The organism is Streptomyces sp. NPDC042364 (assembly GCF_056437585.1).
The window spans coordinates 1-56872 of sequence record NZ_JBWKAJ010000011.1 but is presented as its reverse complement, the minus strand read 5'-3'; the positions used below and the strand labels follow the sequence as shown (position 1 = coordinate 56872).

Genomic DNA, 56872 nt, shown 5'->3' with positions numbered 1-56872 from the left:
CCTGGCCGCTCTGCGGGAGGCCGGCGTCGAGGTCCTCGTCACCGAGGTGCGCGGCGTCCCCGAGGCCTTCACCGAACTGGACCGTGTCCTGCGTGCCTGCGGCGCCCGGTCGCGGCCCGGCTGGCTCGACGAGGCCGAGACGGCGTGGACCCGGCTGCCGGCCCCCGACCGCCGCGCCACCGCCGTGGTGCCCATCTGGCGGCGGCCCTGGATGGTGATCGGCCGGGACACCTTCGCCGGTGACGTCCTCGCCCGGCTCGGCGTGGACAACCTGTACGACGGGCACGCCGAGCGCTACCCGAAGGTGCCCGTCGAGGAACTGCGTGCCGCCGCCCCCGATGTCGTGGTCCTCCCCGACGAGCCGTACCGGTTCACCGCGGACGACGGCCCCGAGGCGTTCCCCGGGCTGCCCTGCGCGTTGCTGAGCGGCCGCCATCTCACCTGGTACGGGCCGTCGCTGGCGGAGGCGCCGCGGGTGCTCGGCGCGGCCCTGCGAGCAGCTCTCCGCTGACCAGCCCGCGCAGGGTGCCCGCGGCTGCCGCCGCCCAGGCCGCCAGCAGCAGCGCATGGAGCGCGACGGCCAGGACGTCGAAGGCGACGAGTCCCGTGTGCCGGGCCAGCCCCTCCGCGCCGGTCACGCAGGTGCCCACCGGAAAGGTGAACGCCCACCACGCCATCGAGAACCCCATGCCCCGCCGCCGCGCCCGGCCGGCCAGCGCCCCGGCCAGCGCGAGCCAGAGCAGCGCGAAGCCCATGACCGGCACCCCGTACAGGACGGCGAGGGCGGGCCCGTACGGTGCCGACGCCGTCAGGGCGGTGGGCGCGGCCTCGGCGAGGTTGACCGTCGCGGTGGTCGACTGGCCGAGCGGCCCGAGGACCAGGAACAGGCTCGGGGTCAGCGCGAGCGGCAGCGGTCCGGCCGTCACCAGCCGTGCGACGACCAGGGGCAGCGCGAGCAGCGTGGCCAGCAGACTCAGCCCGAACAGCCCGAGACAGCCGAACAGCAGCCCCTGACGGGCCTGGCCGGGTGGAAGGTACGGGACGAGGAGCGGGCCGAGAGCGGCGGACACCATCGGCGCGACCAGCGGGAGGAGCACCGCGGGGGTGACCCCGCCGGGCTCCACCCGGTGCCGCACGATCATGAGGTACGGCACGACGACCGCCGCGACGACCCCGATCAGCGTGCCGGCCCCGAAGAGCACGGCGTCCAGCGTGACGGCCGCCCGCACGCCGATCCAGTCCCGCCCGACGACCAGGGCGCCGCCGCCCACGGCGAGCAGCGCCATGGAGAGGCAGCCGTAGAACGGGGCCACGGCAGGATCGAGGAGATGGGCGCGGGCCTGGTCGCGGTGGTGGCGCCAGTGCAGGGCGCGGGCGGCCAGCACGGTGGCCAGGGCGACCAGGGCGAGGGCCCAGACCGCGGCGCAGACCGTCCGTACGCCGGGCAGGTCACCTGGGAGCCCGGTACCGGCGGTGGCCAGGATCGCCGTGCCCATGACCGGGGCGTACCACTGGGGGCCGAGGTGGCGGAGGGACACGGCTCGCAGGCCGGTGGTGAGGGTCGCGGGGGCGGTGGCGGCGGGAGCCGTGCCTGCCGGGTCGGCGGTGAGGAGGGCCTGGCCGGTGGGACGGGACGTCGGGGCCGGGTGGGCGGGGACGGGGCGGACTGGGGTGACCATGCGTCGAGCGTCCCGTCGGCGCGCGGGCCCCACCAGGGAGCTCGGGTGTATGGGGACATAAGCTGGCGTTATGAGTGAGCCGGCGGAGCCGCGGGGCGGGATGGCGCATCGGGTGCCCGATCTGGGGGCCCTCGAACTGCTGCTGGCCGTCGCCCGGCTCGGTTCGCTCGGGCGGGCGGCGCGTGAGCTGGGCATCACGCAGCCGGCCGCGAGCAGCCGGATCCGCTCGATGGAGCGCCAGCTCGGCGTGGCCCTGGTCGACCGGTCGCCGCGCGGCTCCCGGCTCACCGACGCCGGGGCGCTGGTCACCGACTGGGCCAGGCGGATCGTGGAGGCGGCCGAGGCCTTCGACGTGGGCGCGCAGGCGCTGCGGGACCGGCGGGACTCGCGGCTCCGGGTCGCCGCGAGCATGACCATCGCGGAGTATCTGCTGCCGGGGTGGCTGATCGCCCTGCGGGCCGAGCGCCCGGACACCGCGGTGTCGCTGCTCGCGGGCAACTCCACGATCGTCGCGGAGCGGCTGCTGGCCGATGAGGCGGACCTGGGGTTCGTGGAGGGGCCGACGGTGCCGGCCGGGCTCGACGCGGTCGTCATTGCGCACGACCATCTGATCGTGGTGACGGCTCCCGGGCATCCCTGGGCGCGCCGGCGCCGGCCGCTGGACGCGGCGGAGCTGGCCTCCACGCCGCTCATCCTGCGGGAGAAGGGGTCCGGGACGCGGCAGGTGCTGGAGTCGGCGCTGGGAGGGCTCGCCCGGCCGCTGATCGAGCTGTCGTCCACCACGGCGGTCAAGTCGTCCGCGCTCAGCGGTGCCGGTCCGGCCGTTCTGAGCGAGCTGGCGCTGGGGGAGGAGCTCTCCGCCCGTCGGCTCGTCCGCGTACCCGTCGACGGGGTTCGTCTCCGGCGTGCGCTCCGGGCGGTCTGGCCCATGGGCCACCGTCCGGCGGGGCCGGCGCGCGACCTCCTGGGGCTGACCCGGGGCGGCACGCCGACGGGCGACTGAACGGTGATGCCCGGGGCACGGCCCGGGCATGTCGGGGGCGCGGGGAACCACGCGACCAGCCACAGCGGGCCTCCGGCCGACGACGGGGGCCGATCCACGGGGGGCGAAGGGGGGAGCCCCCGGGGCGGGCAGGGCAGCGGCGACGGGGACGGGGGACGGGGACGGACCACCCTCACCGGCGGCCGGGCGGCCCGGCGGCAGTCACGACGCCGCCAGGACGAACGCCCGCATCACCCCCAGGTCCTCGCCCATCTCGGGGTGCCACTGCACACCCAGGACCCAGGAGGGGGCGGGCAGCTCGACCGCCTCCACCGTCCCGTCGGCCGTGGCGTACGCCGACGCGACCAGCCCCTCGCCGAGCCGGTCCACGGCCTGGTGGTGGTACGTCGGCACATCCGCCTCCTCGGGCGCGATCTCCGCGTAACGGGTCCCCGGCACCGGCTTCACGGAGTGCCGGCCGAAGACCCCCGCCTCGCGCACATGCCCGTCGATGTGCTGGACGAGCGTGCCCCCGAGCGCCACGTTCAGCAGCTGCATCCCCCGGCAGATGCCGAGGAGCGGTGTCCCGGCCTCCAGCGCCGCACGGATCAGCGCCAGCTCCCAGGCGTCCCGCGCCGGCGCCGGCGGCCCCGTGCGCGGCGACCGCTCGGCACCGTAGCGGGCGGGGTCGACGTCCGGTCCGCCCGCGATCACCAGACCGTCCAGGCGCGCCACCGTCGCCGCCGCGTGCGCCGGATCGTCCGGCGGGAGCATCGCCGCGAGCCCGCCCGCCGCCTGCATGAGCCGGGGGTACCCGACCGGCAGCAGCGCGGCCTCCATCTCCCACACGCCCCAGCGCGCGCCGGACTCCAGATACGTACTCACACCGATCAGCGGCCTGGTCACGCGCGCTCCCTCATGCTCCCTTGTGCTCAATGGAGCACGTTCATACCTTTGCGGTGCCGGTGGTGGCAAGGCCCGCCCCCGGCCGCCGCCGCTCCGCCGTCACCGCGGCCCGTGCCGCCCTCCTCACGTCAGGAACCCCCGCAGCAGTGCCGCCGTCCCCGAGCAGTGCTCCCGCATGATCTCGCGCGCCCCGTCCGCGTCCCCGTCGAGTACCGCGTCGACGAGCGCGACATGCTGCCGCTGCGAGTGCTCCAGATTCCGTACGAGCAGCGGAATGCAGTCGAGGAGGTCGTTGACGCCGGCGCGTACGGCCGCGTACTGGGCGGTGAGGGAAGGGGAACCGCACAGCTCCGCGAGGGTGAGGTGGAACAGGGTGTCCAGGCGCCGGTACTCGGCGAGCGGTGCCTCATGGGTGCGGGACAGCGCATCCCGCAGTCGCGCCGCCTGCTCGTCGTCCAGTCCGTGCGTGGCGCACAGGCCCGCCGCGCCCACCTCCAGCACCTCCCGGAACCGCAGCACGTCCTCGATGTCGACCTCGGCGATCCTGCGGCGCAGCTCGTCCTCGCCGCCCGCGTCGGTGCGCGGCAGCACGAACGTGCCGCCGTACCGCCCGCGCCGCGCCTCCACCAGTCCCTGGTCCTGGAGCACCTTCAGTACTTCCCGCAGCGTCACCCGGCTGATGCCGAGCCGTTCCGCCAGCTCGCGCTCCGCGGGCAGCCGCTCCCCGCCGGGTACCAGGCCCAGCCGGACGACCTGGAGGATCTGCTCCAGCGCCTCCTCGAAGCCGTTGCCCGCCCGCACCGGCCGCAGCACCGGGGTCAGCCGGTCCTCCGGCCCGCCGTCAGGTTCCACCGACATGTGGCCGTGCCCCCTTCCCAAGCAATGGTTCTCGGCAATACCTTATGACTCCCGGTCCGGCGGATGAAGCGCGCGGTACGAAGCAGTACGAGCAGAAGTGCGCAGCGACCGAAGAAAGCCCAAGGAGGCCTCCCCGTGGCAGACCGCACACCCCCGCTCTCCGTCGAGGAACTGCACGCCCTCGTCGCCGGCGGCGAGATCGACACTGTCGTCCTGGCCTTCCCCGACATGCAAGGGCGACTGCAGGGCAAGCGGTTCGCCGCCCGGTTCTTCCTCGACGAGGTCCTCTCCCACGGCACCGAGGGCTGCAACTACCTGCTCGCCGTCGACACCGAGATGAACACCGTCGACGGCTACGCGATGTCCTCATGGGACCGGGGCTACGGCGACTTCGCCATGCACCCGGACCTGTCCACCCTGCGCCGGGTGCCCTGGAACGAGGGCACGGCCCTGCTGATCGCCGACCTCGCCTGGAGCGACGGCTCACCCGTCGTCGCCGCCCCCCGCCAGATCCTCCGCCGCCAGCTGGAGCGCCTCGCCGGACTGGGCTACACCGCCAACGTCGGCACGGAGCTCGAGTTCATCGTCTTCAAGGACACCTACGAACAGGCCTGGGACGCCGGCTACCAGGGCCTGACCCCGGCCAACCAGTACAACATCGACTACTCGGTCCTCGGCACCGGCCGTGTCGAGCCCCTCCTGAGGAGGATCCGCAACGAGATGGCGGGCGCCGGGCTGACCGTCGAGTCCGCCAAGGGCGAGTGCAACCCCGGCCAGCACGAGATCGCCTTCAAGTACGACGAGGCCCTGGTCACCTGCGACCAGCACGCCGTCTACAAGACCGGCGCCAAGGAGATCGCCTCCCAGGAGGGCGTCTCCCTCACCTTCATGGCCAAGTACAACGAGCGCGAGGGCAACTCCTGCCACATCCACCTGTCCCTCGCGGACGCCGACGGCACCAACGTGATGGCCGACGGCCACGGGATGTCCCAGGTCATGCGGCACTTCCTCGCCGGGCAGCTCGCGGCGCTCCGCGACTTCTCGCTGCTCTACGCGCCCAACATCAACTCCTACAAGCGGTTCCAGCCGGGCTCCTTCGCCCCCACCGCCGTCGCCTGGGGCCACGACAACCGGACCTGCGCCCTGCGGGTCGTCGGCCACGGCCGCTCGATGCGCTTCGAGAACCGGCTCCCCGGCGGCGACGTCAACCCGCACCTCGCCGTCGCCGGGCTCGTCGCGGCCGGGCTCCACGGCATCGAACAGAAGCTGGAACTGCCGGAGGTGTGCGAGGGCAACGCGTACACCGGCGACTACGCCCATGTGCCGACCACCCTGCGCGAGGCCGCAGAGCTGTGGGGCAACAGCCCCATCGCCAAGGCCGCCTTCGGCGACGAGGTCGTCGCCCACTACCTCAACATGGCGCGGGTCGAACTGGCCGCGTTCGACGCCGCCGTGACCGACTGGGAGCTGCGCCGCTCCTTCGAACGCCTGTGAACCGCCACCCGCTGAAAGGCCCTTACTTGTCCGGACAGTCCCCGCAGTACGAGCAGCAGCTCCAGGTGCTCAACCCCGCCACCGAGGAGGTCGTCGCCACCGTCCCCGCCGCCACCCCGGCGGACGTCGACGCGGCCGTCTCCCTGGCGACGAAGGCCCAGCGGGCGTGGGCCGCGCTGGCCCCCGCCGACCGCGCCAGGCTGCTGCGCCGGTTCGCCGTCACCGTGGACGAGCACCTGGAGGAGCTGGCCCGCCTGGAGGTCCGCGAGGCCGGACACACCATCGGCAACGCCCGCTGGGAGGCCGGCAACGTCCGGGACCTGCTCGACTACGCGGCCGGCGGCGTCGAACGGCTCACCGGACGGCAGATCCCCGTCCCCGGCGGCCTCGACGTCACCATCCTCGAACCCCTCGGCGTGGTCGGCGTGATCGCCCCCTGGAACTTCCCGATGCCCATCGCCGCCTGGGGCGTCGCCCCCGCGCTCGCGGCGGGCAACGCGGTGCTCCTCAAGCCGGCCGAGACGACCCCGCTCACCGCCCTCCGCCTCGCGGAGCTGGCACGCGAGGCAGGGCTCCCCGAGGGCCTGTTCCAGGTACTGCCAGGACACGGCCCCGTCGCGGGCAACGCCCTCGTCGAACACCCCGGCGTCGCGAAGATCGTCTTCACCGGGTCGACAGCCGTGGGCAAGCAGGTCCTGGCCAAGGGCTCGGCGCTCCTCAAGCGCGTCACCCTCGAACTCGGCGGCAAGAGCCCCAACATCGTCTTCGCCGACTCCGACCTCGAGGCCGCGGCGACCGCCGCCCCCATGTCGTTCCTCGACAACTCCGGCCAGGACTGCTGCGCCCGCACCCGCATCCTCGTCCAGCGCTCCGTCCACGACCGATTCCTCGAACTCCTCGCCCCCGGCATCGAGTCGGTCCGCGTCGGCGACCCGAACGACGAGGCCACCCAGATGGGCCCGCTGATCTCCGCCGCCCAGCTAGACCGCGTCCGCGCGTACGTCGACCCGGACGCGCCCGGCATCCGCGGCAAGGCCCCCGAGGGCCCCGGCTTCTGGTTCCCGCCGACCGTCCTCACCGGCGTCGAGCCGCACGCGCGCGTGGCCGCCGAGGAGGTCTTCGGCCCGGTCGCCGTCGTCCTCCCCTTCGACGACGAGGCCGACGCGATCCGCCTCGCCAACGACACCCCGTACGGCCTCTCCGGCTCCATCTGGACCCGGGACGTCGGCCGCGCCCTGCGCGTCTCCCAGGCCGTCCGCGCGGGCAACCTGTCCGTCAACTCCCACTCCAGCGTGCGCTACTGGACCCCCTTCGGCGGCTTCAAGCAGTCCGGCATCGGCCGGGAGCTCGGCCCGGACGCCCTGACCGCCTTCACCGAAACCAAGAACGTCTTCATCAGCACGGAGGGCCCCGCACAGTGACCCAGCCCCAGGACACCATCTGCCGCCGACTCGTCGGCCGTACCGCCGTCATCACCGGCGCCGGCAGCGGCATCGGCCTCGCCACCGCCCGCCGCCTCGCCTCCGAGGGCGCCCATGTCGTCTGCGGCGACGTGGACGAGGCACGCGGCAAGGCGGCCGCCGAGGAGGTCGGCGGGATCTTCGTGAAGGTCGACGTCACCGACGCCGAGCAGGTGGAGGCGCTGTTCAGCACCGCCCACGACACCTATGGCAGCGTCGACATCGCCTTCAACAACGCGGGTATCTCCCCGCCCGACGACGACTCCATCCTGGAGACCGGCCTGGAGGCCTGGAAGCGGGTCCAGGAGGTCAACCTCACCTCCGTCTACCTGTGCTGCAAGGCGGCCATCCCGTACATGCGGCGCCAGGGCAGGGGCTCCATCATCAACACCGCCTCATTCGTGGCCCGGATGGGCGCGGCGACCTCCCAGATCTCGTACACGGCCTCCAAGGGCGGCGTGCTCGCCATGTCCCGTGAGCTGGGCGTGCAGTTCGCGCGGGAGGGCATCCGCGTCAACGCCCTGTGCCCCGGCCCGGTCAACACCCCGCTGCTCCAGGAGCTGTTCGCCAAGGACCCGGAGCGGGCCGCGCGCCGCCTCGTGCACATCCCGCTCGGGCGGTTCGCGGAGGCCGAGGAGATCGCCGCCGCCGTGGCCTTCCTCGCGAGCGACGACTCGTCCTTCGTGAACGCCACCGACTTCCTGGTCGACGGCGGCATCTCGGGCGCCTACGTCACCCCGCTCTAGGCCAGGCCGTCCAGGACAGTCCGAACACCGGCCCCGTCGGTGTGATTAGAGTGCGGGGATGAGCAGTTCGCCGCCGCCCGGCTGGTACCGCGACCCGTCCTACCCGCTCACCGAACGCTGGTGGGACGGGTCCGCGTGGACCGACCACCGGCGTCAGCCGGTGCAGCCGCCCGTCCCGCCGCCGGTCCAGCCCCGGCCCCAGGGCCTCGGGCGCACCAAGGTGGTCGCGCTGGCCGTCACCGGGGCCGTACTGGCCGCCGGCGCCGTCATCGGGGGCGTCCTCGTCCTCGGCGGGGACGGCGGCGGGGGCCAGGAGACGCGAACGGCCCCCACCGCCCCCTCGCCGGGCGGCGGCAGCCCGTCCCCGACCGGCCCCTCCTCGTCCCCCTCCAAGTCCGCCGACGGCGCCGCCTCCGTCGTCGTGGACGACCTCAACGGCATCACCTTCCCGGTCCTCGACGGCTGGACCGAAGGCGAGGACGCCGACGAGGACGCCGTACTCGTCACCGACGGCACCTACGACTGCCCCGGTGACGACGGCCTGTGCCGCAGCGGCTGGGTCTACTCGCGCACCGTGACCCAGAGCGAGGAGACGTCCCCCAAGGTCCTCGCCGAGAAGGACATCGAGGACGCCGCGAACGACGCGTACGACCGCGACGACCTGGACCGGCGCCCGTACAACGGCATCACCGGCCACGAGGTCGTCGCCTCGGGCTCGGTCGCCGTCGCGGGCCGCGCCGGGTACTTCGTGCGCTGGCGCGTCACCACCGACGCCGGACCCGGCGGGTACGTCCAGTCCCTCGTCTTCCCGGCCGGCGTGGGCTCCGGGGCACCGGTCCTCGTCCGGTTCGCCGTCGACGCGGGCGACGACGGACCACCGGTCGGCGACATCGACCGGATCGTCAAGGGCATCCGAGCCGTGGGCGACGAGGAGACCGGCGGGGGAGTGGGCAGCAGCCTGGGCCCGCAGTGACGTCACGGACCCGGACACACCACCGCGTCCTACAGGAAGGTGTGGCCCTCACCCCGGTACGTCGGCACCGTCGCCGTCACCTCGTCGCCCTCCACCAGGTGCAGCACGTCGAACCGCTCGCACAGCTCCCCGGCCTTGGCGTGCCGGAACCACACCTTGTCACCGAGCAGCAGATCGTCCGCGGGGGCGCCGAGCAGCGGGGTCTGCACCTCGCCCGGCCCCTCCTGCGGGTCGTACTTCAGCCCCTCCGGCAGATACGGCACCGGCAGCCGGTCCGGTCCCGCGGCACCGGAGGCCGGGTACCCGCCACCGAGCACGGTGACGACGCCGACCCCGGGGCGCCGGACCACGGGCATGGCGAACAGTGCGGCCGGACGCCCGCTGAACGACGTGTAGTTGTCGAAGAGCCGGGGCACGTAGAGGCCGGACCCGGCGCCGATCTCGGTGACCGCGTCCTCCGCCGCCGTGTGCTGCACGCTGCCCGTGCCACCGCCGTTGACGAACTCCAGGTCCGGCGCCACCCGCCGTACGGCACGGACCACCTCGGCCCGGCGGGCGGCCAGTTCCTTCTTCGCCGTGGCCTGCATCAGCCGCACCGCACGCGAACGGAGGGGCCGCCCGGCCACCGAGTCGCCCACACCGGCGATATGACCCTCGTACGCCATGATCCCGACCAGCTTGAACCCCGGCCGCTCGGCCACGGCCCGCGCCACCTCGGCGACCTGCTCGGGGGAGTGCAGCGGCGAACGCCGCGCCCCGATCCGCACCCGGCCCCCCAGAAGCCTGAGCGAGGTGTCCAACTCCAGGCAGACGCGCACCACTTCGGTGCCTCCGCGCCGGGAGTCCTCGATCAGCCGGAGGTGGGCGGGGTCGTCGACCATCACGGTGACGGCGGCGGCGAGCTTGGGGTCGCTCGCCAGTTCAGCGAAGGCGTCGTGGTCGGCCGAGGGATAGGCGAGGAGGATGTCGTCGAACCCGGAACGGGCCAGCCACAGGGACTCGGCCAGAGTGAACGACATGATGCCCCGGAAGCCCTCGCGGGCCAGGACCCTCTCCAGCAGCGCCCGGCAGCGGACGGACTTGCTCGCGACGCGGATCGGCTTGCCGCCGGCCCTGCGGACGAGGTCGTCGGCGTTCGCGTCGAAGGCGTCGAGGTCGACGATCGCCAGAGGTGCGTCGAGATGAGCGGTGGCCCGGTCGTAGCGGGCCCGGTCGGCGGCGCGCGCAGTCATGAACGAAGCCTGCCAGACATGATTACCGCAGGGTAGGGGGACGTTCCGGGCTAAAGCCCCGGTGCCGCCGACTGGTTCCCGTTCGACCCCGGGCAACCCGTAGAGTGACGCGAGCGCAGGGGACGACCTCGACGGGGATGCCGATCCGCTGCCACGGGTATGGCTTGCGTGTGGTGCGACCACGGGTGCGGTCGGCCCGTGGTGCGGCGCATGCCCACGGGACCGGTCCCGTCGCATGCGTGCCGGTCGCCCCCCACGGGTGACCGGGACCCGGACGGCTCCGGGTCGGCCCGGGCACGAGGAAACGGGGGGTGCATGAGCACGGAAGCGCGTCGCGCCTCCATCCCCCCGCGTCCGCCGAGGCGCCCCTCGACGCCCCACGTCCCCGCACCGCCGAACACCCCACCCCAGAACACAGTGCCCCCCACCGACACCCCGCCGCCCCACCGCGACTCCGACCCCACCACCGACACCTCGCGCGGCGGACGTCCGCCCGGCGACGGCCCCTCCGGCACGCGGCCGACCACCGGTGCGGCGCCGGGGGCGCGTCCCTTCCTCGGGGGTGGCTCCGGCGCACGCCTCACGGGCGAAACCACCTCCGACGCCCGTGCACACATCGGGGGCTCGTCCACGACGCCCGGGACGGGCCGGGGATCGTTCGAAGCGCGCCGGGTCGCGGGGGGTGTGCCGGGGGCGCCTGCCTCTGCTTCCCTGTCATCCGCCGGGGGCGGCTCCGAGAGGACGCCCCCGGGGCCGCTCCCCTCGCCCGGCTCCTCGTCGGCTCCGCCGCCCCGCCCCGACTGGACGCCGTCGGCCGGGGAGACGCAGGCCGTGCCGCGGCGTCCCCAGCGGCCACCCGCCACGGGGGTGCCCGCGCGGCCCACCGCGCCGCCTCGCCCGTCCGGTGCGCCCTCCGCGGCGCAGGACGCGCCTCGGGACGGCCGGCGACCGGACGCGGGGGACGGGCAGCGTCCTGCGTACGGCTCCGACGCCGCCAAGACGACACGACCGCACCGGAGTTCCGGCGAGCGCGGCACCCCGATGTCCTCGCGTACGCAGGGCTCCGGCCCGGTGCCCGGTCGGCAGCCCTCCCAGGGCTCGGCAACGGACGGCGGCCCCGCACCGCGCCGTGCGGAACACCCGCGCTTCTCCGACTTCCGCAGGACCGCCCCGAAGAGCGGCGCCACCCCACCGCCCCCCGCGGCCTCGGCCCGCTTCCCCGACGCGCCGCCCTCCTCGGTGCCCCGCCCGGCCGGACGGCCCGAGGAGCCCGCGACGCCGCCCCGTCGCGTCGTACGCTCCACCACCTCGGAGCCACGCGCCCCCGAACCGCCCGCCGACACCATCCCACCCCGCCCGGCCGGCCGACCCGCCGCCGGCACCTCGTCCCGTGCCACGGGTCGGCACTCCGCCGGCACCTCGTCCCGTCCCACGGGAGAGCATCCCGGCGGCACTCCGCCCCGCCCCGCCGGTCAGCCGCCCGCCGGCCCGCTGCCCCGCCCGGCCGCCCAGCCCGCGGGCAGCAGCCCGTCCCGTATCCCCGGGCAGTCCTCCGGTGGTGTCCCGCCCCGGCCCGATGGCGCGCCCTCCGCCTCGGCGGTCCGTGGGTCCGTACCGGCGGGGGCCGGTGGTTCCGTGCCCCGGGGCGCGGAGGGCCCGCGCGGCCCCGTGTCCGAGGAGGACGGCGCCGGCGCCGGCAGGCGGTTGCGGCCCGGGGACCCCGGTCATCCCGGGGCGTGGCAGCCGCCGTCCGGCTCCTCCCGGCGGTCCGCCGACGCCATCGACGAGGCGCTCGGCGCCGCCTCCGGGCGGCCGTTCGTGACGTTCGCCGAGCCCGACACCTCGTCGTGGACCTCCTCCGAGCCGGACGACGTACGGCGCAGACCCCGCCCCACCGGCGCCCGGGCCGCGGCCGTGGCCGCCTGCGTGGTACTGGGCGTCGGACTCATCGGCGGTGCGGCGGCGGGCAGTTGGCTCACCGGCGACCCGGGTCCGGAGGGCACCCGCGTCGGCTTCGCTGCGGCCGGAGCCCTCTGGCACGGCGTACCCGTCGACGAACTGTTCCCGCCGACCGTGCGGGGAGAGGGCGCCGGCCCCGGCGGCACCGACCGCACCTGGACCCGGGTCGCCGTCGCCCCCGACAGCGGCTGCGCCGACGCCTTCGACCCGCTGCTGCGCAAGGCCCTCGCGCCCGTCGGCTGCCTGCGACTGCTGAGGGCCACCTACACCGACGCGACCCGCAGCAACGTCACCACCGTCGGCCTGATGTTCACCAAGGCCGACGCCACCGGCATGGCCACCCTCAAGAACCGCTTCGCGAGAGACGGCCTCGACCGGCGCACCGACCTGATGCCCCGCCCGTACGCCGCCCGGGACACCGTCGCCGCCGGTTTCGGCGACGAGCAGCGGGCCTCCTGGAGCATCTCCGTGCTCACCGACGTCCCCGTCGTCGTCTACGCGGTCTCCGGCTTCGCCGACGGCCGCACCATCACCGACCCGCAGCCCGCCGAGGACGCGATGCGGTCCGACGCCACCACCGCCCCCGCCCAGGCCGGCCTCGGCCACGAGGCACAGGGCCTCGCCGACCGCGTCGAACGCGGCCTCCGCAGAACCGCCGCGTCCGCCACGGAGCAGCCCTCATGACAGCCGACGGAACCCGGAGCATCCACGGAACCGGGAGCACGGAGAAGCCCCCGACCCGCGTGACGTCGTACCCCGAGGCGGGGAAGCCGCTCCCGACCGCGGCCGTCACCACGACCGGGGGCGCCCCCTCCGTATCGGCATCAGCGAGGACCCGCCGCCCCCGGCGCACCGCCCTCCTGTCCCTGCCCCTCGCCCTCTCCCTGGCCCTCCTGCCCACCGCCGCCCACGCCGACGGCATCCGGGACCAGCAGTGGGCGCTGGACGCCATGCGCACCGAGGAGGCGTGGCGGACGACCAAGGGGGAGGGGATCACCGTCGCGGTCCTCGACACGGGCGTGGACGACGAGCACCCCGACCTCGTGGGGAACGTCCTCCCCACGAGGGACCTGGTCGGCTTCGGGGCCAGGCGCGGCGACCGCTCCTGGGCCCGGCACGGCACCGCCATGGCCGGCATCATCGCCGGTCACGGCCACGGCCCGAACAACGGCGAAGGCGTCCTCGGCATCGCCCCCGAGGCGAGGATCCTGCCCGTCCGCGTCATCCTCGAAGACGGTGACTCCGCACGCTCCAAGGCCCGCAGCACCCGCGGCAACGCCCTCGCCGAGGGCATCCGCTGGGCCGCGGACCAGGGCGCCGACGTCATCAACCTCTCCCTCGGCGACGACTCCGAGTCCGCCCACCCCGAACCCTCCGAGGACGCCGCCGTCCAGTACGCCCTCAAGAAGGGCTCGGTCGTCGTGGCCTCCGCCGGCAACGGCGGCAAGAAGGGCGACCACGTCTCGTACCCGGCGGCCTACCCGGGCGTCATCGCGGTGACCGCCGTCGACGAGGACGGCGACCGCGCCCCCTTCTCCACCCGCCGCTGGTACGCCACCGTCAGCGCGCCCGGCGTCGACGTCGTCATCGCCGACCCCGACCGCAAGTACTACGAGGGCTGGGGCACCAGCGCCGCCGCCGCGTTCGTCTCCGGAGCCGCCGCCCTCGTCAAGGCGGCCCACCCCGGTCTGACGCCGGCCCAGGTGAAACGGCTCCTGGAGGACACCGCCCGGGACGCCCCCGTCGGCGGCCGCGACGACTCCCGCGGCTTCGGCTTCGTCGACCCGGCCGCCGCCATCAGGGAGGGCGGCAGGCTCAGGCCCGACGACCTCACGTCCGCGGCGTACGGCCGCAAGTACTTCGGCCCCGGCCCCGACCCGGTGAAGGAGGAGGACACCGCCTCCGGATGGGCGGCCCCCGCCGCCGGTGGCCTCGGCGTGGCCCTGCTCATCACCGGCGTCGTCATCTGGCGCGGCGACCGCCGCCGACCGGACGAGTTCCTGATCTGAGCGGACGGGTCACCCGCCCCCCGGTCCCCTCGGGGACCTCGCACCCCGCCACCGGTCCCTCTGGGGTGGTCGCCGCGCTATGAGGTGGTCGCCGAGTCCGCCGAAACGGCTTCCTCCGCGCCGTTCACGAACACCGACACCCCCGCCCTGGCCGCCGCCTCGACCAGCGCGATCCCCTTCGCCTTCGTCGTGTTGCCGTTCGACACCACCGCGACCAGGCAGTCCCGCCCGTCCACCGTGACCCGGCCGACACTGTTGATCACCCACAGCCCGGTGGCCGTACGCGGCAGCCACCCGTTCTTCAAGGCGAACCCCGAGTCCGGGGAACCGGCCGAACCACCGGCCACGGCCGCCGACACCCCCCAGTCCTGGCCCGCCGACACCTGTTCCATCAACCGCCGCACACAGGTCCGCGAGGCCGCGCTCAGCTCCGACTCGTCGTCGTCCCCGAACACCTGCCGCAGCAGGACGAGCTGGTCGGCGGCCGTGGTCCGCGTCAGGCCCCAGTACAGGCCGTCGCCGCCCTCGGTGTCCGTGAGGCCGAACCGCTCGTTCGCCGCGTCCAGCCCCGCCGCCCGGCCGATGGTGTTCCACAGCGCCGTCGCGGCCGCGTTGTCGCTGTCACGGATCATCGTGGCGGCGTACGCCTCCTCCTGCGCCGTGAGCCCCCGGTGCGCGTCCTGCGCCTGGAGCAGCAGCGCGGCCAGGATGTCCACCTTCACGATGCTCGCGGTCTCGAACCCGGCGTCCCCGTACACCGCGCTGTCCCCGGACTCCGCATCCAGCACGGCCACCGAGAAGGCCGCCCCGTCCTCGACCGGCACATCCGCCAGGGCCTTCGCGAGCAGTGCGTCGTGGTCCGCCCCCGGCGCCGCCACAGGTTCCACCGAGGCCTCCTCCGCGGCCGCGTCCGCACCCGGCGTGGTGGAAGCGGAGGCCGAGGGCGGTACCGACGATGACGCCGCCGACGATACGGCCGCGCCCCCGCCGTCCTGTGCCCGGGCCGTCACGTACAGGGCCCCGGCGGCGGCCGTACCGCACACGAGGACGGCGATGGCCGGCGCGGCGACGAGGAGGCGATGGCGCACCGCCGGGCGGGCACGGCGACGGGCTCTGCGAGGAGGCATGCCGCGATGGTCGCGGCCCGTGCTGTGCGATGGGTTAGGCGAGTGTGAGAACCACGTCAGGACACCCTGGGAAAACCGTGAGTGATGTGACGGTCGTGTTTCCGGCCCGGCGAACGCCCGGGAGACTTACCCCGATAGGGTCGACGACCGTGGCGAACAAGAACATTCCCGACCCCGGCTACTCCGACGACGACGGCTCGGCCGACCCCAGGCTGAGCGCCGCGCTCTCCGCGTGGGCCGAGGACCGCACCGCCGTGGGCCCCGTCCTCGAAGCGCTCAGGGGCGCCCGGCTGCTCGTCCCCGTCGTGGCCGTGCTCGGCGAGGTCGAGGAGGACGAGAACGGACTGCGCCGCGAGAAGACCAGCGACATGGCCGTTCCCACCCTGAAGGCCGGCGACCGCACCGCCCTGCCCGCCTTCACCTCCACCGACTCCCTCGCCCGCTGGGACCCCGCCGCCCGCCCCGTGGCCGTACCGACGCACCAGGCCCTCCAGGCCGTCGCGCACGAGAAGGCCGACACGCTCGTCCTGGACCTGGCCGGGCCCGTGCCGTTCGAGCTGACGGGGGCCGCGCTGCTCGCCCTCGCCGAGGGGCGTACGACGGCCGATCCGCTCGCCGACCCCGCGGTGATCGCGGCGGTTCGCGCCGCGGTCGCCGCCGAGCCCGCCGTGCTCCGCGCCCATCTCGGGCCCGGCCGGGCCGACGGCACCCTGGCCCTCGTGCTGGACCCCGCCGCCGTCCCCGCCGAGACCGCCCACGCGGTCGCCTCGCGGCTCGCCGCCGACGAAACACTCAGGGCCCGCCTGGTACGCGGCCTCGACCTGGCGCTCCTGCCGGCCGGGACGACGCCTCCGGGCGAGCCCCTGTATGTGAAGGGCCGGACGAGCCCCGGTGCGTGAGAGCCCCTGCAGGCAGGGGGCGGATCAGCCGTAGACCGGGCCGGTGTACTTCTCGCCGGGGCCCTGGCCCGGGTCGTCCGGCACGACCGACGCCTCGCGGAACGCCAGCTGCAGCGACTTCAGCCCGTCACGCAGCGGCGCCGCGTGGAACGAGCTGATCTCCGTCGTGGACGCGTCGAGCAGACCGGCGAGGGCGTGCACCAGCTTGCGGGCCTCGTCCAGGTCCTTGTACTTGTCGCCCTCCTCGGTCAGACCGAGCTTCACCGCGGCGGCGCTCATCAGGTTGACGGCGACCGTCACGATCACCTCGACCGCGGGGACCTCGGCGATGTCACGGGTCATCGAGTCGAAGTCGGGGGACTCAGGAGGGGTGTCACTCATGCCCCACACGATAGGCCCCGGTGGGCACGCTCCGACCTGCGGGAGCCCGCCGCGCCCCGATTGGCACCCCTGGTTTGAACCCGCTATGGTTAGGTCTACGACCGGCTGGACACCTATGTGCCCGGCCCGCAAGTGGAGGCTCCGAACTCCCACCTGACCATCCTCCGGGACGGCAGGTCACCGGTCAGACGGCCACCACCGTTCCGTACGGACGGTGGAGTCGTCCGAATCGCGCCCCGCGGCCACCGCGGCGGTGCTCCGGCAGTCATTGGAGCCCCGCCTGTGTCCCGTCCGGGGCATTTTTCATGGCTCCTGATGGTTGGTCTTTATGTCAACCAGACATGACGCGGCGGTCCGCCAGACCGTCGTGGGGTGCTACCGAGGAGGATCCATCAGCGCCGAGCCCCGCATCAACGACCGGATTCGCGTTCCCGAGGTGCGACTTGTCGGTCCCAGCGGCGAGCAGGTCGGAATTGTTCCGCTTGCCAAGGCCCTGGAGCTTGCGCAGGAGTACGACCTCGACCTGGTCGAGGTGGCCGCGAACGCACGTCCGCCGGTCTGCAAGCTCATGGACTACGGGAAGTTCAAGTACGAGTCGGCCATGAAGGCCCGTGAGGCGCGCAAGAACCAGGCGCACACGGTCATCAAGGAGATGAAGCTCCGGCCGAAGATCGACCCGCACGACTATGACACCAAGAAGGGTCACGTCGTCCGGTTCCTCAAGCAGGGCGACAAGGTCAAGATCACGATCATGTTCCGTGGTCGCGAGCAGTCCCGGCCCGAGCTGGGCTACCGACTGCTGCAGCGTCTCGCGGAGGACGTCCAGGACCTCGGGTTCGTCGAGTCGAACCCGAAGCAGGACGGCCGCAACATGATCATGGTCCTCGGTCCGCACAAGAAGAAGACCGAGGCGATGGCCGAGGCCCGTCAGGCGCAGGAAGCCCGGAAGGCGGAAGCGAAGGCCAACCCTGGCAAGTCGCAGAACGCCGCCGACGCCGAGGTGCCCGCTGAGGCGCCGGCCGAGGAGCCTGCCGAGGCGTAGTTCCCCGGACGTGAGTCCGGGGGAAGCCCCGGACGCGAGTCCGGGGTGTCAACCGATAGAAATGACGTTCCGTCGTGCCCGGTTTAACGACCGGGCACCGGAGCGCCACTGACGAGGAGAGAACGGCGCTATGCCGAAGAACAAGTCGCACAGCGGTGCCAGCAAGCGCTTCAAGGTCACCGGCTCCGGCAAGGTGCTCCGTGAGCGCGCCGGCAAGCGCCACCTGCTCGAGCACAAGTCGTCCCGCGTGACGCGTCGCCTCACCGGCAACGCCGAGATGGCCCCGGGCGACGCCGCGAAGATCAAGAAGCTTCTCGGCAAGTGACGAAGCGGCGCCTGATCGTCCGTCGATCACCTCGCGCCGTACGTCTGGACCGGGACCCAATCGATTTCGGGTCGTGTGACGACAACCACGGCCCCGCTACAAGGAGTTAACAAGTGGCACGCGTCAAGCGGGCAGTCAACGCCCACAAGAAGCGCCGGGCGATCCTCGAGCAGGCCTCCGGCTACCGCGGTCAGCGTTCGCGCCTCTACCGCAAGGCCAAGGAGCAGGTCACCCACTCGCTGGTCTACAACTACAACGACCGCAAGAAGCGCAAGGGCGACTTCCGTCAGCTGTGGATCCAGCGCATCAACGCCGCTGCCCGCGCCAACGGCATCACGTACAACCGCTTCATCCAGGGTCTGAAGGCCGCGAACGTCGAGGTCGACCGCAAGATCCTCGCCGAGCTGGCCGTCAACGACGCCACGGCGTTCGCCGCGCTGGTCGAGGTCGCGCAGAAGGCGCTGCCGGCGGACGTCAACGCGCCGAAGGCCGCGTGACGCTGCGCTGGCCTTGAGCCGGATGTCGATGTGAACCCCGGACCCGTGGGCCTTTCGAGGCTTGCGGGTCCGGGTGTTTGTTCCGCCTCATGGCTCGGGGGCCGCAGTCGCCGACGCACCCGAACCCCCGAGTCGCCAGGCGCCCCCTCCCAACCCGAAGGTGATCCATGTCCGCCGCCCCCGAGTTGATCTCCCCCCGTTCCGCCCGGGTCTCCGCCGCTCGGCGGCTCGCCAAACGGAACTTCCGGGGGAAGGACCGCCTGTTCCTCGCGGAGGGCCCGCAGGCGGTGCGGGAGGCGGCGGAGCACCGGGCACCGGCGGACGGCACGCCCACCCTCGTCGAACTGTTCGCCACGGTCGACGCCGCGGAGCGGTACGCCGACATCGTGGGGGAGGCCCGCGCCGCGGGCGCCCGCGTGCACCTCGCCGACGAGGCCGTCATCGCCGACATCTCCACGACGGTCACCCCGCAGGGCCTCGTCGGGATCTGCCGCTTCCTGGACACGCCGTTCGAGGAGATCCTCGCCGCCCGCCCCAGGCTCGTCGCCGTACTCGCGCACGTCCGCGACCCCGGCAACGCCGGCACCGTCCTGCGGTGCGCGGACGCCGCCGGCGCCGAGGCGGTCGTGCTGACCGACGCGTCCGTCGACCTCTACAACCCCAAGGCCGTCCGCGCCTCCGTCGGGTCGCTGTTCCATCTGCCCGTCGCCGTCGGGGTGCCCGTCGAGCGGGTCGTCGCGGGGCTCAAGGAAACCGGCGTACGCATCCTCGCCGCGGACGGGGCCGGACAGGACGACCTCGACGACGAACTCGACAAGGGCACCATGGGCGGGCCCACGGCCTGGGTGTTCGGCAACGAGGCATGGGGACTCCCGGAAGAGACCCGGGCACTCGCCGACGCCGTCGTGCGCGTCCCCATCCACGGAAAGGCGGAAAGCCTGAACCTCGCGACCGCCGCCGCCGTATGTCTCTACGCGTCCGCCCGTGCACAGCGCGCCTTCGGAGGGTGCCGCACCGTCACTCCCAGCTAGTAGGGTGACGGGCTCGGGGGCCCACTGCACAACGGAGAGGTGGGGTACGGGGATGAGGGTCGGCACGAGCAGCACACTGGGGGGACGCGATGTGCGCGCCACACCCACGCCGCCGCACGCCGAGACCGCCGGACTCGGCATCGACCCCGACGACCTCCCCGACGGGCTCGTCGTCGCCGACGAACAGGGCCGCGTGATCTGCTTCAACGCCGCCGCCGCCCGGATCACCGCCGTCCCCGCCGCCGACGCCCTCGGTCTGCCCCTGGAGCGGGCGCTGCCACTGGAGGACCTCGAAGGCCGCCGCTGGTGGCAGCTGACCGACCCGTACGGGGGCCTCGCCATCCGCGTCGGCCAGCCCGAGCGGAACCTGCTGCTGCCCGGCGCCCGCGAAGTCCTCGTGTCGGCCCGCTACATCCGTACGGAACCTACCGGGCCCGTTCGCCGCGTCGTCGTCTCCCTGCGCGACACCGAGGCCCGGCGCCGCACCGAACGCAGCCACGCCGAGCTGATCGCCACGGTCGCCCACGAACTGCGCTCGCCGCTCACCTCCGTCAAGGGGTTCACCGCGACCCTGCTCGCCAAATGGGAGCGGTTCACGGACGACCAGAAGAAGCTGATGCTGGAGACCGTCGACGCCGACGCCAACCGGGTCACCCGGCTGATCGCCGAGCTGCTCGACATCTCCCGGATCGACTCCGGGCGGCTGGAGGTGCGCAGGCAGCCCGTCGACATGGGCGCGGCCGTCGGACGGCACATCCAGGCGTACGTCGCCGCGGGACAGCCCGCCGACCGGTTCCTGCTGCGGATCGAGCAGCCGCTGCCCGACCTGTGGGCCGACCCCGACAAGATCGACCAGGTGCTCAGCAACCTGCTGGAAAATGCGGTGCGGCACGGCGAGGGAACCGTCACGATTGACGTCACGCCCACGGCGTCCCCCCGAGAAGGGGAAGGCCATCAAGCTGCTGCTACGTCGGTCACGGTGAGCGACGAGGGCACCGGTATCCCGGAGGAGTCCATGAACCGCGTCTTCACCCGCTTCTGGCGGGGCAGCAAGCGCGGTGGCACCGGCCTCGGGCTCTACATCGTCAAGGGCATCGTCGAAGCCCACGGCGGCACCATCACCGTCGGACGCGCCCCGAGCGGCGGCGCCGAGTTCCGATTTACGTTGCCCGTGGGGGCCCCGGCCTATCTGGCCTAGCCGCCCGCGGGCGCGTTCGCACACCTCAACCCCGTTAGACTCGGCCTTTGGCACCTTTGTGTCCCAAAAACCGTGACGAACTGTCCACGAGTCGGTACGGGGACCATCCGCCAGCCAATCGGAAGCACGGGAAGAGATGTCGGCACCGAATAAGTCGTACGACCCTGTAGAGGTCGAGGCGTTGAAACCGGAAGAGATCGAGCGCATGCGGGACGAGGCGCTCGCCGCCTTCGCCGCCGCGGACTCCCTCGACGCGCTCCAGGAGGCCAAGGTCGCCCACACCGGGGGCACCTCCCCGCTGGCGCTCGCCAACCGCGAGATCGGCGCCCTGCCGCCGCACGCCAAGGCCGCCGCCGGAAAGCTCGTCGGCCAGGCCCGAGGCGCCGTGAACAAGGGCCTCGCCGCCCGCCAGGCCGAACTGGAGGCCGAGCGCGACGCGCGCGTCCTGGTCGAGGAGGCCGTGGACGTCACGCTGCCCTACGACCGCGTCCCGGCCGGCGCCCGCCACCCCCTCACCACCCTCTCGGAGCGCATCGAGGACGTCTTCGTGGCCATGGGCTACGAGGTCGCCGAGGGCCCCCAGGTCGAGGCCGAGTGGTTCAACTTCGACGCCCTCAACATCGGCCCGGACCACCCGGCCCGCGGTGAGGCCGACACCTTCTTCGTGCAGGGGCCGGACGGCGGCACCGAGTCCGGCGTCGTCCTGCGCACCCACACCTCGCCCGTGCAGATCCGCTCCCTGCTCGACCGTGAGCTGCCGGTGTACGTGATCTGTCCCGGCCGCGTGTACCGCACCGACGAGCTGGACGCCACGCACACCCCGGTCTTCCACCAGGTGGAGCTGCTCGCCGTCGACGAGGGCCTGACCATGGCCGACCTCAAGGGCACGCTCGACCACATGGTCCAGTCGCTGTTCGGCGAGGGCATGAAGACCCGGCTCAGGCCGAACTTCTTCCCGTTCACCGAGCCGTCCGCCGAGATGGACATGGTCTGCTACGTCTGCCGCGGCGAGTCCGTCGGCAACCCCGACCGGCCCTGCCGCACCTGCTCCAGCGAGGGCTGGATCGAGCTCGGCGGCTGCGGCATGGTCAACCCCAAGGTGCTCACCGCCTGCGGTGTCGACCCGGAGAAGTACAGCGGCTTCGCCTTCGGGTTCGGCATCGAACGGATGCTGATGTTCCGCCACAACGTCGAAGACATGAGAGACATGGTCGAGGGTGACGTCCGGTTCACCCGGCCGTTCGGGATGGAGATCTGATGCGGGTCCCGCTTTCCTGGCTGCGGGAGTACGTCGACCTGCCGGCGACCGAAACCGGCCGTGACGTCCAGGCCAAGCTCGTGTCGGCCGGCCTCGAGGTCGAGACCGTCGAGCAGCTCGGAGCCGACCTCAAGGGCCCCCTCGTCGTGGGCCAGGTGCTGACCATCGAGGAGCTGACGGAGTTCAAGAAGCCGATCCGCTTCTGCACCGTCGACGTCGGCACCGCCAACGGCACGGGCGAGCCGCAGGAGATCGTCTGCGGCGCCCGCAACTTCGCCGTCGGCGACAAGGTCGTCGTGGTCCTCCCGGGTGCCGTCCTGCCCGGCGGTTTCGCGATCTCCGCCCGCAAGACCTACGGCCGCAACTCGCACGGCATGATCTGCTCCAGCGACGAGCTGGGCATGGGCGACGACGGCACCAAGGGCATCATCGTGCTGCCGCCGGAGACCGAGGTAGGCAAGGACGCGATCGAGCTGCTGGAGCTGGTCGACGAGGTCCTCGACATCGCCGTCACCGCCAACCGCGGCGACTGCCTGTCGATCCGCGGCGTCGCCCGCGAGACCGCCATCGCCTACGGTCTGCCGCTGCGCGACCCGGCGCTCCTCGACGTGCCCGGCCCGAACGCCTTCGGTCACCCCGTGCAGGTCTCCGACCCGCTCGGCTGCGACCGCTTCACGGCCCGCACCGTCACCGGTCTCGACCCCGAGGCGCGCTCCCCGATCTGGCTCAAGCGCCGGCTCCAGAAGGTCGGCATGCGCCCGATCTCGCTCGCCGTCGACATCACCAACTACGTGATGATGGAACTCGGCCAGCCGCTGCACGCCTACGACCGCAACCTGGTCCAGGGCACCATCGGCGTCCGCCGGGCCGCCGAGGGCGAGAAGATCGTCACCCTCGACGGCGTCACCCGGAAGCTGCACGCCGAGGACCTCGTCATCACCGACGACCGCGGCCCCATCGGCCTCGCGGGCGTCATGGGCGGCGCCGACACCGAGATCGCCGACCACGACGATCCGGAGAACGCGTCCACCGAGGTCGTCATCGAGGCCGCCCACTTCGACCAGATCTCCATCGCGCGCACCGCCCGCCGGCACAAGCTGTCCTCGGAGGCGTCCCGCCGCTTCGAGCGCGGCGTCGACCCGCTCGCCGCGTCCGCCGCCGCCCAGCGCACCGTCGACCTGCTGGTGCTCCTCGCCGGCGGCACCGCCGACGCGGGCGTCACCGAGGTCATCGCCCCGTCCGCGCCGCACACCATCGCGGTCCCGGCGGACCACCCCGACAAGGTCGCGGGAGTCGGCTACGGCCGCGAGACCGTCGTACGCCGCCTCCAGGAGGTCGGCTGCGACGTCTACGGCCAGGACGAGCTGATCGTCACCGTCCCGTCGTGGCGGCCCGACCTCGCCGACATCAACGACCTGGCGGAGGAGGTCATCCGCCTGGAGGGCTACGAGAACCTGCCCTCCACGCTGCCCAAGCCCCCGTCGGGCCGCGGTCTGACCCACCGGCAGCGGCTGCACCGCCGGGTCGGCCGGGTACTCGCCGGCGCCGGGTACGTCGAGGCGCCGAACTACCCGTTCATCAGCGAGCAGGTCTTCGACCAGCTCGGGCTGGACGCCGACGACCCGGCCCGCCGCGTCGTCCGGCTCACCAACCCGCTGAGCGACGAGGAGCCCGCACTCCGCACGTCCCTGCTGCCGGGCCTGCTGGGCGCCCTGCGGCGCAACGACGGCCGGGGCTCGCACGACCTGGCGCTCTTCGAGACCGGGCTCGTCTTCCACCCGCGCACCGAGCAGGGCGTCGCCGTCTCGCTGCCCGTGGACCGCCGGCCCACCGCCGAGGAGATCGCGACGCTGAACGCCGCGCTGCCCGAGCAGCCGCGCCATGTCGCCGTCGTCCTCGCCGGTGCCCGTGAGCAGGCCGGCTGGTGGGGCAAGGGCCGTCCGGCCGACTGGGCCGACGCGGTCGAGGCGGGGCGCGCGGTCGCCCGTGAGGCCGGCGCGGAACTGATCGTCCGCAAGGGCCAGTACGGGCCCTGGCACCCGGGTCGCTGCGCCGAGTTCGTGGTCGTCGTCGACGGCGCCGAGCGCGTCGTGGGCCACGCCGGTGAGCTGCACCCGCGCGTCGTGAAGGCGCTGGGGCTGCCCGCGCGCACCTGCGCCGCGGAGCTGGACCTGGATGTGCTGGAGCGGGTCGGGGACGACACACCGCAGGCGCCGAGCATCTCCTCGTTCCCGGTCGCCACGCAGGACGTCGCGCTGGTCGTGGACGAGTTCGTGCCGCACGCCGAGGTCGAGGCCGCGCTGCGCCAGGGGGCGGGTGAACTGCTCGAGGCGATCCGGCTGTTCGACGTCTACGAGAACGCGGAGCAGCTCGGTGAGGGGCGGAAGTCGCTGGCGTACGCGCTCCGCTTCCGGGCCGGGGACCGGACGCTGACCGTGGACGAGGCGTCCGCGGCCCGGGACGCGGCGGTCGCCCTCGCGGGCGAGCGCACGGGGGCCGTGCTGCGGAGCTAGCGCCCGCGGCAGGCAACGTTTGCCCGTCAAGGAGCGGCGTCTGGTGCGTGCTCTCGGCGTGCCGGGCGCAAGCCCTCGTACTGGACCGTACTTGGGCTTGTGCCCGGTGCGGCGAGAGTGCGTGCCGGGCGTCGCGACGGGGCGAACGCTGCCTGTTGCCGCACTAGGACGCTCAGGGGCGCGGGGAGCTGCGGATTTCCGGCGGCTGCGGATTGTCCGTGGCCGGCGCGCGGTCCCCGCGCCCCTTTTCGGGCTTCGCCCCCTCGACATGGCGCGGCCCCCACCTCCCCACCATGATCACCTCACTCATTCGAGTGAGAAGTTCGGGCGATCTGGCCCGAACGGGGCATTCGGCCGACAGAATCGGACCGGCCTCTCTGGGCCGTACCGCTGTCAGGGCCTGATGGGGGGCCAACGGCATGATTCGAATCAGGACAGGGACACCCCCTCGGGCATGGGTCCGAAGGCGCCCCCCGTCCGATCGGCGGTCTGTCCGACGGGCGCTGGCATGGGGGTTGCCGGCGGTGTGGGGCGCGACGGCGATCACTTGCAGACGCGCCTGCCCGCCGGCGCAGGACAAGGGGCTCGGCCCCCGGCTCGCCGGCAACGCCGTGTTCCTCGCGGTCGGCGCCGGGCTGGTGCTGCGGGCCGGGCAGGTGATGCTGCGGGAGGTACGGCGGGCGCGCCGCGTCGCCGGCGCCGCGCAGAGCGTCCTGCTGCGGCCGCTGCCCGCCCGGATCGACGGACTGGCCACCGCCGCCGCACAGCTCTCCGCCGACCGCGGCGCGACCGTCGGCGGCGACCTCTACGAAGTGATCGCCACCGAACACGGCGTACGGGTCGTGATGGGCGATGTCCGCGGCCACGGCCTCTCCGCCGTCGGCACCGTCGCCGCCGTGCTCGGCGGCTTCCGCGAGGCCGTCCACGACGAGACCGAACTCGCCGGCGTCCTCACCCGCCTCGACCGCGCCCTCGCCCGGCATCTGCGGGACCGCGCCCGGACCGAGGACACCGAGGAGTTCGTGACCGTCCTCCTGCTGGAGATCGCCCACGACGGCGAGGTCCACGCCCTCAACTGCGGCCACCCCTGGCCGTATCTGCTGAGCGCCGGCCGGGTGGACCTCATGGCCCCCGCCGACCCGCTGCCCCCGCTGGGCGTGTTCCCGCTGCCCGCGGACCTGCCGCCCACCCCGTGCGGCCGGCTCCTCCCCGGAGCGACCCTGTTCCTGCACACGGACGGGGTGGAGGACGCGAGGGACGCCGAGGGCCGCTTCTTTCCCCTGGCGGCCACCCTGGCGGAAACCGCCCGGGGCCGCCCCCTCTCGGCCCATTCCGTACTGCGGGCGGTACTCACCCGGCTCCTGCGCCACGCCGGAGGCAGGCCGAAGGACGACATCGCCATCCTGGTACTCCGCAACGAACGCGCACTCGCCCCGCGGGGAATGAGGAACCGCGCGGCTGTCGGCGCCGCTCCCGGCCCCGGGCAGAAGGGTGCTTCCTGAACGAGCAGGAGCGTTGTCCCCCTCGGGTCCCGCCGCGTCACGCTCACCACCCGTACCCGCGCCCCACAACGCCGACTGACGGCCGACGTGCTCAGGGTGGCCGGGACGGCGCAGCCGAGGCGGAACAGGCGGGTGGGGGACAGCATGACGTCACCGGCACACTCGGCCGGAGCCGTCCGTCCGGGACGCCGAGCGCTCCGTGGTGACGCGCGATCAGCGGCTCGCGTCTTCCACCCGGCCAGGGCCACCGCGCTGTACGAGGGGGAGCCGGTGGCCCCGCCGGCCTCTTGCGAGGCACTCCAGTCAAGCGGTCCGCGACTCTGCGCGACAGCGCGCGTACAGCCCGAATCCGGGCACTCCGTTCACACCCCGTGTGAAGAGGGAGGCGCTACGCTGCCAGTCGCCGGCACCGAGCCACCGGAGGGCCTCCATGCAGCCCAACACCCTGCTCGACGCGATCCTCGACGAAGCCGGTATCTCGCACGCCGGACTCGCCGCGCACGTCAACCAGGCGGGACGGGCGCGGGGCCTGTCGCTGAGATACGAACACACCGCCGTGGCGCGGTGGTTGAAGGGACAGCGACCGCGCGGTCAGGTGCCCGACCTGATCTGCGAGGTACTCGCCGGGCGCCTGCACCGGCCGGTCACCCTCGACGACATCGGTCTCGGTGTGCCGGGCGAGCCGACCTCCCCGCACGGCGCCGGGCTCTCCGGGTTCGTTGAGCGCGCCACCGCGCTCTGGCGCTCCGACGAACAGCAGCGCCCGCACGTCCTCGGCGCCCCCGCCGTCACCGGGACACCCGCCGTGATGCCGGTGTGGGAATGGGAGAACCCGCCGGAGGACGTCGACGTCTCCCGCGGCGGACGGCATCGCGTCAGCATGGCCGACATAGAGATGCTGCGCGCGGCCCGTTCGCACTACGAGCAGATGTACCGCAAGGCGGGCGGCATCGCGACGCGCACCCGCATCGTCGGCTTCCTCAACGCCGAGGCGGCACCCCTGCTGCGCGGCAGCTACACCGACGCCACCGGGCGCCAACTGCACCGGGCCACCGGCGGGCTGGTGGCCATCGCCGGCATCTGTGCGTACGACTCCGACGCGCACGGCCTCGCCCAGCGCTACTTCCACCAGGCCCTGCGGCTCGCCAAGGCCAGCGGGGACCGGGGGCTCGGCGCGTACGTGATCGCGCTGCTCGTCAACCAGTCCCTGTTCATGCGGGAGTACCGGCAGGCCGTCGCCTTCGCCGAGGCCGCGCTGCGCGCCGCCGGCAGGGACATCACCCCGGCGCTGGCCGCGGACCTCTACGCGATGCAGGCCAAGGCGTACGCGCACCTCGGCGACGGCACGAGCGCGCTGTCCTGCATCCGGCGGGCGGAACAGGCCGCCGAGCGCATCCGGCGCGGCCACGAACCCGACGAGACGGGCTATGTCCAACCCGGCCTGGTCAATGTGCAGGTGGCGGAGGCGCTGCTCAGCCTCGGCGATCTGACGGCGGCTGCGGAGCACGCGGCGGCGGCCGTCGACACCCCGGCGCACGACCGGGGGCGGGTGCACCGGCTCGCCATGCTCAGCCAGATCGAACTCCGCCAGGGCAACGCCGACAAGGCGGTGGCGACCGCCGTGGAAATGGCCGAGCGGGCGCGCGGAATGGAGTCCATGCGCCTGCGCGACAGACTGCGGGCGGTACGCGAACATCTCGTGCGAAACGGCTGCGCGGGGACCGCGGAGGCCGCCGAACTCATCGACGGGGCACTGCGCGTACCGCTCTGACACAGCGCTCCCCGCCCGGCCGTGCACCGTCCGTGCGCCTGCTGCCCGCACCCTCCTGCTGCGATATTGCCACTTACTCGGCGGAAGGTGGCAGAACCGTGCAGTGGACGAAACAGAGCGAACAAACTGTGTATTCGAACCGCTGGTTCAGCGTCAATCTCGCAGATGTCGTGTTGCCGGACGGGCGGCACCTCGACCACTTCCTGATACGGCTGCGGCCCGTCGCCGTGGCCACCGTGGTCAACGAGGCCAATGAGGTGCTGCTCCTGTGGCGGCACCGCTTCATCACCGACAGCTGGGGGTGGGAGCTGGCGGCCGGCGTCGTCGAGGACGGCGAGTGCGTCGCCGACGCGGCCGCCCGGGAACTGGAGGAGGAGACCGGATGGCGGCCGGGACCGCTGCACCACCTGATGAGCGTCGAGCCCTCCAACGGGCTCACCGACGCCCGGCACCACATCTACTGGGCCGACGAGGGCGCGTACGTCGGTCACCCGGTGGACGACTTCGAGTCGGACCGCAGGGAATGGGTTCCCCTGAAGCTCGTGCCCGACATGGTCGCCCGGGGCGAGGTCCCGGCCGCCAACATGGCGGCCGCACTGCTTCTCCTGCACCACCTGAGGCTCGGACAGGACGCGGGGCACTGATTCCCGCGTGCGTTCCGCCTGTGCCGGTCAGCGGCCGACGGCCTGCCAGATGGCCACCACCAGGGCTCCCACGGCTGTGAGGGCCGCGACCGCGGGCAGCGGCCAGCGGGAGTGCTCCAGGGTGACGACCCGTGTGCTCAGGTCGTCCAGCTCCTTGGCGGTCTGTTCGGCACGGTGGCTCAGCAGGGTGAGCCCTCCCTCGACGCGGGCGTGCGCCACGTCCAGGCGGCGGCGTAACTCTGCGAGTTCACCGTGGACCACGGGATGCTCGGGGTCGATGGCCACGAGTCCGCTCCTTTCTGTAGTCGTCTCGGTAGTCGTCACATCCCTTGCATGCGCACGGCAAGTCAACTCGGCTGGTGGGTGCGTGGGGAGCGTGTGCGAGCGGCATATGCGTGTCCGCCGCGCACACGGTGTGTGAATACGACGGGCCCGGCACCCTTTCCGGTGCCGGGCCCGTGCGAGGGACCGCTTCTCACGGTCCGTGGTCACGCAGAGGGTGATCAGCTGTAGGTGTAGAAGCCCGAGCCCGTCTTCCGGCCGAGCCGCCCCGCGTCCACCATGCGCTGGAGCAGCGGGGGAGCGGCGTACAGCGGCTCCTTGTACTCCTCGTACATCGAGTTGGCGATCGAGACGATCGTGTCCAGGCCGATCAGGTCGGACAGCTTCAGCGGTCCCATCGGGTGGGCGCAGCCCAGCTCCATGCCGTTGTCGATGTCCTCGCGGCCGGCGATGCCCGACTCGAACATCCGGATGGCGGAGAGCAGATAGGGCACGAGCAGCGCGTTGACCACGAAGCCCGAGCGGTCCTGCGCGCGGATCGCGTGCTTGCCGAGGAGCTTCTCCGCGAACAGCTGCGCCCGGCCGAGGGTGCCCTCGGAGGTGGTGAGGGCAGGGATCAGCTCGACGAGCTTCTGCACGGGGGCCGGGTTGAAGAAGTGGATGCCGATGACATGGTCCGGACGCGAGGTGGCGACCGCGAGCTTCACCAGCGGGATGGAGGAGGTGTTGGAGGCGAGGATGGCGTCGGGGCGGGTCACCACCTGGTCCAGCACCTGGAAGATCTCGGTCTTCACCTGCTCGTTCTCCACGACCGCCTCGATGACGAGGTCGCGGTCGGCGAACTCCCCGAGGTCGGTGGTGAAGCTCAGACGTGCCTGGGTGGCGTCCCGCTCCGCCTCGCTGATCTTGCCGCGCTCGGCCGCCTTGGAGAGGGAGTTGAACAGCCGGGTACGGCCGATCTCCAGGGCTTCGCCGGTGGTTTCGGCGACCTTGACGTCCAGACCGGCGCGGGCGCACACCTCGGCGATGCCCGCTCCCATCTGGCCGCAGCCCACGACTCCGACTCGCGCGAGATCTCCCGTTGGGAAGTCCGTCACATCGTCCCTTTCGCTGGTCCACGTGGCTGGCAGATACCCCGGGTGCGGGCCTGTGCCAAACCTGCACGTTACCTCCGGCCGCTACCGATCAGTATCGCGGGTATCACATGGAAGGCTGGCTTGCGAACGGTCCGCGATCAGGCGGACACGGAGCGGTACGCGGAGGTACGAGGATGCATCGGAAGCCACGGATGTCACGTCGGGCGTTCTGGACGACCGCGGTCACGACCCTCGTGGCGGCGGGCGGGCTGGCGGCGGGCACCGCCGTCGCCGGTCAGGAGCCCGCCCGCCGCAGACGGGTCTCCGGCGAGCTGCGCGGTATGTGGCTGGCCACCGTCGCCAACCGGGACTGGCCCTCCAAGCCGGGCCTCACCGCCGCCGAGCAGCGTGCCGAGCTGCTCGCCCACCTCGACACCGCCGTGGCGCGCCGCCTCAACGCCGTGATCTTCCAGGTCCGCCCCACGGCCGACGCGCTCTGGCCCTCCCCGTACGAGCCCTGGTCCCAGTACCTCACCGGCACCCAGGGCCGGCACCCCGGCTGGGACCCGCTGGGCACGGCGGTCGAGGAGGCCCACGCCCGGGGGCTGGAGCTGCACGCCTGGTTCAATCCGTACCGGGTCGCCAACCACACCGACCCGAGCCGTCTGGCGGCCGGTCATCCGGCCCGCGTGCACCCCGACTGGGTCGTCCCCTACGGCGGGAAGCTCTACTACAACCCGGGCATCCCCGCCGTGCGCGCCTTCGTCCAGAAGGCCATGCTCGACGCGGTGCGGAAGTACCCGATCGACGCGGTGCACTTCGACGACTACTTCTATCCGTACCCGGTCGCCGGCCAGGTCTTCGACGACGACGCGGCGTACGACGCCCACGGCGGGAGTTTCCCCAACCGGGCGGCCTGGCGGCGTGACAACATCGACAGGCTGGTGAGGGAGATGGCGGCGCAGACCAGGTCGGTCCGGCCCGGCACCCAGTTCGGCATCAGCCCCTTCGGGGTGTGGCGCAACGCGGCCACCGACCCACGCGGCTCGGACACCCGGGCCGGGGTGCAGACGTACGACGACCTGTACGCCGACACCCGTAAATGGGTCCGGCGGAACTGGATCGACTACATCGTGCCGCAGCTGTACTGGAACATCGGCTTCGCCGCCGCCGACTACGCCAAGCTGCTGCCCTGGTGGGCCGAGACCGCACGCGACACCGGAACGCGCCTCTACATCGGCGAGGCGCTCTACAAGGCCGGTGACCCGGCGCAGCCCGCGGCCTGGCAGGACCCCGCCGAGCTGTCCCGGCACCTGTCCCTGGCCCGCGACGTACCCGAGGTGAGCGGGCATGCGTTCTTCGCGGCCAAGGAGGTGACCGCCGACAGGATCGGGGCGATGGCGCGCGTGGTCGCCGACCACTACCAGCAGCCGGCGGAGCCACCGCGCTGATCCACCACCGGTTCTACTGCCGCGGTTCCCTGTGCCGGATCTCCGTGTCGGGGCCGGGTGAGCAGACGCCCTCGTGCCCGTCCTGGAAACGGACGCGGTACGGGGGGTTCCCCTCCTGGCCCATGACCTCGACGATCTCGCCGACCTTGTCGTGTTGCCCGACCACCCTGCCGTGCTGGACAAGCTGGTCGCCCACGGTTGCACGCATCTTGGGGCCTCCTCACCAGGCGCGGGAGCATCGGTCCATGGCCTGAGTCTACGGCGGGCGGGCCCGATCGGATCCTGCCCGGACTCCGCTCAGCCTCGCGCCCGTTGGGTGACGGCGATGCACACCAGCACCGCCGCGGCCGTCAGCGGGGCGGCCACTGTCAGGTGCTCGCCCAGCAGCAGCACCGACCACACCAGTGTGAGCAGCGGCTGGGCCAGCTGCAACTGGCTGGCCCTGGGGATGCCGATCGCCGCCATGCCCCGGTACCACACGACGAGACCGAGGAACTGGGACCCGGCGGCCACCCACAGCAGCCCCGCCACGCTGTGCGCCGTCAGCTGGACGGGCTCATACGACAGGGCCAGCAGCGTTCCCGGCACGCTGAGGGGCAGGCAGAACACCAGCGCCCAGCCGATGACCTGCCACCCGGGCATCACCCGGGCCAGCCTGCCGCCCTCGGTGTAGCCGGCCGCGCACACCAGGAGGGCGGCGAAGAGGTAGAGGTCGGCGGTGCCGATGGCGCCGCCGCTCTGGGTGACCGTGAACGCGAGGACGGCGGCGGCTCCGGCGAGCGCGGCGCACCAGAACGTACGCGAGGGCCGGGAGCCCATGCGCAGCGCCGAGAGCAGCGCGGTGGTCAGCGGGAGCAGTCCGACGACCACGGCGGCGTGCGCGGTGGTCGAGGTCTCCAGGGCGAGCGTGGTGAGGAGCGGGAAGCCGACGACCACTCCCGCGGCCACCACCGCCAGGCCCGCCCAGTGCCGGCGGCCGGGCAGCGGCACCCTCAACGCCAGCAGACAGCCGCCCGCGATGACGGCGGCGAGGGCGCTGCGCACGGCGACGAGGGACCAGGGGCCGAAGCCCTCCAGACCCCAGGCGGTCGCCGGGAAGGTGAGGGAGAACGCGACCACGCCGAGGGCCGCCTGAAGCGTGCCGCCGCTGCTCCGGTGGCGGCGGGCGTCGGCCGCATCGGTGCCGACCGCTACTGTTCGCCGGTCGATAGCGCTACTCTGTGCTCTCATGCAAGAGCGTAGCAGTGTCGCGGAACTGGTGGAACAGCTCCGAAAGGAGCTCGACCGCTACTCGCCCGGTGGAAAGCTGCCATCGAGCCGGGTACTCGTCGACCGCTTCCGGGTGAGCCCGGTGACCGTCTCGCGGGCCCTGGCCCGACTGGCTGCCGAGGGCCTGGTGGTGACCCGGCCCGGCGCGGGCGCGTTCCGGGCCCGGCCGCGCGAGACCGGGCCGGCGGCCGTGGGGGACACCTCCTGGCAGGAGGTCGCGCTGAGCGCGGACGGCACCGCCGAGCCGACACCGCGCACGGTCGACGCCTCGGGCGTCCTGGTCTCGCTCGCCTCGCCGCCGCCCGGCGTGATCGAGTTCAACGGGGGCTATCTGCACCCGGCGCTGCAACCGGAACAGGCCATGGGCGCGGCCCTGTCGAGGGCCGGGCGACGACCCGGCGTCTGGGCACGGCCCCCCGTCGAGGGCGTCCCGGAACTGCGCGAGTGGTTCGCGCGGAGCATCGGCGGGGCGATCACGGCGGCCGAGGTGATCGTGGCGGCGGGCGGCCAGTCGGCGCTGACCACGGCCCTGCGCGCGCTCGCGTCGCCAGGCGCGCCGGTGCTGGTCGAGTCGCCCACGTACCCCGGCATGCTGGCCATCGCCCGGGCCGCCGGTCTGCGCCCCGTCCCGGTGCCGGTGGACCCGGACGGGGTGAGGCCGTCCCTCCTCGCCGACGCGTTCAAGGCGTCCGGCGCCCGGGTGTTCGTCTGCCAGCCGCTCTTCCAGAACCCCACCGGAGCCGCTCTGTCCACCGAGCGGCGCGGCGAGGTGCTGCGGATCGCGCGCGAGGCGGGCGCCTTCGTGATCGAGGACGACTTCGTCCGCCGGCTCGTCCACGAGGACGCGGGACCACTGCCGCCGCCGCTGGCCGCCGACGACCCGGACGGTGTCGTCGTCCATGTGTCCTCACTGACCAAGGCGACCTCGCCCAGCTTCCGGGTGGGTGCGCTGGCCGCCCGGGGGCCGGTCCTGGAACGGCTGCGCGCCATCCAGGTGGTCGACACCTTCTTCGTGCCGCGCCCCCTCCAGGAGGCCGCCCTCGAACTCGTCGGCTCGCCCGCCTGGCCGCGCCATCTGCGGGCGGTGTCCAGGGAGTTGAAGAACCGTCGGGACGCGATGACCTCCGCGCTGCGGCTGCACCTCCCCGAACTCGCCCTGCCCCACATCCCCTCCGGCGGCTACCACCTGTGGCTCCGCCTGCCCGACGGCACCGGGGGCACGGCCCAGGCGTTCGGCTCCGAGGGCGAGTCCGCCCTGGTCGCCTCCGCCCTTCGCGCGGGCGTCGCCGTCACCCCCGGCCGCCCCTACTTCAGCGCCGAACCCCCGGCCGCGCACCTGCGTTTGAGCTTCGCGGGCGTCAGCGGAACGGGGGAGATCGCCGAAGGCGTACGGCGGCTGAAGGCGGCGGTAAACGGTTCGACAGCGGGCCTGTGACCTGCGAACGTCCAGCCATGAACGACACATTCACCCTGCCAGGGGGCTATGAGATCTCCACCGACCCGACCCGTCTCGATGCCGGACGCGTGCACCGCTGGCTGTCCACCGACGCGTACTGGGCCCTCGGCCGGCCCCGCGAGACGCAGGAGCGGGCGATCGCCGGGTCGCTCAACTTCGGGGTCTACGAGGAGACTTCCGGTGAGCAGGTGGCGTATGCGCGGGTGGTGACCGACGGTACGACGTTCGCCTGGCTCTGCGACGTGTACGTGGATCCGGCCCTGCGGGGCAAGGGGATCGGCAAGGCGCTGGTGGGCGCCGTCCGCGCCCACCTGGAACCGCTCGGGCTGCGCCGCGTCCTGCTCGCCACCCGGGACGCGCACGGCGTCTACGAACAGCTCGGCTTCAAACCGCTCACGGACCCGGGCCGGTGGATGGCGCTCGTGTTCGAGTGAGGGGGCCTGCTGCCATCGGGGAGGTGGGCCGGTCGGCCACCGAGGAGGTGGCCGGTGGTCATCGGGGAGAAGAGGCCCGACGGTCGCCGGCCTGAGGGCCGGGGGCGGTGGTGCGAGAGATGCGGGTGGTCGCCGGGCTGAGGGCCGGGGGGCCGTGGGGGCGGGCGGTCTTCGGGGCAGGCTCGGGGCGCGCGGTGTGCGGGCTCACGGCCTCGCGTAACCTCTGGGTAACAGCCTCTTGACCTGCGCAGTTCCGGCCATCACGATCGCCGCATGCATCTTCGGGTCACGTTCGTCGCCGCGGCGCGCTGCTCCTCGCTGCTCGCCGAGCGCTTCGAGGACGACCGGCCGCTGGACCAGGCCGGCTGGGACGAGGTGCAGCGCGCCGCCCATGAGCTGGTGCCGTTGGCGGCGGCCGAGCTGCGCTACTGCTCACCCACGCCCCGCAGCCGGGCGACGGGTGACGCCCTCGGGTACGCGCCGCTGGCCCAGCCCGCGCTGCGCGACTGCGACATGGGCCGCTGGCGCGGTTTCACGCTCGGTGAGGCCATGGCCCGGGAGCCCTCGGCGGTGGACGCCTGGCTCGCCGACCCGCGCTCCACCCCGCACGGCGGCGAGTCCCTCACGGCCTTCATCTCCCGCATAGGGGGCTGGCTCGACACCCGGCCGAAGGACGACGGCGGCCGTATCGTCGCCGTGGCCGAGCCCTCCGTGCTCCGCGCCGCCCTGGTCTACGCGCTCAAGGCGCCGCCGTCGACGTACTGGCACATGGACGTCCGCCCCCTGTCGACGCTCACCGTCGCGGGCCTGCCGGGCCGCTGGAACCTACGGCTGGGCGCCGCCTAGGCCCGCCGGGCCCGCCGGGCCCCTGCCGTGCTGCTCGGCATCCCGGTCCGCGTGTAGTCGGTGACCAGGAGGTGGTCCTTCGCGGGGCCGCCGACGCGCCAGGTCGTCCGCCAGCGGTCCTCGTCGTACACCTCGAACTCGCCCCGGTAGAGGTCCGCGGCGCAGGGGTGGTCCGTCCGCCAGCGGCCCGATGTCAGGTCCAGGTCGTGAAAGGGGCGGCCGTCGGCGAAGCGGACGTCCGCCGTGCCGGGGGCGAAGCCCGGCAGAAAGCGCAGGGTGCGTTCGGCGGGACGGGGGACACCCTGCCAGACGAAGATCCCTGCCTCCCGGTGGAGCAGGCCGCCGTCGTCCGACGGGCTGAAAACGGTCGTCCCGGAGAACTCACCCGTCGCACCGCTCGCGAGGTCCCGCACCGAGCGCGTGACCTGCCAGCTCCCGGACAGATAGCCCAGTACATCGGGCACTGACCGGAACTCGCCCATCCAGGGCCTCCCTTGAGTCGCATCGGTGGTCGCACGCCCCATTGACGCCCTCGGACCTCCTCCCTATCTTGCCGTTCGATGTACTGATCACTGTCTGACATTTCGAACAACTCCATGATCCCCACCACGAGCCGCGGAGTATCCATGTCACGCAGCACCCGCACCCGCTGGAGACTCGGCCTCACCGCCACCGCCTTACTGGTGGCTGCGGCGTCGGTCCCGGCTCCCGCCCACGCGGAGGTCGTCACCGACTACACGATCACCGTCGACCCCGGTGCCGAGGGCGCCAGGATCGACGACACGATGTACGGCGTCTTCTTCGAGGACATCAACCGGGCCGCCGACGGCGGCCTCTACGCCGAACTCGTCCAGAACCGGTCCTTCGAGTACTCCACCGCCGACAACCGCGCGTACACGCCCCTCACCTCCTGGACGGTCGACGGCGCGGCGCAAACGCTGAACGACGGCGGCCGGCTCAACGAGCGCAACCGCACCTACCTCTCCCTGGGCGCCGGTGCGGCCGTCACGAACTCCGGCTACAACACCGGAATCCGTGTCGAGGAGGGCGAGAAGTACGACTTCTCGGTCTGGGCGCGGGCCGAGAGCGGCGCCACCCTGACCGTCACCCTGAAGGATGCCGACGGCATGCTGGCGAAGGCCCGCCGGGTGGCCGTCGAAGCCGGCGGCTGGGCCAGGTACCGGATCCTCCTCAAAGCGACCCGGACCAGCTCCCAGGGCCGCCTCGCCGTCACCACCTCCGACGCCGCCGCCCTCGACGAGGTGTCCCTCTTCCCCCGCGACACGTACAAGGGCCGCAGCAACGGTCTGCGCAAGGACCTCGCCGAGAAGATCGCCGCCCTGAAGCCGGGCTTCCTCCGCTTCCCGGGCGGCTGCCTCGTCAACACCGGCTCCATGGAGGACTACAGCGAGGCCTCGAACTGGGAGCGCAAACGCTCGTACCAGTGGAAGGACACCGTCGGCCCGGTCGAGCAGCGCGCCACCAACGCCAACTTCTGGGGCTACAACCAGTCCTACGGCCTCGGCTACTTCGAGTACTTCCAGTTCGCCGAGGACATCGGCGCGATGCCGCTGCCCGTGGTGCCCGCCCTCGTCACCGGCTGCGGCCAGAACAAGGCCACCGACGACGAGGCCCTGCTCCAGCGGCACATCCAGGACACACTCGACCTGATCGAGTTCGCCAACGGGCCCGCGACCAGCACATGGGGCCGGGTCCGGGCGCGGATGGGCCACCCGAAGCCCTTCCACCTCACCCACCTCGGCGTGGGCAACGAGGAGAACCTGCCGAACGAGTTCTTCGCCCGCTTCCAGAAGTTCCGCGCCGCCATCGAGGCCAAGTACCCCGACATCACGGTGGTGTCGAACTCCGGGCCCGACGACACGGGCAGCACGTTCGACACCGCCTGGAAGCTGAACCGCGAGGCGAACGTCGCCATGGTCGACGAGCACTACTACAACAGCCCCCGGTGGTTCCTCCAGAACAACGACCGCTACGACTCCTACGACCGGAACGGCCCGAAGGTCTTCCTCGGCGAATACGCCTCCCAGGGGAACGCCTTCGAGAACGCCCTCGCCGAGGCCGCGTTCATGACCGGCCTGGAGCGCAACGCCGATATCGTCAAGCTGGCCTCCTACGCACCGCTCCTCGCCAACGAGGACCATGTGCAGTGGAGCCCCGACATGATCTGGTTCAACAACCACGCGTCCTGGGGCTCGGCCAACTACGAGACGCAGAAGCTGTTCATGAACAACGTCGGGGACCGGGTCGTGCCCTCGACGGCCACCGGCACCCCGGCGGTGAGCGGCCCCATCTCCGGAGCCGTGGGCCTGTCCACCTGGGCCACCACCGCCGCGTACGACGACGTACGGGTCACCGGCGCCGACGGGACGACCCTCCTCAGCGACGACTTCAGCGGGGACGCCTCGAAGTGGACCCATACCGGAGGCGGCAGCTGGTCCGTCCAGGACGGGCAGTACGTGCAGACCGACGAGGCCGCCGAGAACACCATGGTCTCCGCAGGTGGCACCTCCTGGCACGACTACGATCTGAAGGTGAGGGCCACGAAGAGGTCCGGCAAGGAGGGCTTCCTCGTCGCCTTCGGCGTCAAGGACACCGGCAACTACTACTGGTGGAACCTCGGCGGCTGGAACAACACGACCAGCGCGGTGGAGCAGGCCGTGGACGGCGGAAAGACCTCGCTGATCTCCAAGCCGGGGACCGTCGAGACGGGCCGCACGTACGACATCGAGGTGAGGGTGCGGGGCCGCCAGGTGACGCTGCTCCTCGACGGCCGGGAGTGGGGCCGCTTCACCGACGACAGGCCGGCGGAGCCGTTCCGCCAGGTGGTGACGCGGGACGCCGGAACCGGTGACCTGATCGTCAAGGTCGTCAACGCGCAGCCGGTGGCGGCGCGTACGGCCGTCGACCTCGGGGGCGCGAAGGTGCGGCCCACGGCGCGGGTGACCACGCTCGCGGCGGCGCCGGACGCGGTCAACACGGAGACGGCGACGCCGGTCGCGCCGGTGACGTCGACGTTCAGAGGAGTGGCCCGGGAGTTCAGCTACACGTTCCCGGCGAACTCGGTGACGTTCCTGCGGATCAAGAAGCGGTGAGGTGAGCTGAGGCAGGGCGGGCGGGGCCCGTGGTTCGGCCGCGGGTGTGCGGGGGCTGGTCACGCGGTTCCCCGCTCCCCTGCTCCCCTTCATGGGCCTACGGCCCGGTTCAGGGGTCGCGGGGCCGTCCGACGGATGCGGTCCGGTGGAAGGCTGGGGGCTCGTTACCCGCGGCGGCGGGGCTTTCCTGTTCTGCCGCCGCTCTTCGAGGTTCTGGTGCCGCCGGAGCCGGACCGGGGGTTCCGGGCGGCCGGCTTTCCGGTGGCCGACTGACGGCGGTTCCCCCCGGCGGGCTGGCGCTTGGGCTTCGGCTGCTGCTTCTCCTCGGGAGGCTTGGGACGCCCCCGGGAGCTGTTGACCGTGCGGCCCCGGACGATGCCGATGAAGTCCTCGACCAGGTCGGTGGTCGCGTCCTGCGGCCAGGACAGGGCGACCCGGGACTCGGGGGCGTCGGTCAGCGGGCGGTAGGTGAGGTCCTTGCGGTGGTGGAGGCGGGCCAGCGACTGGGGGACGACGAGGAGTCCGATACCGGCCGCCACCAGCTCGATCGCGTCCGCCGTGGTGGCGGGACGCTCGAACGCCGGCTGCCCCGGCGGGCGCTCCCAGCCGAGGGTGTCGTCGAGGGGGTGCAGCACGATCTCGTCGGCCAGATCCTCCGTGGACACCTCGTCCACGGCCGCGACGACATGGTCCTTCGGCACCACGACCACCGTCGTCTCGGTGTAGAGGGGGATCGCGCTGAGGTCGGTCCCGTCCACCGGCAGCCGCACGAAACCGGCGTCCGCCTCGCCGCCCCGCAGCGCGCCGAGCGCCTCGGTGGCGGACACCTGCACGAGGACGAGGGGGACGTCGGGCAACCGTTCGTTCCAGATCCGCACCCACTTCGTGGGCGTCACTCCCGGGACGTACGCGAGCCGGAACGTGGGCGATGCTTCCGAACCTGTCACCCGCCCAGGTTATCGGGCGGAGCCGCCACCCCCGCCCGCACCCGCTCCCCCGCCGTGGTCAGCGGTGGCGCACATGCTCGATACCCTGGACACCATGACGTCGCACCAGACCGCACCCCAGACCATGAAGCCCGCCACCGCGGCGAAGAAGCTGGGTGTGTACCTCGAAGCCACCCCCGCCGAGTTCCGGGAGGGCGTCGTCTCGCGCGCCGAACTGAACGCGCTCCTGGCCGACCCGCCGGCCTGGCTCCAGGAGCTGCGCCGCAACGGCCCGCACCCCCGCCCGGTCGTCGCCGCCAAGCTTGGCGTCTCCATCGCGGGGCTGGCCCGGGGCGGTGTCACCGAGGCCCTCACCACCGAGCAGATCGAGGCGCTGAAGGACGAGAGCCCCGAGTGGCTCCAGCGGGAGCGCGCCACGCAGGCCGAGGTCCGCAAGGAGGGCGCCCGCCTCAAGAAGCGGAACGCGGAGCGCGCCGCGGAACGGTCCGGGGGACGCCGCGCCTGACGGCAGCCCGCGAGGAGGACGGCGCCGTCGGCCGCCGGCGGGCCCGGGTCGGAGCGCAGGCACCCCCTGCGGGGCCGGGTCGGAGCGCAGGCACCCTCTGCGGGCTGGCGCCGACGAGTCAGAGGGCGAGCACCGGCCGTACGGGGAAGGGGGAGAACTCCTGGCCGTCCCGCTCAAAGGACCGTTCCGGGCCGGCCGGGGGTGGGATCACCCGTCGGCCGTGGAGGGCGGCCAACCGAGCCGAGGCCGTGTGCGGCGGACGGCCGTGACGGACGGCGGGGGCCGGCAACAGGGCGTGGGCGAGGGGAAGTCCGGCGAGGGAGGGGCTGCCCAGCGCGGCGAGTTCTTGGCGGCGGTACGGATCCGGTCTTCGCGGCTGTGCATACCCAGGAAGAGCGCCTCGTCGATCACGCGCACCGCCTGCGCGAACTGCTCAGGTGGACGGGCCAGGGCGATGCGCACGAAGCGTTCACCATGCCCGGGGTCGGCCCAGTAGGTGTAGGTGCCCGGCAGGACGTAGACCTGTCGATGACCTCCCGGACCGAGGTGAAGGAGTTCTCGACGGAGTCCTCGACGTAGTGGGTGAGGAAGTTGCGCACGAAGGGCGAGACGTTGAGCAGCACCGCTGCGGTGTGCAGGTTGTGGACCTCTTCGTGTGCTGCTTCGAAGGTCGATGCAATCGTCGAGGTGCCTGTCGGTGCTCCGCCCCCGTCCCGGTGAGCAAGTCCCGTCTCTGCCCGTACCACCGCCAGAGCCGGTGACATCGACCCGTTGGGGATGTCGCCCCGGGTCAAGGGGCCGCGCGCCAGATCCGCGCGGTCCCGTCACCGCTGACGGTGGTGATGTTGCGGCCGTCCGGGGAGTAGGCGACATCGTGAACCGGGCTTCTGTGCCCCTTGAGGATCTGGAGAGCGGTACCGGTCTTGACATCCCAGACCTGCGGAGTGCTGGCCCATGACTCGTTCGCGGGGCTGTGCCTGACCACCAGGGTGTGGCTGTCCGGGGCCCAGGCGACCTGATCCACCTGCTCGATATTGCCGACCGCTATCAGGAGACCATGCAGGCCACGTAGGGTACGGAGCCTTTCACCGCTCTCCGGATCGACCAGCCAGACGTCGTCGCCGCTGCGCACCGCAAGCAAGCTCCCGTCCGGGGCGTAGACCGGCTTGCTTCCCTCGTACAAGCCTGACGACCACCGCACCGCACCGGTCGCCGCGTTCCAGGCCCGAACCCTGTCACCATCGGCGACCACGGTTCGTCCGTCCGGCGCGAACCCGACCGTCCAGCTGAAATGTCCTCCGGACGGGTCGAGCGGGTGTACCTGGGCACCGGTGGCGACGTCCCAGATGCCGCCGTGCCGTTCGGCCACGGCGGCGATGGTCCTGCCGTCCGGCGCGAACGCCGCAGCCCTGGCTGAGATGTCGATCTGGTGGCGGAGCGTGCCGGTGGCCACGTCCCAGAGCCGCAGATGGTCACCGGTGGCCGCGATGGTGCGACCGTCGGGCGCATACATCAGCTTGCCGGCGCGCAGCGGCATCAGCCCCTCGGGATCGCTGACCGGGGCCTTGATCACGGCGCGCGTGGCACCGGTCTGCGTATCCCAGATCTGGATCGTCTGCCCGTCGTTCAGCTCCGTCGCCACGGCGTCGCCGTCCGGTGCGAAAACCACCTCGCGGTTGGAGTGCCGCGCATGGGTGTCGACGGCGAACGGAAGGACGTGTCGGCGCGTGCCCTCGTCGACATCCCATAGCTCCACAGTGCCGCTGTCACTCCAGGAGGCGAGGGTGCGCCCATCGGGGGAGTAGGCCACCGGACCCTTCAACGGCAACGTCCGCAGCGTCACGCCGACGGACGACGCGGTGGGGTCGTACAGGCCCAGGATACGGCGCGCCTGCGTGTACACGAGGGGCGCGATACCGGCGAGCAGCCCGACCACCAGCAGAACAATCACGATCACGTGCCCACCCCTGCGTTTGTGCTGCCGTACTGCACCGGGAGCGGAGACGGGTCCCCGCGGATCACCGGACCCGCGGTTGCCCGCTTGCGGAAGGGCCGGAGGCGGTGTGGGTCTCGGCTCGCTCACGGTTGGATCCTCCGAGTCGGGTGCGTCATAGGGCGCTGACCGGGCATGGACCGGGACCGCCGACGCCGCGTATGGCGAGGCTAACCACGCACCCCGATGCCGGCATCCGTAGAACTACTCAGCTGCGACGTGCAGTTGTCGTCGGCGATCACGTAGCCGGCAGTGCACCGCCGGCCAGGACGTGACGCCGATGGTTGCCCGTGGATCAGCCGGCCTGCCGCGTCGGCTTCGCCACCGGCGCCTCGCCGCGCCGGCGTCCGCACGCGGCGATCGGCGTCCCGACGTGGACGTACCGTAGGGCGTTCCGGACGGCTCGCTGACCGTGCTCGGAACGTTTCGGGCCGCTGCGGCGTCGAAGTGGCGCAAGCAGTGGTCGGGAACGGGGGCGGACATGCGCGGAGGACCCTTCGCGGTGGCAGCCGCACTGGTGGCCGTCGTGGGGTGCGGTGCAGAGGACGACAGGGACGTGATCATCGACTACGGACCGGCGACGACGCCGTACAGCGGTCCGCTCCACATCGAGACCGACGAGGTGGACGAGGACACCCCTGAGGCGATGCTGCTCGCCTCAGGCGCTGCGGGCCGGGCTCTGGAGTGCGACGGGGACATCTCCCGGGGCGGTTCGCCCGACGGCTGGGGGAGAGACGACGGCGGCAGGACACCGGAGGACGGGCTGAGGCTGTACTTCCGTATGTTCGAGCCGGGAGGCATCCCCTCACAGTTCCGCGTGGAACGCGAGGAGAGCGAGCGCGTCCTGTACACGTACCGTGTCGACGGTCGGACGAGGACGGCCGTCGTGGTCGCCAAGGACCAGGAAGGCAGGCCCGGTTGGGGGCCGGAGACCTACGCCTCCTGCCAACACGCCCGGCGGGCGTCACCGACTCCGGCCACGAGGAGCCCCTGAACTCACCGGTGCGGCCGGCGCGTCGCAACCACGCCAGCGAGCAGCTACGCATGCGCCGAGCTCTGCCACCGGAGGGCGGTGACGAGTCGGTGGGCGAGGGTTGGAGGGTTGATCGTGGGCTGGTCGTGACATGAGGCCGCGCGGGTACTTCGAGGGCGACCGAGGAACGCGACCGCGAGGTCATCCCCCTCCGCGGCCTGGTGAACGGTCCTTCGCCCGGGGTGTCGTTCACGGATGGTCGCCGCCCCATGGGTTTGGGGTGGCGGGAGGGGCGGTCACGGTCTCTCCGCGCTCGCGGCACGATTCCGGTTCCGAAGGGGGGACGAGTCGGTGGGTGCCGACCCTGTCGGTTCCGAAGTCCACCTCCGCGGTGCCGGGACCGCGGAGGCCGATGGCGTTGGGCAGTTCGCTTTCGGCCAGGGGGGTGCCCGGGTAGGCCGCCATGAGGACGCCGGTGCAGTCGTCGCGTTCCTCCGTGGAGAGGCCCGCGGGGAAGCCGATGGCCTGGGGGCTGCTCCCGTCGGTGGTCAGGCGGATGCGCTGGACGGACGTCAGGTCCGTCCCCGCCGTCGTGGCGGTCGCCTCCCAGAACTGGACCTGCACCGTGATCGGCTCGCACAGGGGCTCGCCGGCGTGCGAACCGATCACCACCGCCGCGTCCTCGGCCGCCGCCTCGTCGGGGAACGACACGGCCGGGCGCAGCCACCGGGCCTGCTTCTCGGCCGGCCAGCCGCCGTTCGCTCGGCAGGCGTCGCCGTCGGCCCGTACACCGCCGGCCTTTTCCGCACAGCCGGTGGTCAGCAGCGTCAGAGCCGCCGCCAGTGACGTCAACGACCCGTGGGCGAGCTGGGGCCTGGACATGGTCTCCCTCGATCGGCGCGGGCGAGGCGTCGGTGGCCTCGCGCGGTGGGGGCAGTCTTTGCGGAGCGCGGCGGCGGCCGGGGCTCGGGAAGGGGCATGTGGCCGACTCGTGATCAACACCCGCCTGCCGGGGAGCGCCGTCCGTCTTGCGGGAGCGAGTCCGACGCGGGCCCGGCGGGACTACCTGCCGGTACAGGTGCGGCAGATCGGCAGTCTGTCGCCTGATTTCCCATTCGGTTGAACGATTGTCGATTGCTGTCCACGATTCTCCTGTCAAGTGCCCGGAGGCACGACTTCCGGCCCCCGCCGCTGCAGAAGCGAGTCGAGCATGGTGCGTGTCCGTTCGTCCCTGACCCAGTTGCCCTCCTACGTCCCCGGCCGCAAGATGCCCGGTGCGGTCGCGCTGGCCAGCAACGAGTCTCCGTACGGGCTGCTGCCCGGTGTCGCGGCGAGGCTCGCGGAACTGGCCGGCGGGGTGTCGCGGTATCCCGACCTGAGCGCCACCGCGCTTGTCCAGGCCCTCGCGGAGCACCACGACGTCGAGACCGAGCGGATCGCGTTGGGCGCCGGCTCCTCGGAGGTCTGCGCCCAGCTGCTGCACTCGGTCGTCGGACCCGGCGACGAGGTCGTCTTCGGCTGGCGGTCCTTCGAGGCGTACCCGATCCTCACCGCGGTGGCGGGCGGTACCGCCGTGCAGGTCCCCCTGCGGGCGCACGGACTGGACCTCGACGCCATGGCCGAGGCGGTCGGTGACCGGACCCGGCTGGTCTTCGTCTGCAACCCCAACAACCCCACCTCCACCGCGGTCGGCGAGCAGGCCCTGCGCGACTTCGCCGACCGGGTGCCGCAGGACGTACTGATCGTCGTCGACGAGGCCTACCGGGAGTACGCCGACCCGGAGCAGGTCCCCGACGCCCTCGCCCTGCTCGGCGACCGGCCGAACGTGGTGGTGCTGCGGACCTTCTCCAAGGCGTACGGCCTGGCCGGGCTGCGGGTCGGCTACTGCGTGGGCCCGCCCGGTATCGCCGCGCACGTCCGCAAGACGCAGATCCCGTTCAGCGTCAGCGCGCTCGCCCAGGAGGCGGCGGTGGTCGCCCTCGGCGAGCACGCGGAGGTCGTCCGGCGGGCCGCCCTCACGGTCGCCGAACGGCAGCGGGTGGCACGGCGGCTGTGCGACCTCGGCTTCGAAGTACCCGACTCCCAGGCCAACTTCCTCTGGCTGCCGCTCGCCCGTGAAAGCGGGGACTTCGCCCTGCACTGCCTCGGCGGCGACGTCGTCGTGCGCCCGTTCGTCGGCGAGGGCGTCCGGGTGACGATCGGGCTGCGGGCGGAGAACGACGCCCTGCTCGGGCTCGCCGCGAGCTGGAGAGGCTGACGGCCGTGCGCGTGGGGCCGTACGAGCGGCATCGCGAGCTGCTCCAGCAGGCGGTACGGGCCGTGACGGCCGGCGAGTACTGCGCACCGTTCACCCACGGGGGGCGGGGCGGCACCGATGCGGGCATGAGGTCGGCACGCACCGCGGAGAAGGTGTTCGGCTCGCTGCTGGGCCGTGCCTTCGAGCTCGGCCAGCCCGGTGAGCTCGGCCGGGTGCGCACCGAGTCCTCGCCGTACGGCGTCGCCATGGACATCGACCATCCCCGGTGCGACCCCGCGGTGCTGGTGGCGTCGGCCCGCCGGGCGATGGCCGGCTGGCGGGCCGACGGGCCGTACCAGCGGGCCGGAGTGGCGGTGGAGATACTGCGTCGGCTGAACGTCCGCAGCCATGAGCTGGCACTCGCGGTGCACCACACCACGGGCCGGACCCTCACGGCCGCGTTCCGGGCCGCCGGGCCGCCCGCCCAGGACCGCGCACTGGAGGTGGTGGCCCGCGCGTTCGCCGAGTCGGTGCGCGTTCCCGTCGACCTGCACTGGGAGAGTCGGCGCCGCCGCGAGGAACCGCTGGCGATGGCGGGCACCTGCAGCCTGGCGCCGCGCGGCGTGGCACTGCTCGTCGGCTGCCCCGAGCATCCGACGTGGAACGGCTGGCCCGGCCTGTTCGCCAGCCTGGTGACCGGCAACCCGGTGATCGTGGCCCCGCACCCCAGGTCCGTTCTGCCGCTGGCGATCACCGTGCGCGTCGCGCGGCAGGTGCTGGCGGAGGCCGGACACGACCCCGACCTCGTCACCCTGGCGGTGGCGACTCCCGGGGAACCCCTGTGGCAGCGCCTGGCCACGCACCCCGATGTGCGCATCGTCGACTTCACCGGCCCGGCCAGGTCCGCCGACTGGCTGGAGCAACACGCACGGCAGGCCGCCGTGTTCGCCCACCGGACCGGACTGAACACCGTGGTCGTCGACTCCACCGAGGACTACCGCGGCCTGGTGCGCGGCCTCGCGCTCTCCCTGTGCCTGTGCAGCGGAACGGTCCGCACGACACCGCAGAACATCCTGGTGCCGACGGCGGGTGTCACGACCGACGAAGGGCACAAGACCCTCCGGGACCTCGGCGCCGACCTCGGCGACGCCGTGGACCGGCTGCTCGGGCACCCGGTACGCGTGGCGAGGCTGCTGGGCGCGGTCGTCGACGACGAGGTGCGCGCGGGACTGGAGCGGGCCGCGCGATACGGCGCGGTGGTCCACGCCTCCGGGGCGCTGCCCCATCCCGGCCATCCCGGCGCCGACCTGCGCAGTCCGCTCGTGGTCCGGCTGGGGGCGCACGAAGAGCGGGTCTACGCCCGGGAGTGGCCGGGGCCGGTCTCCTTCCTGGTGGGCACCGAGTCGACCTCGCACAGCCTGGAGATCTTCCGCCGCACGGTCGGCCGCCACGGTGCGCTGTTCGCCGCGGTGCACTCGACCGACCCGCTGGTGCTGGCGGCCGCCGAGGCGGGGGCGCTGGACGCCGGGGTCCACCTGGTGGAGAACCTCGCCGACGACCTGCCCGCCGACCCCTCCTCGGCCGCGCCCGAACCGCCCGGCGGAGGCGCGCACTTCGTCACCGGACGGTTCCGGGTGGTGCGCTCGCGCGGCCGCCTCGCCGCTCCCGTACGCCCGCCCGTGCGCGACCCCGAGGAACTCGTCGGCACCTGACGGGCCTGTCCTGTCCGGCCCTGCCCGGCCGGCCCGGTGCCCCCGACCGCCCCGGTACCCGGCGGCGTAGTCAGGGCCGGCCGGCAGTCCCGTCAGCCCGTCCAGTCCGCTCCGCGCCCCCGCACCTCGTCGAACACCAGCCAGGTCCGTGTCGAACGCACCCCGGCAACGCAGTGGATGCGCTCCAGCACCACCGAGCGCAACGCCTCGTTGTCCGGCGCACGCACCAGCACCAGGACGTCGAAGTCCCCCGTCACCAGGGAGACGTGCTCCACGTACGGGATCTCGCGCAGTTCGCGCGAGATGTCCCGCCAGGCCGCCTGCTCGGTGCTCAACATGATGTAGGCACTCGTGCCGAGGCCGGCCCGCTTGGGGTTCAGCTGCGCGGTGAAACCGGTGATCACCCCCTCGGCCAGCAGCCTGCCGATGCGGGTGTAGGCGTTGGCGCGGGAGATGTGCACCTGCTCGGCCAGCGCGCGGACCGACTGACGGGCGTCCTTCAGCAGCCGGACCAGGATCTGGCGGTCGGTGTCGTCGAGCGGGACGGCAGTTCGTCCGGACACGGGCCCCACCGGCGAGTCCATCTCGGACACATTGCTCTCCAGGACGTTGGAATTCGGCACTTCATCTGCGGTTCACGCGAAGTCTTGAACACATATTCCCTCGTCGTCACCATTCTCCTGTCAAGCGTCCAGAGAAAGCGAGCGCCCTCCATGTCCGTGAAGAGCCTCCGACAGACGGTCCAGGGGCTGCTGCCGTCCCTCACACCGGTGCGGTTCGTGGCCGAGGACGGCACGCCCGTGGCCAAGCCCCCGGCCGGCTACCGCGAGCCCGCGGAGGGGGTCCTGCGCGAGGCCTACCGGCGGATGGTCGTGGGGCGCCGCTTCGACACCCAGGCCACCGCGCTCACCAAGCAGGGCAGGCTCGCCGTCTACCCGTCCAGCCGGGGCCAGGAGGCCTGCCAGATCGGCGCCGTGCTCGCCCTGCGCCCGGACGACTGGCTGTTCCCGACCTACCGCGACTCCGTCGCCCTGGTCACCCGGGGCGTCGACCCGGTCGAGGTGCTCACCCTGCTGCGCGGCGACTGGCACTGCGGCTACGACCCGGTCGCCACCCGCGTCGCCCCCCAGTGCACCCCGCTGGCCACCCAGGTGCTGCACGCCACCGGCATGGCGGAGGCGCAGCGCCGCAAGGGCGAGGACGGCGTCGCCATGGCCCTGATCGGCGACGGCGCCACCAGCGAGGGCGACTTCCACGAGGCGTTGAACTTCGCGGCCGTCCTGCGCACGCCGGTCGTCTTCTTCGTCCAGAACAACAAGTACGCGATCTCCGTCCCGCTGGCCCGGCAGACCGCGGCGCCCGCCCTCGCCTACAAGGGCATCGGCTACGGGGTGCGCTCCGAGCAGGTCGACGGCAACGACCTGGTCGCCGTGCTCGCGGTGCTCACCGACGCCGTCGCGCACGCCCGCGCCGGGCACGGCCCCGTCCTCGTCGAGGCGCACACCTACCGCATGGACGCGCACACCAACGCCGACGACGCGACCCGCTACCGCGACGCCGAGGAGGTCGAGCGCTGGGGCGCCGCCGATCCCCTCAGCCGGCTGGAGGCGCACCTGCGGGCCCGTGGCGCGCTCACCGACGCCGACGCGGCGGCGGTACGGGAGGAGGCGGAAGCCCTGGCCGCCGACCTGCGCACCCGCATGAACGCGGACACCACCGCCGACCCGATGGAGCTCTTCGACCACGTCTACGCCGAGCCCACCCCGCACCTGCTGGAGCAGCGCGCCCAGTTGGCGGCCGAGCTCGCCCAGACCGCCCTGACTCAGGAGGACTGACCCATGGCCGAGACCGCCAAGGCCACCAAGGTCACCATGGCGCAGGCGCTCAACACCGCGCTGCGCGACGCACTGCGCGAGGACGAGCGCGTGCTCGTCTTCGGCGAGGACGTCGGCCCGCTCGGCGGCGTGTTCCGCATCACCGACGGACTGACCCGCGACTTCGGCGAGGAGAGGTGCTTCGACACCCCGCTCGCCGAGGCCGGCATCGTCGGGCTCGCCGTAGGCATGGCGATGGGCGGCTTCCGGCCCGTGGTGGAGATGCAGTTCGACGCCTTCGCCTACCCGGCGTTCGAGCAGATCGCCTCCCATGTCGCCAAGCTGCGCAACCGGACTCGGGGACGGCTCACGCTGCCCATGGTGATCCGTGTCCCGTACGCGGGCGGGATCGGCGGAGTGGAGCACCACTGCGACTCCAGCGAGGCGTACTACGCGCACACCCCCGGCCTGAAGGTCGTCACCCCGGCGACGGCCGAGGACGCGTACTGGCTGCTGAGGGACGCGATCGCCGACCCGGACCCGATGGTCTTCCTGGAGCCGAAGAAGCTGTACTGGTCGAGGGAGGACACCGACCTGGAGCGGCGCGGTGCGCTGCCGTTCGGGCGGGCCGCCGTACGGCGGGTGGGCCGTGACGCCACGGTCGTCGCGTACGGGCCGTCGGTTCCGGTGGCCCTGGCCGCGGCCGAGGCCGCGGCGTCCGAGGGCATCGAGCTGGAGGTCGTCGACCTGCGCACGATCGTGCCCTTCGACGACGAGACGGTGACGGCTTCCGTACGGCGCACCGGGCGCTGTCTGGTCGTGCAGGAGGCGCAGGGCTTCGCCGGGGTCGGCGCGGAGATCGCCGCGCGCGTCCAGGAACGCTGCTTCCACTCGCTGGCCGCACCCGTCCTGCGGGTGGCCGGTTTCGACATCCCCTATCCGCCGCCGAAACTGGAGCACGCGCATCTGCCCGGTGTCGACCGGATCCTCGACGCCGTGGACCGCCTCCAGTTCGGCGACGAGCCGGACACCCGGCATCTGCTGAAGGGAGCGGTCGCATGACCACGGCAACGCGCCTGGAGCAGTTGTTCCGGCTGCCCGACCTCGGCGAAGGGCTGACCGAGGCGGAGATCGTCGAATGGAAGGTCGCCGTCGGCGACACGGTGACGATCGACCAGATCGTCGTCGAGGTCGAGACCGCCAAGGCCGCGGTCGAGGTGCCGGTCCCGTACGCGGGCACCGTGCTCCGGCTGCACGCGGAGGCGGGCACGGCACTGGCGGTGGGGGAGCCGCTGATCACCGTGGGGGCGGGCGCCCCCGTCGCGGCCGGCGGGTCAGCGTGCGGGCCACGGCCCGAGGACGCGCGTGCCGTGCCGGACCCGGTGGTGCCGGCCGACGCGGCGGCGGAGCGTTACCGGGAGGAGGAACAGGCCGGGTCGGGCAATGTGCTGATCGGCTACGGCACGGGCCACGGCCCGACGACCTCGCGCCGCCGCCGTCGGCGCGCCGCCGCGGCAGCGGGCCCGTCCACGAGCACCGCGCCCGCCGGAGCCGCCGGGAGCGCCGGCGCCGAGCGGCGATCCGACGCGGCCGACGATGCCGCACCGGCGGGCGGCCCCGCATCCGCGCCGCACGCCGCGGCCGACACCTCGGCCGCCACCGCATCGCACGCCCCCCGGGCGATCTCGCCGCTCGTACGGAGGATGGCCCGGGACCACGGCGTCGACCTGGCCGACGTGTCGCCGTCCGGCCCGGCGGGAGTCGTCCTCAGAAGGGACGTCGAGCAGGCCGTCGCCCGGGCCGGGCAGACCGCGAGCCAGAGCCCGGCCCACGAGGCCGCGGCTCCCGCCCCCGCACCGCAGGAGCCGACCCGGACGACAGGCCCCGAGCGGATCCCCCTGCGCGGGGTCCGCCGCGCGGTCGCCGACAAGCTCTCCCGCAGCCGGACCGAGATCCCCGACGCCACCACCTGGGTCGACGTGGACGCCACCGGGCTGCTCGAGGCCAAGAAGGCGCTGGAGTCGGCCGGAACCGGGACCCGCATCGGCCTGCTGGCGCTCTTCGCCCGCATCTGTGTCGCCGGACTGCGCCGCTTCCCCGACCTCAATTCCACGGTCGACACCGAGCGCCGGGAGATCCTCCGCCACGACGAGGTGCACCTGGGCTTCGCGGCCCAGACCGAACGCGGGCTGGGCGTCCCGGTCGTCCGCGACGCCCACCTCATGACGACCGCCCAACTGGCCGCCGAGCTGGCCCGGTTGACCGAGCTCGCGCGCGCGGGGAACCTGCCGCCGCGCGCGCTGACCGGAGGCACGTTCACCCTGAACAACTACGGGGTGTTCGGCGTCGACGGCTCCACGCCGATCATCAACCACCCGGAGGCCGCCCTCCTCGGCGTGGGCCGCCTAGTCGACAAACCCTGGGTCGTCGACGGGCAGTTGACGGTCCGCAAGGTCGCACAGCTCTCCTTCAGCTTCGACCACAGGGTCTGCGACGGCGGAGTGGCCGGTGGCTTCCTGCGCTTCGTGGCCGACTGCGTCGAGCGCCCGGCGATCCTGCTCGCGGACGTCTGAACCGTCGGCCACACCCGTCGGACCTCGGCTCAGCCCTTCGATCCTCGGCGAAGCCCGTCGCCTGTCAGCCCCCGACCCCCAGGCCTTCCGTGCGTCCGCCGCCGGCGGACCGCCCCCACCGACCTGCCGAATGTTCGGCCAGGAGTTCCCATGCCCACCGACTTCCACGCCCGCCACGCGGACCTGCTCCAGCAGGCCGTGGAGCACGCAGCCGACCGCGGCCACTGGACGCCGTACCCGGAGACGCCCAGCACCTCCGCCTACGGAGCCGAGGCGCCCCAGCAGGGCGAGACCGCCTTCCGTGCCCTCCTCGGCAACCCCTTCCCCCTCGAAGGACACCCCACCGCCGGAACCGTCCCGGCCACCGAGTTCTCGCCCTACGGCTTCCCCCTCGGTGTCAGCTACCCCTACCTCGCCCCCGGCACGGCCGTCGCCACGGCCAAGGCCGCAGCCGCGCCGTGGCGCGCCGCGAGCCCCGACACCCGGGCCGGAGTCGCGGCCGAGATCCTGGCCCGACTGAACGCGGCGAGCTTCGAGATCGCGCACGCCGTCCGGCACACCACCGGCCAGCCGTTCGTGATGGCCTTCCAGGCCGGCGGCCCGCACGCCCAGGACCGCGGGCTCGAAGCGGTGGCGTACGCCTGGTACGAGCAGAAGCGCCACCCGGCCACCGCCCGCTGGAGCAAGCCGCAGCGCAGGGGCGGCCCGCTCGTCATGGACAAGACCTACACCCCGGTCGGACGCGGCGTCGCCGTGCTGATCGCCTGCAACACCTTCCCCACCTGGAACGGCTACCCGGGCTTGTTCGCGAGCCTGGTCACCGGTAATCCGGTGATCGTCAAGCCGCATCGGCGGGCCGTGCTGCCGCTGGCCATCACGGTGCGCATCGCCCGTGAGGTCCTGGCGGAGGCCGGCTTCGACCCGGACGTGGTGCTGCTCGCCGCCCAGCGCCCCGACGAGCGCACCGCCACCGCCCTGGCCACGCACCCCGATGTGCGCATCGTGGACTTCACCGGGTCCAGCGAGTTCGGCGACTGGCTGGAGACCAACGCCCGCCAGGCCGCCGTGCACACCGAGAAGGCCGGACTGAACACCGTCCTCGTCGACTCCACCGACGACTACGCGGGACTGCTGCGCAACCTGGCCTTCTCGCTCGCCCTCTACAGCGGCCAGATGTGCACCACCCCGCAGAACATCCTGGTCCCGCGCGAGGGCTTCACCACCGACCAGGGGACGCGCACGGCCGACGAGTTCGCCACCGACCTGGGTACGGCGCTCGACGGGCTGCTCGGCGACCCCGTGCGTGCTGCCGGCACCCTGGGCGCGATCGTGAACGAGGGCGTCCTGAACCGGCTGGAGGAGGCGGCGACGGTGCTCGGCGCCCGTATCGCGCACCCCTCCCGGGAGCTGGCGCACCCCGAGCACCCCGACGCGGTCGTCCGCACCCCGCTGATCGCCCGCCTCGACGCCGGGACCGACGAGAAGACCTACACCAGCGAGTGGTTCGGACCGGTCTCGTTCGTCATCGGCACCGACTCCACCGCGCACGGTCTGCGGCTCCTGCACGAAACCGTCCGGCAGCACGGCGCGCTGACCGCCTCCGTGTACACCACCGACGACGACGTTCTGGAGACGGCCCGCGAGACCGCTCTGGACGCGGGCGTGCACCTGTCGGAGAACCTGACCGGCGCCGTCTTCGTCAACCAGTCCGCCGCCTTCAGCGACTTCCATGGCACGGCGGCCAACCCCGCCGCCAACGCGGCCCTCACCGACCCGGCCTTCGTCACCGGCCGCTTCGCGGTGGTCCAGTCCCGCCGCCACGCGCCCGCCGAGGAGCCCGCCCATGTCTGACGACGTCTTCCTGATCGACGGCGCACGGACCCCACAGGGACGCTACGGCGGCGCACTGGCCTCCGTGCGTCCCGACGACCTGGCCGCCCTGGTGGTGGGTGAGGCCGTCCGCCGCGCGGGCATCCCGTCCGAGGCCGTGGACGAAGTGGTCCTGGGGGCCGCCAACCAGGCGGGTGAGGACAACCGGGACGTGGCGCGCATGGCCGTGCTGCTGGCGGGGCTGCCGCACACCGTCCCCGGCTACACGGTCAACCGGCTCTGCGCCTCCGGGCTGACCGCGGTCGCGAGCGCCGCCCAGGCGATCCGCTCCGGTGAGGCGGACCTGGTGGTCGCGGGCGGGGTGGAGTCCATGACCCGTGCCCCCTGGGTGATGGCCAAGCCCGGCACCCCCTGGGCCAAGCCGGGGGAGGTGCACGACACCTCACTGGGCTGGCGCTTCACCAACCCGCGCTTCGCCGCCGCCGACCGGGCGGTGCCGGCGGGGGCCGGTCCCGAGACGGTCAAGGTGACGCTGTCGATGGGGGAGACGGCCGAGGAGGTCGCGGCGCTGGACGGCATCACCCGTGCCGAGTCCGACGCGTTCGCGTTGCGCAGTCACCAGCGTGCCGTGGCGGCACAGGAGGCGGGGCGCTTCGACCGCGAGATCGTGCCCGTTCCAGTGAAGGACGGCGAGGTCACCCGGGACGAGGGGCCGCGCTCCGGCACGACGCCGGAGAAGCTCGGCGCTCTGCGGACCATCTTCCGCGAGGACGGCATCGTCACCGCCGGTTCCTCCTCGCCGCTGTCGGACGGCGCCGCCGCGCTGGTGGTCGCGAGCGCCGAGGCGGTGCAGCGGTACGGGCTCACCCCGCGGGCGCGGATCGTCACCTCCGCGTCGGCCGGCGTCCGGCCGCACATCATGGGCCTCGGCCCGGTGCCCGCCACGCAGAAGGCCCTGGCCCGCGCCGGGTGGCAGGCCGGGGACGTGGACGCGGTCGAACTGAACGAGGCGTTCGCCGCCCAGGCGCTGGCCGTCATGCGCCGTCTCGAACTCGACGAGGAGCGGGTCAACGCCGACGGCGGCGCCATCGCGCTCGGCCATCCCCTCGGCTGCTCCGGAGCCCGCATCCTGCTGACGCTGCTCGGCCGGCTGGAGCGCGAGGACGCCCGCCGGGGGCTGGCGACGCTGTGCGTGGGAGTCGGTCAGGGTGTCGCCATGCTCGTGGAGCGGGTGTGAGCACCGCCTACGAGACGCTGCTCGTCGAGGAGCGAGAGGACCGGGTCGTCGTCACCCTGCACCGGCCCGAGGCCCGCAACGCCATCAGCGGCCGCATGATCGCCGAACTGCACGAGGTGTGCGGGCTGCTGGAAGCCGATCCGAAGCTGCTGCTGCTCACCGGCCACGGCCGGGTCTTCGCGGGCGGTGCCGACATCGCCGAACTGCTGCGACGGGGCCGCGACGAAGCCCTCCAGGGCATCAACAGCCGTCTGTTCGAGCGCGTGCGCAGGCTCCCCATGCCCACGCTCGCCGCCGTCGACGGCTGGGCGCTGGGCGGCGGCGCCGAACTGTCGTACGCCTGCGACCTGCGTATCGCCGGACCGGACGCGGTGTTCGGAAACCCCGAGCCGGGGCTCGGCATCCTCGCCGCGGCCGGGGCCTGCTGGCGGCTGCCCGAGCTGGTCGGCGAGTCGATCGCCAAGCAGGTGCTGCTCGCCGGGCGGAACCTCGACGCGGCCGCGGCACTGGCTGCCGGGCTGGTCATCGACGTCGTACCGGCTCAGACGCTGCTGGACGAGGCGCACGCCCTGCTCGACCGCATGGCGCGCTCCTCCGCCACCGCCCTGCGGCTGACGAAGCTCGTCGTCGACTCGCCGGGCGCCCACCCGGTCGCCGACGACCTGGCCCAGGCCGTGCTGTTCGAGGGACAGGACAAGAAGGACCGCATGACACGCTTCCTGGAGAAGAGGAGCCGGGCATGACCTCAGCACCCGCAGTCGTCGGGGTGATCGGTGGCGGCCGCATGGGCGCCGGTATCGCGCAGTCCTTCGCGACGGCCGGTTCGGCCGTGACCGTCGTGGAGAGCGGCGAGCAGGCCGCGGCCGCGGCACTGGGCCGCGTCGCCGCCGGGCTGAGGCGAGCAGCCGAACGCGGCGCCCTCGCCGAGCCCGCGGAGGCGGTGCTGGCCCGGGTGACGACGGTTCCGTCCGTCGACGCCCTGCCCTCGCACGCCGACCTGGTCGTCGAGGCCGTCCCCGAGGACGCCGCGCTCAAGGCCCGGCTCCTCGCCGCCGCCGAGCAGGCGGTGAGCCCCGGCACGGTGCTGGCCAGCAACACCAGTTCCCTGTCGGTCACCGATCTCGCCGCCGCCCTCACCCGGCCCGGCCGCTTCCTGGGCATGCACTTCTTCAACCCCGTGCCCGCCTCCGAACTGGTCGAGATCGTCGTCGCACCCGGCACCGGGGCGGACACCGTCGAGGCGGCTCTCGGCTGGACCCGCTGCCTCGACAAGAAGGACGTCGTCGTCAAGGACTCGCCCGGCTTCGCCAGCAGCCGCCTCGGCCTGGCCCTGGGCCTGGAGGCGATCCGCATGGTCGAGGAGGGCGTCGCGGAACCGGACGCCATCGACGACGCCATGCGGCTCGGCTACAAGCACCCCATGGGGCCGCTGCGCCTGACCGACCTGGTCGGACTCGACGTACGCCTGGCCATCGCCGAGCACCTGCACGCCACGCTCGGCGAGCGCTTCGTGCCTCCCCGGCTGCTGCGCGAGAAGGTCGCCCGCGGCGAGCTCGGACGCAAGACCGGAAAGGGGTTCTACACATGGGAATGAGCGCTACCGGCCGCCCTCAGGCCGACGGGACGCGGCCCGGCGTCGGCTACACCCTGGACGGCGGCGTCGCCGTCATCGAACTCCGAAGACCCTCCGCGGGAAACGCCCTGGACGTGTCGTTGCGCGGCGGACTGATCGCCGCCGTACGCCGGGTGCGCGACGACGGCGACCTCGTCCGGGCGGTGCTGCTCACCGCCGAGGGGCGGCACTTCTGTGTCGGCCAGGACCTCAAGGAGCACGCGCGGGCCCTGGAGAGCGCACCCGCCTCCGCCTTCGCCGTCGTCCGGGACGAGTACAACCCGCTCGTCGAGGAACTGTGTGCGCTGCCGCAGCCCGTGGTCGCGGCCGTCGAGGGAGCCTGCGTCGGCGCGGGGCTGGGCCTCGCGCTCTGTGCCGACCTGCGGGTCGCGGGAGCCGGTGCCCGCTTCTCGACCGCGTTCACCGGGATCGGCCTGGCTGCCGACAGCGGTCTGAGCGGGGCCCTGGCACAGGCGGTCGGCCCGTCGCGGGCGGCCGCCCTGATGCTGCTCGGCGACCGCTTCGACGCCGAGGCGGCGCAGCAGTGGGGACTCGTCCACAGCGTCGTGCCGGACGGCGGTGCCGCCGCGGAGGGCCTGGCCCTCGCCCAGCGCCTCGCCGCCGGCCCCACCGCTGCCTACGCCGAGGTCAAGGCGCTGCTACGGGCCGACGGAGCGCCCCTGCCCGTCGTGCTGGAACGCGAGGCGGCGGCCCAGGAACGGCTGGGCACGACCGGGGACCACCGGGCTGCCGTGCGGGCCTTTCTCGAAGGCCGGCAGCCGTCCTTCACCGGACACTGACCCGGCTGCCGCACTTGCCGCAGCACGAACGCTCATCCATGATGTCGACCGAACGAACGGTCGGTCGGGAAAGTAGGAACAGATGACCGCGTCACACGTCGACGTGTCGGCGGTGGGCAGCGCAGGGCCGGAGCTCCAGGAGCACTTCGAGGCGACGATCGCGCGCGACCAGCGGATCGAGCCGCGTGACTGGATGCCGGAGGGCTATCGCAGGACGCTGATCCGGC

The 56872-nt window shown here is 72.9% G+C and carries 52 protein-coding genes and 1 pseudogene (1 of these 53 cut by a window edge); 38 read left to right on the top strand and 15 right to left on the bottom strand.

The genetic code is table 11. From position 1 onward, the window contains the following. On the top strand, window positions 1-511 hold the 3' portion of the coding sequence (locus AC067N_RS22655; protein ID WP_478680863.1) for a helical backbone metal receptor. 212 nt of this gene lie to the left of the window's left edge; the window shows 511 of its 723 coding nt (coding positions 213-723); its start codon lies off the left edge, out of view; the stop codon is at window positions 509-511. Here AC067N_RS22655 and AC067N_RS22650 read toward each other — a convergent pair. Beyond that, window positions 438-1679, bottom strand: a complete 1242-nt coding sequence (locus AC067N_RS22650; RefSeq protein ID WP_478680679.1) for a TDT family transporter — start codon at window positions 1677-1679, stop codon at window positions 438-440. The genes AC067N_RS22655 and AC067N_RS22650 overlap by 74 nt on opposite strands. 70 nt (window positions 1680-1749) lie before the next feature. Here AC067N_RS22650 and AC067N_RS22645 point away from each other — a divergent pair, with 70 nt between their 5' ends. Continuing rightward, the gene (locus AC067N_RS22645; protein ID WP_478680678.1) at window positions 1750-2682 is read left to right on the top strand and encodes a LysR family transcriptional regulator; all 933 of its coding nucleotides are present in this window, start codon (window positions 1750-1752) and stop codon (window positions 2680-2682) included. Between the two features lie 201 nt (window positions 2683-2883). On the opposite strand, the gene AC067N_RS22640 is transcribed toward AC067N_RS22645, so the two are convergent. Continuing rightward, complete coding sequence (locus AC067N_RS22640) at window positions 2884-3567, bottom strand: gamma-glutamyl-gamma-aminobutyrate hydrolase family protein (protein ID WP_478680677.1); 684 nt, start codon at window positions 3565-3567, stop codon at window positions 2884-2886. A gap of 123 nt (window positions 3568-3690) precedes the next feature. After that, the gene (locus AC067N_RS22635) at window positions 3691-4425 is read right to left on the bottom strand and encodes a FadR/GntR family transcriptional regulator (RefSeq protein ID WP_478680676.1); all 735 of its coding nucleotides are present in this window, start codon (window positions 4423-4425) and stop codon (window positions 3691-3693) included. Between the two features lie 135 nt (window positions 4426-4560). Here AC067N_RS22635 and AC067N_RS22630 point away from each other — a divergent pair, with 135 nt between their 5' ends. Genes AC067N_RS22630 through AC067N_RS22615 form a run of 4 tightly spaced genes read left to right on the top strand, consistent with a single transcriptional unit; the run spans window position 4561 to window position 9098 of the window. Next, a complete protein-coding gene (locus AC067N_RS22630; RefSeq protein ID WP_478680675.1) occupies window positions 4561-5919 on the top strand; it encodes a glutamine synthetase family protein in 1359 nt (452 codons plus the stop codon). Between the two features lie 26 nt (window positions 5920-5945). Beyond that, window positions 5946-7340 (top strand): aldehyde dehydrogenase family protein, encoded by a 1395-nt coding sequence (locus tag AC067N_RS22625; protein WP_478680674.1) that lies wholly within the window; start codon window positions 5946-5948, stop codon window positions 7338-7340. Beyond that, on the top strand, window positions 7337-8125 hold the full coding sequence (locus tag AC067N_RS22620) for a 3-oxoacyl-ACP reductase (protein WP_478680673.1): 789 nt from the start codon (window positions 7337-7339) through the stop codon (window positions 8123-8125). The genes AC067N_RS22625 and AC067N_RS22620 overlap by 4 nt, the downstream gene beginning before the upstream one ends. Window positions 8126-8183: 58 nt before the next feature. Continuing rightward, window positions 8184-9098: a DUF2510 domain-containing protein gene (locus tag AC067N_RS22615; protein WP_478680672.1), complete on the top strand. Its 915-nt coding sequence runs from the start codon at window positions 8184-8186 to the stop codon at window positions 9096-9098. A 29-nt stretch (window positions 9099-9127) separates the two neighbouring features. Here AC067N_RS22615 and AC067N_RS22610 read toward each other — a convergent pair whose 3' ends face one another. Then, window positions 9128-10330: an amino acid deaminase/aldolase gene (locus AC067N_RS22610; RefSeq protein ID WP_478680671.1), complete on the bottom strand. Its 1203-nt coding sequence runs from the start codon at window positions 10328-10330 to the stop codon at window positions 9128-9130. A gap of 1818 nt (window positions 10331-12148) precedes the next feature. Here AC067N_RS22610 and AC067N_RS22605 point away from each other — a divergent pair. Beyond that, on the top strand, window positions 12149-12973 hold the full coding sequence (locus AC067N_RS22605; protein WP_478680862.1) for a hypothetical protein: 825 nt from the start codon (window positions 12149-12151) through the stop codon (window positions 12971-12973). After that, entirely contained in the window at window positions 12970-14298 is a 1329-nt protein-coding gene (mycP, locus tag AC067N_RS22600) for a type VII secretion-associated serine protease mycosin (protein ID WP_478680670.1), read from the top strand. The genes AC067N_RS22605 and mycP overlap by 4 nt, the downstream gene beginning before the upstream one ends. 77 nt (window positions 14299-14375) lie before the next feature. Here the strand turns inward: mycP and AC067N_RS22595 are convergent, their stop codons facing one another. After that, window positions 14376-15425 (bottom strand): serine hydrolase, encoded by a 1050-nt coding sequence (locus AC067N_RS22595; RefSeq protein WP_478680669.1) that lies wholly within the window; start codon window positions 15423-15425, stop codon window positions 14376-14378. A 149-nt stretch (window positions 15426-15574) separates the two neighbouring features. On the opposite strand from AC067N_RS22595, the gene AC067N_RS22590 reads away from it, so the two are divergent. Further along, on the top strand, window positions 15575-16324 hold the full coding sequence (locus tag AC067N_RS22590; protein WP_478680668.1) for an SseB family protein: 750 nt from the start codon (window positions 15575-15577) through the stop codon (window positions 16322-16324). 24 nt (window positions 16325-16348) lie between these two features. Here AC067N_RS22590 and AC067N_RS22585 read toward each other — a convergent pair whose 3' ends face one another. Beyond that, on the bottom strand, window positions 16349-16705 hold the full coding sequence (locus AC067N_RS22585) for a DUF1844 domain-containing protein (RefSeq protein ID WP_478680667.1): 357 nt from the start codon (window positions 16703-16705) through the stop codon (window positions 16349-16351). 367 nt (window positions 16706-17072) lie between these two features. On the opposite strand from AC067N_RS22585, the gene infC reads away from it, so the two are divergent. The 10 genes from infC (at window position 17073) to AC067N_RS22535 (ending at window position 28486) form a co-directional block, all read left to right on the top strand. After that, window positions 17073-17747 carry a translation initiation factor IF-3 gene (gene infC / locus AC067N_RS22580; protein WP_478680861.1) on the top strand — a complete coding sequence of 225 codons (675 nt, stop codon included), beginning with the start codon at window positions 17073-17075 and terminating at the stop codon, window positions 17745-17747. A 130-nt stretch (window positions 17748-17877) separates the two neighbouring features. Further along, window positions 17878-18072, top strand: a complete 195-nt coding sequence (rpmI, locus tag AC067N_RS22575) for a 50S ribosomal protein L35 (RefSeq protein ID WP_004933563.1) — start codon at window positions 17878-17880, stop codon at window positions 18070-18072. A 113-nt stretch (window positions 18073-18185) separates the two neighbouring features. Further along, entirely contained in the window at window positions 18186-18569 is a 384-nt protein-coding gene (rplT, locus tag AC067N_RS22570; RefSeq protein WP_004933571.1) for a 50S ribosomal protein L20, read from the top strand. A gap of 167 nt (window positions 18570-18736) precedes the next feature. Then, entirely contained in the window at window positions 18737-19600 is an 864-nt protein-coding gene (locus AC067N_RS22565) for a TrmH family RNA methyltransferase (protein WP_478680666.1), read from the top strand. Between the two features lie 52 nt (window positions 19601-19652). After that, window positions 19653-20798: a sensor histidine kinase gene (locus AC067N_RS22560; protein ID WP_478680665.1), complete on the top strand. Its 1146-nt coding sequence runs from the start codon at window positions 19653-19655 to the stop codon at window positions 20796-20798. A 136-nt stretch (window positions 20799-20934) separates the two neighbouring features. Next, a complete protein-coding gene (gene pheS, locus AC067N_RS22555; RefSeq protein ID WP_478680664.1) occupies window positions 20935-22056 on the top strand; it encodes a phenylalanine--tRNA ligase subunit alpha in 1122 nt (373 codons plus the stop codon). Next, window positions 22056-24569, top strand: coding sequence for a phenylalanine--tRNA ligase subunit beta (gene pheT / locus AC067N_RS22550; RefSeq protein WP_478680663.1), 2514 nt, complete (start codon window positions 22056-22058; stop codon window positions 24567-24569). The genes pheS and pheT overlap by 1 nt, the downstream gene beginning before the upstream one ends. 524 nt (window positions 24570-25093) lie before the next feature. Further along, window positions 25094-26071, top strand: coding sequence for a PP2C family protein-serine/threonine phosphatase (locus AC067N_RS22545; protein WP_478680662.1), 978 nt, complete (start codon window positions 25094-25096; stop codon window positions 26069-26071). A 430-nt stretch (window positions 26072-26501) separates the two neighbouring features. Beyond that, window positions 26502-27842: a transcriptional regulator gene (locus AC067N_RS22540; protein ID WP_478680661.1), complete on the top strand. Its 1341-nt coding sequence runs from the start codon at window positions 26502-26504 to the stop codon at window positions 27840-27842. 98 nt (window positions 27843-27940) lie between these two features. Beyond that, a complete protein-coding gene (locus AC067N_RS22535; protein ID WP_478680660.1) occupies window positions 27941-28486 on the top strand; it encodes an NUDIX hydrolase in 546 nt (181 codons plus the stop codon). A gap of 27 nt (window positions 28487-28513) precedes the next feature. On the opposite strand, the gene AC067N_RS22530 is transcribed toward AC067N_RS22535, so the two are convergent. Then, entirely contained in the window at window positions 28514-28771 is a 258-nt protein-coding gene (locus AC067N_RS22530; protein WP_468099600.1) for a hypothetical protein, read from the bottom strand. 218 nt (window positions 28772-28989) lie between these two features. Further along, the gene (locus AC067N_RS22525; RefSeq protein ID WP_478680659.1) at window positions 28990-29865 is read right to left on the bottom strand and encodes a 3-hydroxybutyryl-CoA dehydrogenase; all 876 of its coding nucleotides are present in this window, start codon (window positions 29863-29865) and stop codon (window positions 28990-28992) included. A gap of 191 nt (window positions 29866-30056) precedes the next feature. Between AC067N_RS22525 and AC067N_RS22520 the strand changes: the two genes are divergently transcribed. Then, window positions 30057-31295 (top strand): glycoside hydrolase family 10-like protein, encoded by a 1239-nt coding sequence (locus AC067N_RS22520; RefSeq protein WP_478680658.1) that lies wholly within the window; start codon window positions 30057-30059, stop codon window positions 31293-31295. Between the two features lie 13 nt (window positions 31296-31308). On the opposite strand, the gene AC067N_RS22515 is transcribed toward AC067N_RS22520, so the two are convergent. After that, window positions 31309-31503, bottom strand: a complete 195-nt coding sequence (locus AC067N_RS22515) for a DUF1918 domain-containing protein (protein WP_478680657.1) — start codon at window positions 31501-31503, stop codon at window positions 31309-31311. An 89-nt stretch (window positions 31504-31592) separates the two neighbouring features. Next, window positions 31593-32525 carry a DMT family transporter gene (locus AC067N_RS22510; RefSeq protein WP_478680656.1) on the bottom strand — a complete coding sequence of 311 codons (933 nt, stop codon included), beginning with the start codon at window positions 32523-32525 and terminating at the stop codon, window positions 31593-31595. Here AC067N_RS22510 and AC067N_RS22505 point away from each other — a divergent pair. The 3 genes from AC067N_RS22505 to AC067N_RS22495 all read left to right on the top strand — a co-directional run bounded on the left by AC067N_RS22505 (window position 32524) and on the right by AC067N_RS22495 (window position 35300). Beyond that, window positions 32524-33999: an aminotransferase-like domain-containing protein gene (locus AC067N_RS22505; RefSeq protein WP_478680655.1), complete on the top strand. Its 1476-nt coding sequence runs from the start codon at window positions 32524-32526 to the stop codon at window positions 33997-33999. The two genes, AC067N_RS22510 and AC067N_RS22505, sit on opposite strands and share 2 nt — an antisense overlap. A gap of 17 nt (window positions 34000-34016) precedes the next feature. Beyond that, the gene (locus tag AC067N_RS22500; protein ID WP_478680654.1) at window positions 34017-34454 is read left to right on the top strand and encodes a GNAT family N-acetyltransferase; all 438 of its coding nucleotides are present in this window, start codon (window positions 34017-34019) and stop codon (window positions 34452-34454) included. Window positions 34455-34727: 273 nt separating this feature from the next. After that, window positions 34728-35300, top strand: a complete 573-nt coding sequence (locus AC067N_RS22495) for a histidine phosphatase family protein (RefSeq protein ID WP_478680653.1) — start codon at window positions 34728-34730, stop codon at window positions 35298-35300. On the opposite strand, the gene AC067N_RS22490 is transcribed toward AC067N_RS22495, so the two are convergent. Then, a complete protein-coding gene (locus AC067N_RS22490) occupies window positions 35297-35782 on the bottom strand; it encodes a DUF6314 family protein (RefSeq protein ID WP_478680652.1) in 486 nt (161 codons plus the stop codon). The genes AC067N_RS22495 and AC067N_RS22490 overlap by 4 nt on opposite strands. 144 nt (window positions 35783-35926) lie before the next feature. On the opposite strand from AC067N_RS22490, the gene AC067N_RS22485 reads away from it, so the two are divergent. Then, entirely contained in the window at window positions 35927-38413 is a 2487-nt protein-coding gene (locus tag AC067N_RS22485; RefSeq protein WP_478680651.1) for an alpha-L-arabinofuranosidase C-terminal domain-containing protein, read from the top strand. A gap of 164 nt (window positions 38414-38577) precedes the next feature. On the opposite strand, the gene AC067N_RS22480 is transcribed toward AC067N_RS22485, so the two are convergent. Further along, window positions 38578-39360 carry a LysR family substrate-binding domain-containing protein gene (locus tag AC067N_RS22480; protein WP_478680650.1) on the bottom strand — a complete coding sequence of 261 codons (783 nt, stop codon included), beginning with the start codon at window positions 39358-39360 and terminating at the stop codon, window positions 38578-38580. 94 nt (window positions 39361-39454) lie between these two features. Between AC067N_RS22480 and AC067N_RS22475 the strand changes: the two genes are divergently transcribed. Further along, window positions 39455-39865, top strand: coding sequence for a DUF5997 family protein (locus AC067N_RS22475; protein ID WP_478680649.1), 411 nt, complete (start codon window positions 39455-39457; stop codon window positions 39863-39865). A gap of 378 nt (window positions 39866-40243) precedes the next feature. Further along, window positions 40244-40444, top strand: a complete 201-nt coding sequence (locus tag AC067N_RS22470) for a hypothetical protein (protein ID WP_478680648.1) — start codon at window positions 40244-40246, stop codon at window positions 40442-40444. 211 nt (window positions 40445-40655) lie between these two features. Here the strand turns inward: AC067N_RS22470 and AC067N_RS22465 are convergent, their stop codons facing one another. Next, the gene (locus tag AC067N_RS22465) at window positions 40656-41822 is read right to left on the bottom strand and encodes a WD40 repeat domain-containing protein (RefSeq protein ID WP_478680647.1); all 1167 of its coding nucleotides are present in this window, start codon (window positions 41820-41822) and stop codon (window positions 40656-40658) included. Between the two features lie 517 nt (window positions 41823-42339). On the opposite strand from AC067N_RS22465, the gene AC067N_RS22460 reads away from it, so the two are divergent. After that, complete coding sequence (locus tag AC067N_RS22460; RefSeq protein ID WP_478680646.1) at window positions 42340-42852, top strand: hypothetical protein; 513 nt, start codon at window positions 42340-42342, stop codon at window positions 42850-42852. Between the two features lie 228 nt (window positions 42853-43080). On the opposite strand, the gene AC067N_RS22455 is transcribed toward AC067N_RS22460, so the two are convergent. Then, window positions 43081-43713, bottom strand: coding sequence for a hypothetical protein (locus tag AC067N_RS22455; protein WP_478680645.1), 633 nt, complete (start codon window positions 43711-43713; stop codon window positions 43081-43083). A gap of 328 nt (window positions 43714-44041) precedes the next feature. Between AC067N_RS22455 and hisC the strand changes: the two genes are divergently transcribed. Together hisC and AC067N_RS22445 are read left to right on the top strand one after the other, a co-directional pair. Beyond that, on the top strand, window positions 44042-45088 hold the full coding sequence (gene hisC / locus AC067N_RS22450; RefSeq protein WP_478680644.1) for a histidinol-phosphate transaminase: 1047 nt from the start codon (window positions 44042-44044) through the stop codon (window positions 45086-45088). Next, the gene (locus AC067N_RS22445; RefSeq protein ID WP_478680860.1) at window positions 45076-46779 is read left to right on the top strand and encodes an aldehyde dehydrogenase family protein; all 1704 of its coding nucleotides are present in this window, start codon (window positions 45076-45078) and stop codon (window positions 46777-46779) included. The genes hisC and AC067N_RS22445 overlap by 13 nt, the downstream gene beginning before the upstream one ends. Before the next feature lie 92 nt (window positions 46780-46871). Here AC067N_RS22445 and AC067N_RS22440 read toward each other — a convergent pair whose 3' ends face one another. Next, window positions 46872-47363, bottom strand: a complete 492-nt coding sequence (locus AC067N_RS22440) for an Lrp/AsnC family transcriptional regulator (RefSeq protein WP_478680859.1) — start codon at window positions 47361-47363, stop codon at window positions 46872-46874. A gap of 129 nt (window positions 47364-47492) precedes the next feature. Here AC067N_RS22440 and pdhA point away from each other — a divergent pair, with 129 nt between their 5' ends. The 9 genes and pseudogenes from pdhA to AC067N_RS22395 form a co-directional block, all read left to right on the top strand. Further along, complete coding sequence (gene pdhA, locus AC067N_RS22435) at window positions 47493-48614, top strand: pyruvate dehydrogenase (acetyl-transferring) E1 component subunit alpha (RefSeq protein WP_478680643.1); 1122 nt, start codon at window positions 47493-47495, stop codon at window positions 48612-48614. Window positions 48615-48617: 3 nt separating this feature from the next. Continuing rightward, window positions 48618-49655, top strand: a complete 1038-nt coding sequence (locus AC067N_RS22430) for an alpha-ketoacid dehydrogenase subunit beta (RefSeq protein ID WP_478680642.1) — start codon at window positions 48618-48620, stop codon at window positions 49653-49655. Beyond that, a complete protein-coding gene (locus AC067N_RS22425; protein WP_478680641.1) occupies window positions 49652-51166 on the top strand; it encodes a dihydrolipoamide acetyltransferase family protein in 1515 nt (504 codons plus the stop codon). The genes AC067N_RS22430 and AC067N_RS22425 overlap by 4 nt, the downstream gene beginning before the upstream one ends. A gap of 150 nt (window positions 51167-51316) precedes the next feature. Next, window positions 51317-53017 (top strand): phenylacetic acid degradation protein PaaN, encoded by a 1701-nt coding sequence (gene paaN, locus AC067N_RS22420; RefSeq protein ID WP_478680640.1) that lies wholly within the window; start codon window positions 51317-51319, stop codon window positions 53015-53017. Next, entirely contained in the window at window positions 53010-54233 is a 1224-nt protein-coding gene (locus AC067N_RS22415; RefSeq protein ID WP_478680639.1) for a thiolase family protein, read from the top strand. The genes paaN and AC067N_RS22415 overlap by 8 nt, the downstream gene beginning before the upstream one ends. Further along, on the top strand, window positions 54230-54976 hold the full coding sequence (locus AC067N_RS22410; protein WP_478680638.1) for an enoyl-CoA hydratase/isomerase family protein: 747 nt from the start codon (window positions 54230-54232) through the stop codon (window positions 54974-54976). The genes AC067N_RS22415 and AC067N_RS22410 overlap by 4 nt, the downstream gene beginning before the upstream one ends. Further along, window positions 54973-55827, top strand: a complete 855-nt coding sequence (locus tag AC067N_RS22405; RefSeq protein WP_478680637.1) for a 3-hydroxyacyl-CoA dehydrogenase family protein — start codon at window positions 54973-54975, stop codon at window positions 55825-55827. Before AC067N_RS22410 ends, AC067N_RS22405 begins: the two co-directional genes overlap by 4 nt. Next, entirely contained in the window at window positions 55818-56645 is an 828-nt protein-coding gene (locus AC067N_RS22400) for an enoyl-CoA hydratase/isomerase family protein (RefSeq protein ID WP_478680636.1), read from the top strand. Before AC067N_RS22405 ends, AC067N_RS22400 begins: the two co-directional genes overlap by 10 nt. 82 nt (window positions 56646-56727) lie before the next feature. Then, window positions 56728-56872 (top strand): annotated as a pseudogene (locus AC067N_RS22395) (1,2-phenylacetyl-CoA epoxidase subunit PaaA); the annotation flags it as partial.

Coding starts and splice junctions, on each gene's coding strand:
- paaN (WP_478680640.1), top strand. CDS start 51,317: ATGCCCACCGACTTCCACGCCCGCCACGCGGACCTGCTCCAGCAGGCC.
- AC067N_RS22650 (WP_478680679.1), bottom strand. CDS start 1,679: ATGGTCACCCCAGTCCGCCCCGTCCCCGCCCACCCGGCCCCGACGTCC.
- AC067N_RS22415 (WP_478680639.1), top strand. CDS start 53,010: ATGTCTGACGACGTCTTCCTGATCGACGGCGCACGGACCCCACAGGGA.
- hisC (WP_478680644.1), top strand. CDS start 44,042: ATGGTGCGTGTCCGTTCGTCCCTGACCCAGTTGCCCTCCTACGTCCCC.
- AC067N_RS22430 (WP_478680642.1), top strand. CDS start 48,618: ATGGCCGAGACCGCCAAGGCCACCAAGGTCACCATGGCGCAGGCGCTC.
- AC067N_RS22595 (WP_478680669.1), bottom strand. CDS start 15,425: ATGCCTCCTCGCAGAGCCCGTCGCCGTGCCCGCCCGGCGGTGCGCCAT.
- AC067N_RS22565 (WP_478680666.1), top strand. CDS start 18,737: ATGTCCGCCGCCCCCGAGTTGATCTCCCCCCGTTCCGCCCGGGTCTCC.
- AC067N_RS22645 (WP_478680678.1), top strand. CDS start 1,750: ATGAGTGAGCCGGCGGAGCCGCGGGGCGGGATGGCGCATCGGGTGCCC.
- AC067N_RS22490 (WP_478680652.1), bottom strand. CDS start 35,782: ATGGGCGAGTTCCGGTCAGTGCCCGATGTACTGGGCTATCTGTCCGGG.
- AC067N_RS22510 (WP_478680656.1), bottom strand. CDS start 32,525: ATGAGAGCACAGAGTAGCGCTATCGACCGGCGAACAGTAGCGGTCGGC.
- mycP (WP_478680670.1), top strand. CDS start 12,970: ATGACAGCCGACGGAACCCGGAGCATCCACGGAACCGGGAGCACGGAG.
- pheS (WP_478680664.1), top strand. CDS start 20,935: ATGTCGGCACCGAATAAGTCGTACGACCCTGTAGAGGTCGAGGCGTTG.
- pheT (WP_478680663.1), top strand. CDS start 22,056: ATGCGGGTCCCGCTTTCCTGGCTGCGGGAGTACGTCGACCTGCCGGCG.
- AC067N_RS22400 (WP_478680636.1), top strand. CDS start 55,818: ATGGGAATGAGCGCTACCGGCCGCCCTCAGGCCGACGGGACGCGGCCC.
- AC067N_RS22485 (WP_478680651.1), top strand. CDS start 35,927: ATGTCACGCAGCACCCGCACCCGCTGGAGACTCGGCCTCACCGCCACC.
- AC067N_RS22635 (WP_478680676.1), bottom strand. CDS start 4,425: ATGTCGGTGGAACCTGACGGCGGGCCGGAGGACCGGCTGACCCCGGTG.
- AC067N_RS22440 (WP_478680859.1), bottom strand. CDS start 47,363: ATGGACTCGCCGGTGGGGCCCGTGTCCGGACGAACTGCCGTCCCGCTC.
- rpmI (WP_004933563.1), top strand. CDS start 17,878: ATGCCGAAGAACAAGTCGCACAGCGGTGCCAGCAAGCGCTTCAAGGTC.
- AC067N_RS22520 (WP_478680658.1), top strand. CDS start 30,057: ATGTCACGTCGGGCGTTCTGGACGACCGCGGTCACGACCCTCGTGGCG.
- AC067N_RS22460 (WP_478680646.1), top strand. CDS start 42,340: ATGCGCGGAGGACCCTTCGCGGTGGCAGCCGCACTGGTGGCCGTCGTG.
- AC067N_RS22500 (WP_478680654.1), top strand. CDS start 34,017: ATGAACGACACATTCACCCTGCCAGGGGGCTATGAGATCTCCACCGAC.
- pdhA (WP_478680643.1), top strand. CDS start 47,493: ATGTCCGTGAAGAGCCTCCGACAGACGGTCCAGGGGCTGCTGCCGTCC.
- AC067N_RS22505 (WP_478680655.1), top strand. CDS start 32,524: ATGCAAGAGCGTAGCAGTGTCGCGGAACTGGTGGAACAGCTCCGAAAG.
- AC067N_RS22540 (WP_478680661.1), top strand. CDS start 26,502: ATGCAGCCCAACACCCTGCTCGACGCGATCCTCGACGAAGCCGGTATC.
- AC067N_RS22610 (WP_478680671.1), bottom strand. CDS start 10,330: ATGACTGCGCGCGCCGCCGACCGGGCCCGCTACGACCGGGCCACCGCT.
- AC067N_RS22585 (WP_478680667.1), bottom strand. CDS start 16,705: ATGAGTGACACCCCTCCTGAGTCCCCCGACTTCGACTCGATGACCCGT.
- AC067N_RS22455 (WP_478680645.1), bottom strand. CDS start 43,713: ATGTCCAGGCCCCAGCTCGCCCACGGGTCGTTGACGTCACTGGCGGCG.
- AC067N_RS22425 (WP_478680641.1), top strand. CDS start 49,652: ATGACCACGGCAACGCGCCTGGAGCAGTTGTTCCGGCTGCCCGACCTC.
- AC067N_RS22515 (WP_478680657.1), bottom strand. CDS start 31,503: ATGCGTGCAACCGTGGGCGACCAGCTTGTCCAGCACGGCAGGGTGGTC.
- AC067N_RS22495 (WP_478680653.1), top strand. CDS start 34,728: ATGCATCTTCGGGTCACGTTCGTCGCCGCGGCGCGCTGCTCCTCGCTG.
- AC067N_RS22560 (WP_478680665.1), top strand. CDS start 19,653: ATGAGGGTCGGCACGAGCAGCACACTGGGGGGACGCGATGTGCGCGCC.
- AC067N_RS22615 (WP_478680672.1), top strand. CDS start 8,184: ATGAGCAGTTCGCCGCCGCCCGGCTGGTACCGCGACCCGTCCTACCCG.
- AC067N_RS22475 (WP_478680649.1), top strand. CDS start 39,455: ATGACGTCGCACCAGACCGCACCCCAGACCATGAAGCCCGCCACCGCG.
- AC067N_RS22405 (WP_478680637.1), top strand. CDS start 54,973: ATGACCTCAGCACCCGCAGTCGTCGGGGTGATCGGTGGCGGCCGCATG.